Below are 57671 nucleotides of genomic sequence, written 5' to 3'. Positions count from 1 at the left end.
CGATAAGATCTCCAGCATGGTCTGTGCCGCTTGTTCAGCATTCTCTACCACCTCCACCGCTTGAGCGTCGAGAAACTCATCGACAATAGTCTGGAAATTAAAATAATTCTTGCCCAGAATGGTCGGCACATGCAGCGCAATCGGCTCCAGAATATTGTGTCCACCGCCCGGTTCATTTAAAGAACCACCGACATAACAGGCCTGACTCAGACCGTACCAGAGCCACATTTCGCCCATTGAATCGGCCAGATAGACTTGGGTATTCGCTTCAATACTTTGTCCTAAACTGCGGCGTTGGGTACGCAAACCCAAAGCCTGTGCCACGTGAAAGACCTCATCAAAACGTTCCGGATGACGCGGTACCACAATACAGACCAGCGCCGGATCTGCCATCAGGGCTGGTTTTAACGCAGCCAGCACGTCTTTTTCTTCTGGAGCATGGGTGCTGGCCAGTGTGATCACTTTACGGCCTGCCAGCTGCCAGTCCTGCTGCAACATGTTGGCCTGTTCAATAAAGGCCGGCGGCGCACTAATATCAAACTTGATACTACCCACCACCTGAGTCTGTTCAGCAACTGCACCCAGTGCTACAAAGCGGCTATGTGAGGCCTGATCTTGCACCAACAGCTGCGTCAAACCCTGCAACATCGCCCGGGTCAGGCCGGAGACTTTGGCATAGCCTTTGGCCGATTTTTCGGACAGACGCGCATTCAGCAACAGGCACGGCACATGGAAGTTTTGGGCCTGATCAATCAGGTTCGGCCACAGCTCGGTTTCCATTAACAGCAATAATTTCGGCTGATACTTCTGATAAAAATCGGCAATCAGATGTTTCTGGTCGGCTGGCAAATACACTGCCTGAAACAGCGCCTCATGCGGTGCTTTCAGAAAGAGAGATTTAGCGCGTGCCTGTCCGGTTTTGGTGGTGTTGGTGACCAGCACCGGATGACCGGCTTTTAAATAATGCTCAATTAAAGGCTGGGCCGCATTGGTTTCTCCAACCGAAACCACATGAAACCAGATGGCATGTTTGTTTTTGGGGGTCTGAAACGGACCAAAACGCTCAAGCAATTCCTGTTGTAGTTGTTCAGGACTTTCTGCACGCTTGCGAATACGTGACTGATATAAAGGCTTGATCAGTGTCAGTGCCGCGTTGTACCAAAAAGGAGTAGCCAAATGTTGCCCCGAAATTGAGTGAATCGGCAAAATATAACAGAGCCACATCGACATGTTAACCGATGTAGCTCATTTTCAGATTATTCTATTGTGCTTAAAACTTTTACTTCGGCCAAAGTCGGGTAATCAATATAACCCTCAGCCGCCTGACTGCCGATCATATTTTCCAGTTTTAGCTCGTTCAGCGGTGCATCTTGCAACAGACGCTCGTATAGGTCCGGATTGGCAATATAGGCCTTACCAAAAGAGACCGCATCTGCTTTACCTGAGGCTAAAAGTTCAATAGCATCCTCACGGCTCAAGCGCATGTTGGCAATATACGGCACGCCACCTGAACGCTGTTTCATATATTCAGAAATGCTGTCTTCAGCCAGATATTCACGGGTAAAGAAAAACGCGATCTGACGTTTGCCCAGCTGCTCCATAGCATAACCAAATGTTTCACGTGGATCATCATCACCCATGTCATGCTCGTCACCACGTGGTGCCAGATGTACACCAACACGATCTGCGCCCCAGACTTCGATCAAGGCATCCACCACTTCCAGCAGGAAACGGACCCGGTTTTCAACAGAACCACCGTATTCATCTTCACGCTTGTTGGTCTTGGTTTGCAGGAACTGGTCAATCAGATAACCATTGGCGCCATGCAACTCTACTCCATCAAAACCGGCGTCTTTGGCACGAATAGCAGCTTGCTTATATTGCTCGGTAATGGCATGAATTTCTGAGATTTCCAGCGGACGTGGAAGAACATAAGGGCGCTTAGGACGTAACAGGCTGACATGACCGGCCTGTTGTACTGAGCTCGCAGATACCGGTGTTTCACCATTTAACAGCTCTGGATCAGAAACACGTCCCACATGCCATAGTTGGGCAACGATTAAACCACCCTTCTCATGTACAGCATTGGTTACCAGTTTCCAGCCTTCGACCTGTGCATCTGTAAATAGACCAGGTGTATTGCGGTAACCATTGGCTTCTTCAGAAATAACTGTCGCTTCAGAAATGATCAGGCCTGCACTTGCACGTTGGGCATAGTACTCAGCCATCATCGCGGTTGGGACACGCTCATCAGTTGCACGACTACGGGTTAAAGGTGCCATGATGACACGGTTTTTTAATTCAAGCGCACCCAGTTTCAGGGGGGTATTTAATTCAGCCATACTGACTCCGACCTCTAGATATGTTTTAGAGGTGTTGTTGTAGATGTTCGATGTACTGCTGAATCAAAGCTTCGTTGCGGGAGAAATATGACCATTGCCCATGTTTAGTAGCAGTAATTAATCCCGCCTGCTGTAACACGGACAAATGATTGGACATGGTAGACTGCGAAACTTGCCCTAATTTTTCAATCTGGCCCGCACAAACACCACGCTGAAAGCCGCCACATTCTTCGGCAGACAGAAACTGCTCTGGTGTTTTTAACCATTCCAGAATTTGCCGGCGTGTGGGATTTGCCAGTGCTTTAAAGATCAGATCAAAGTCCATAGTCACATCACATAGTCGTGCGCAACAAAGCTGATTGCAGCATTTATCCCAGTATATCGTATTTTTTCGATTTATATATCGAATATTTTAGATATAAGAGTCACAAACTGTATCTGCTTTGCTACGCAGAGAGTTAAAAGGTCTGCTTACAGGCCTTGTTTCAAGCTTGCTTCAATAAATTTATCCAGATCACCATCCAGAACTGCACCTGTATTTGAATTTTCAACACCAGTACGTAAGTCTTTGATACGTGAGTCATCCAGTACATAAGAACGGATCTGGCTGCCCCAGCCGATATCTGACTTGGAATCTTCAAGCGCTTGCGCAGCTTCGTTACGTTTGTTCATCTCCAGTTCATAGAGTTTGGCACGTAACTGTTTCCAGGCATGGTCACGGTTGGCATGTTGTGAACGCTGGTTCTGACAGGCCACCACAATACCGGTTGGAATGTGGGTTAAACGCACGGCAGAGTCAGTTTTGTTAATGTGCTGACCACCAGCACCCGATGCACGATAGGTATCGGTACGGACATCTGACGGATTGATTTCAATTTCAATATTGTCATCTACTTCAGGTGAAACGAACACTGCAGAGAATGACGTATGACGGCGGTTACCCGAGTCAAATGGTGACTTACGCACCAAACGATGGACACCCGATTCAGTCCGCAACCAGCCATAAGCATACTCGCCTTCTACACGAATAGTCGCAGATTTAATCCCGGCCACATCACCGTCTGATTCTTCCATCAGCTCGGCCTTAAAGCCATGACGCTCAATCCAGCGCATATACATACGTAGCAGCATTGAAGCCCAATCCTGTGCTTCGGTACCGCCAGAACCGGCCTGAATTTCCACATAACACGGGTTCGGATCCATTGGATTGTTAAACATCCGGCGGAATTCAAGTTTTGCCAGCTCTTCTTCAGCGGCGCTCAATTCGGCCTGCACATCTTCCAGCATGGCTTCTTCATCGGCTTCCACCGCCAGATCCAGCATCGCCTGTGCATCTTCGAGCTGTGTTGCCAGACCGTCTAATACATTCAGGACGTTCTCAAGCTCGCCTTTTTCTTTGGCCATGGCCTGAGCACGACTTTGGTCATTCCAGATGGCCGGATCTTCCAATTCACGGAGAACTTCTTCTAAACGCTCTTTTTTAAGATCGTAGTCAAAGATACCCCCGTAGTGTTTGACCACGTTCGTTCAAGTCTTTTAGCTGGTTTAGATAAGGATTAATTTCCACGTGAATGCTCTCAAAAAATATCGATAAAACCCGTGTATTGTAGCATAGAGCCTATCAGGAGTAAGAGGCGCCTGCATCCGCTCAGCTAAAATGATGGATATAAATTTAGACGGCCGTGATGAACCGAACCTACAGAACCCAGCAAACTAGAAGAAAGATCAAAAAAAACCACGTTTAAAATTCGGTTTAATTGCCCGTTCTGGGCTTTCGAATTGATAAAAATGAAATTTTTCATCTTTCGCAAAAGGGTTTTACAAAGCCACATCATAACTTATAATACAGCGCAAAAATTATACAAATTGACCTAAATTCACAGAATCTCCATACTTTTAATAAAACATAACATTAATTATTTTCTATTATTTATCAATATCTTAAAATTAATCAATTACACAATATTACAGCTGAAACAATGCGGTAACTTTTGCTGGATTGACCAAAATTTTATTTGGCCTAGACTGAAGTTGTAACAAAAAATTAAACAGTCAACCTGATTTCAGAGGGGTAAGATCCATGAAAAAACTAGCAATTGCTTCAGCACTTTTATCTGTATTCGCAGTCGCAGGTACAGCACATGCATACCAAGCTGAAATTGGTGCTTCTGCAGGATTAATTGATCCAGATCATGGCGGCACAAGTGGTTCTTTTGGTGTAGATGGTACCTATTACTTTAACCCTGTTCAAACGCGTAATGCGCCTTTGGCAGAAGCAGCCTTCCTTGATCGTGCCAGCAACGTAAGTGCGCAATATCAATATGATGAAGTAGGTGATGGTGAAGCGCATCGTTATGGCGTAGGCGCTGAGTACTTTGTACCAAACTCAGATTTCTACTTGAGCGGTAATGTTAATGGTCATGATTTAAAAGACAATGATGACTTCGACAATGACTTGACCACCTATGGTGCAGAAGTGGGTTATTTACCTGCACCAGGCTTATTAATTGCAGCTGGTGTAAAAGGTTGGGACAATGACCATGATGACGGTGTAGACCCTACCTTACGTGCCAAATATGTCACCACTTTAAGCAATGGTAAAGACATTAACCTTGAAGCCGGTGCAGCGTTCGGTGATCTGGACGAATATAACTTAGCAGCAGATTACTACATTGATAAAACCCTAAGTATCGGTGCAGATTATTACAACAATGATCTGAACGACAACAGCGAGTTTGGTATCAATGCCCGTAAATTCTTCACCCCACAAGTCAGCCTTGAAGGTCGTGTCGGTTTCGGTGAAGCAGGTAGCAACGACTACAACCGCTTTGGTGTAGCAGCGAAATACCGCTTCTAATCTGTATAGAAACGCATAAATCGTAAAAAAACCCATCTTCGGATGGGTTTTTTGCACTGATAAGAAGCATTTAGGTAGTTTTTGCACATTGACTGAGCGAATATAAACTGTACAATTTGTTACAACTGTTCATCAAACAGTCATATTTTTATAACAAAGAGAGAACTCTAAATGCTTAAACAACTTGCTCTTGCTACAGCGCTTATTACCAGCCTAGGAACTGCACACGCTTATCAAGCTGAAATCAACGCTGGATATGAAAATACAGATATCGACAACTTAGGTGATGTAGATACATTTTCTATTGGTGGAAAATACTATTTAAATGGGGTTCAAGTTAAAAATTCTCCGCTTGCCGAGGCAGCTTTTTTAGGTAAAGCAAGTAACATTGGTTTAGCGTATGCAAATGCTAGCACTGAAGATGAAGGTGCTGAACTTGAAATTGATACGGTAGGTATCAATGGTGAATTTTTTATTCCGAATTCTCAATTCTATGTTGCAGGTAGCATCAATCGTACAGAAGTTACTGTAGAAACAGAGTTCGGCACAGCATCTGATGACAATACTGGTTATGCTATTGAAGCAGGTTATTTACCTATCAATGGCTTACTTTTAGCTGCTGGCGTTTCAAAAGAAAATATTGATGCTCAACAAGCAGCTAAAAAAGGTTTTATTAATACTCTGAGTACGTCTACTGCCTTAGCTGACGATACTGCTGTGACGCTACGCGCTAAATATGTAACTTTAGTAGGCAACCATTATGCAAACTTCGAAGCTGCAGCTGGTTTCGGTGATGAAACAGCGTATGGTGTAGCTGCTGATCTTTATATTGATCCAACCTTAAGTGTTGGTGTATCAGTGAATGATGCGACTTTAGATGATTTTGATGCTGTATTCTCAGTTCGTGCTCAAAAATTCTTTACTCCAGCAATTGCTGCAGGTGTAAATTACACAACAACTGATGGTGCAGACTCAATCGGTATCAACGGTACATTCCGCTTCTAATCTTTTAGATTAAAAGTAAAAAACCGCTCACTTGAGCGGTTTTGTTATTGTTGTAAATGTAAAATCCGCAGCTGTAAGCTGACATTGCCATTAAATTCATTGCGTTCCAGCTCATAGACCAAATGCACGCTATCCAGCATCGGGTCAAATGCAAATTTATCTTTGGCGCTAAAAGCAATTGCATCTAATACCTGCCCGTTATTTAAAGCCAGACGCAGCTTTAAATGGCTATCCTTTAACCAGCGATAATCCACAATCTGAAATTGCCCCTCAAAAATTGGCGGTGGAAATTTCTGCCCCCACGGCGCCAAGTGCTGCAAGGTATGCACAGTTTCTAGATGAAAATCCTCTACCGGCAATTCACCATCGGTCCATAAGGTGGCCTGAAACAGCTCAGGGTCCATGCTGGCAATCAGCTGTTCAAAAATCTGCCTAAATTCCTGAAAATGAACTTTTTGAATGGTCAGTCCGGCCGCAGCTGCATGTCCACCAAAATGGCTGACCAAATGTGGATACTGCTCGGCTACCTGTTCAATCGCATCACGGATATGAATACCATCAATGGAACGTGCCGACCCTTTAATATGAATACCATCTTCATCAGCCGCAAACACAATACTCGGGCGATGGAACTGTTCTTTCAGCCGACCTGCGACAATACCAATCACCCCTTGATGCCAGTGCGGCTCAAACATGATTAAGGCCGCAGGCAGTTCGCTAGCATCGAGCTGGATTTTTTCCAGTTCCTGCAATGCTTCCTGCTTGATCTGCCCTTCAACCTGACGACGCTCTACATTTAACTGGTTTAACTGTTCAGCGAAGCGATAAGCAGTTTGTGCATCATTGGCCAGCAGACATTCAATACCAATATCCATGGTTTCCATTCGGCCCGCGGCATTAATCCGTGGTCCCAAGACAAAACCTAAATCCTGGGCTTTTAGGCTGGCGGCCTCTCGTCCGGCTATATCGAGCAGCGCCGAAATTCCCGGCCGACACAGATGTTGCTGGATTTTTTTCAGTCCAGCATCGACCAGAATACGGTTGTTATAGTCCAGACTGGCCACATCGGCATAGGTGCCCAAAGCCACCAGATCCAGATATTGGGTCAGGTTGCTGCTGGATTTGCCTTGTTTTTTACGATAACTGGACAGGTTGGCCAAGACATAAAATGCCACCCCAACACCGGCCAGTGCTTTACTTGGAAATTCGCAGCCGAGCTGGTTTGGATTGACTACCGCATCCGCCGCTGGTGTAGCTTTGGTGGTCAGGTGATGGTCGGTAATAATAACCTGCATACCATGCGCTTGCGCCTGTTCCACGCCGGCATGACTGGAAATACCATTATCAACGGTAATTAATAAATCAGGCTGAAAACGGGTAAAGGCCAGATCGGCAATTGCCGGAGTCAGGCCATACCCATATTTAAACCGGTCCGGCACCAGATACTGCACTTTGGCACCCAATTCACGCAAGGCCAGTACCATTAAGGCGGTACTAGTGGCACCATCGGCATCATAATCACCGACAATGACAATCTCTTTGTGCTCGTCAATGGCCTGATCCAGAAGCTGAATGGCCTGATCCAGCCCTTTCATGGTCGGCGCCAGCAAGTGTTTCAGCTTCAGTTCCAGTTCCTGCTCGGATTGCACACCACGTCGCGCCAAAATCTGGGCAATCAACGGCGTCACGCCCTGAAAACTTTCAGGGCGTGTCAGAAAAGGTCGTTGTTTAATCTGTATATTCGACATTTAAGGCATCAATCGTTGCAGTGTCCATGCCCCATCGGTTTTTTCATAACTTAAACGGTCATGTAAACGATTCGGGCGCCCCTGCCAAAATTCATAATAATCCGGTTCCAGACGATAACCGCCCCAGAATTCCGGCTTGCTCAGTACATCCTGCTCACCCACCTGGGCAGCAAGCTGTGCAAAACGCTGTTGCAATGCTTCACGACTGGCAATCACACCACTTTGCGGGGTACTGATATGCGCCGCAATCTGGCTGTCACGTGGACGCTTGTTATAGTACAGATGCGACTCTTCCTCCGGAATTTTACTCACCCGGCCGCTAACCCGAATCTGGCGTTCCAGTTCCGGCCAGTAAAACAGCAATTCCGCATAAGGATTTTCCAGTAAGTCGGTGCCTTTCTGGCTGTCATAGTTGGTATAAAAGTCATAACCAAGTTCGGTTGCACCGCGCAGCAGCACGGTACGCACATGCGGACGACCCTGCGCATTGGCTGTAGCCAGAGACATGGCATAGGGTTCATGCAGCTTGATTTCCAGCGCATGATTAAACCAGTTTAAAAACTGCTGATGCGGATCAGCCAAAGCGGCTGACTCATGCAGCTCACCTTTTTGATAGCTTAAACGTAATTCACTTAAGTCTTTAATTAAATCAGACATCTATACTCCCCTTAGGCAGCAATCGCATGATGACGCACGGCATCGGCCAGCTGGTTGGCCAGTACGGTCACTTCCTGCTGGTCATCCCCTTCGACCATTACACGAATTACCGGTTCAGTGCCTGACTTACGAATCAGGATACGGCCACGACCTTGCAGCTGTGCTTCTGCTTTGCCAAATTCTTCCACTAAAGCAGGCACGGCATACGGGTCAAACATGGCCTCTAAACGCACATTTACCAACACTTGCGGGAACAGTTTAAAATCGGCAACCAGCTCATGCAGGGCTTTACCCTGCTCTACCATGACGGTCAGAACCTGTAATGCGGCAATAATCGCATCACCAGTGGTGCTTTTATCCAGAGTCAGGACATGGCCCGATGGCTCACCGCCGATATTCCAGCCATTTTCCTCAAGCGCCTGCAACACATAGCGGTCACCAACTTTGGCGCGAACAAACTCGACTCCAGCTTTTTCTAACGCCAGTTCCAGTGCCATATTGCTCATGACAGTTCCGGCAATACCTGCCGGTTTGTTTTTGGCCTGCGTCGCCAGAATATAAAGGATATGATCACCGGTGATCTGCTCACCATTTTTGTCGACCATAATTACCCGGTCAGCATCGCCATCAAAGGCAATGCCCAAATCCGCCTGATGTTCTACCACCGCCTGCTGTAACTGTTCCGGATGGGTCGAACCACAATCTTCATTAATATTCAGACCATCTGGGGTGTTATATAGCGGAATGACCTTGGCACCCAGTTCTTTAAATACCGCCGGACCGACGTTATAGGCTGCACCATTGGCACAATCGACCACAATTTTTAAATGGTTCAGATCAAAGTGATAAGGAAAGGTCGATTTACAGAATTCGATATAACGTCCGGCAGAGTCTTTAACGCGGAAGCTTTTACCCAGATTGGCGTTATCTTCAATCTGAATTTCATTTTCGAGTTCTTGATTAATCGCTTCCTGCAGTTCATCGGGCAGTTTTTTGCCTTCGCTGGAGAAGAATTTAATCCCGTTATCAAAATACGGGTTATGCGATGCAGAAATGACAATGCCCAGACTGGCATGTAAGGCACGGGTTAAATGCGCAATCGCGGGGGTCGGTAGCGGCCCCAGTAAATGCACATAAATGCCGGCAGCGTTCAGACCGGCCTGTAACGCCGATTCCAGAATATAACCTGACAGACGGGTATCTTTGCCCAGTACCACAATCGGTTTATTTTTCTTGCTGTATTTTTTTAAAACTTTACCTGCCGCGAAACCTAGTTTCAATGCAAACTCTGGTGTAATTGGAAGCTCCCCAAACTTGCCACGTATACCATCGGTTCCAAAATAACTCATGTCTTACTCACTTCTTATAGGGTTATGGTGATTTTCATCATCCTGTTTCAACACGCTTACTTTACACCAAAATTAAAAAAGCCGTCACATTTATGACGGCTTTTCTATAAGGCGAATTACCAAAAATCAACCAACGCGATAGTTCGGTGCTTCTTTGGTAATGGTCACATCATGCACGTGAGATTCAGACATACCGGCTGCAGTAATCTTCACGAATTTGGCATTCTGACGCAGGTCTTCAATGGTTGAAGAACCGGTATAACCCATTGATGAACGTAAACCACCCATCATCTGATGCACGATATTACCCATTGGGCCTTTGTACGGTACGCGACCTTCAATACCTTCTGGCACCAGTTTTTCAGCACCGGCTTTAGAGTCCTGGAAGTAACGGTCTGCAGAACCGGTTGCACCCGCCATGGCACCCAATGAGCCCATACCACGATAAGCCTTGTAATAACGGCCCTGGAAGAATTCAACTTCGCCCGGTGCTTCTTCAGTACCAGCCAGCAGTGAACCGACCATAATCGTGCTGGCACCTGCGCCAATCGCTTTGGCCATATCGCCAGAGAAACGGATACCACCATCCGCGATCAATGGAATCTGTTCTTTTAATGCATTTGCTACAGAGTCAATCGCCGAGATTTGCGGCATACCAATACCGGCCACAATACGGGTGGTACAGATAGAACCCGGACCAATACCGACTTTCACTGCATCTGCACCGGCATCTAATAACGCAAGCGCAGCATCACCCGTTGCGATGTTACCACCAATGACCTGCACTTGCGGATAGTTCTGTTTTACCCAGCGTACGCGTTCAATTACACCGGCAGAGTGACCGTGTGCAGTATCGACTACAATCACGTCCACACCAGCTTCAACCAGCGCTTCTACACGGCTTGGGGTTTCTACACCGGTACCGACTGCAGCACCTACGCGTAAACGACCGAGGTCATCTTTACAGCTGTTTGGATAAAGTTCGGCTTTACGGAAATCGGTGACCGTAATTAAACCACGCAGTTCGTTGTTCTCACCCACCACCAGTACTTTTTCAATACGGTGCTGTTGCAACAGTGCCTGGATATTTTCTTTTGATTCGCCTTCACGCACCGTCACCAGACGGTCCTGACCGGTCATGATGTTGCTGACCGGCTGCTCCAGATTGGTTTCAAAGCGTGTATCACGACCGGTGACGATGCCCACCACTTTGCCATCTTTCACCACAGGAACACCGCTGATGTTGTTGGCTTGAGTTAAGGCAATCAGTTCACGTACTGTGGTTTCTGGGGTCACAGTGATCGGGTCTTTGACCATACCGGCTTCAAATTTTTTCACACGACGTACTTCAGCCGCCTGCGCTGCGATATCCATGTTTTTATGCAGGATACCAATACCGCCATTTTGCGCCATTGCAATGGCCATACGGGATTCAGTCACCGTATCCATGGCTGCAGACACAAGAGGAATATTCAGATTAATGCCGCGAGTTAAACGTGTCTTTAGAGAGACATCTTTTGGGAGGACAGTTGAGTAGGCAGGGAGTAATAAGACATCATCGAAGGTTAGCGCTTCTTGAACGATGGTCAACATAACAGTCTCACTGGTAATTTCCGTGCGCTATTATAAACAAATCTGGCTATAAATTTCATTTGTTATTGCATAAATAATTATTTATTCCGCACATCCTGACAATTCGGATGAGTTTGCTGATGAAAAAAGCAGGCCGTGGCCTGCTTTTCTACGATAACAGCATCTGGATGCTGAAGTCTTTAACTGACCCGGTCAAAATCCGGGTCCTGGCCATCATTGGCCGCTTCGACCAGCACTAAAGGAATCAGGTTATGCGCACGGCGTGCCTTATTGCACTGCTCATCGGCAATCTGTACCTCTTTGCAACTGGAACTGCGCTGCTCGTACATAGAGCAGCTGACCTGTTGTCCGACCGTTCCCTCCAGCGCGATACAGCGCGGATTGGCCTGATTGGTCCCTTTCATGCATGAATAGAGGGCATTTACCGGTTCAGTATAATGCTCAGGCATGGGAATGCCTTCTGCCCAGTAAAATGAAACTCTAAAATAGGTGCAGCATGCGCCGCAGCTAAGACACGCATCTGAGGAAGCAACTTGAGACAACATTGTTAAAATTCTCGTCATCAAAAAAGAGTTTTTTGGGGAAGAAAATATAAAAAATGTTGTTTTTACACTCAAGTTATTTTTTCAGTTTTTTACGCGATTTTCAGCTTAAGTTGGGCAGGTAAATACCGACTCATCCATCAGGTCGACACCGCATTCCAGCGTTTCAATCCAGTCCAGGAACTGGTTAATCTGCTCCTTGCCTACAAACGCGGTACCATGCTGCGGCACAATCATTTCGACATCCATTTGACGCACCATATTCACCCATAAACGGATGACTTTATTGGCACACATATAACGCTGATGGAAAGCTTTCATTTTTGGAATATGCGCGGCAAAGTTTTCTAACGGCTTGGACGCATCTTCGACCATTGAAGCGCCCATATCACCGGAAAACAGGATTTTAGCCACCGGATCATAAAACTGGAAATTACCGACCGAATGCAGGAAGTGCGCAGGAATGGCGACAATGGATGCCTGTCCCAGTGGAATCACCTGGCCATGATCAGGCAGTTCAATCAGACGCTCCAGCCAGTTGCCTTTCATCCGGTCACTCATAAAGGCCGAGTTCAAGTGTGGCAAGAAACGCGCCCACAGTTTCGAAGCCACCACTTTGGCATCGGTATACACCAGCCAGCGCGGCATTGAGGTAATAATATCCGGGTCCTGATGCGACGCCATCACATAGTCCAGATTGGTCAGGCGGGTATATTTATTCAGTTCCATGGTCAGCGGCACATAAGTCAAATCGCCGCCCGGATCCAGAACCGCGGCACGGTCATTGTCCAGAATCAGAAACTGGTTGGCCTGTACACCCTCACCTTTGACCAGACTGGTGAAACTGATACATTTATGCGTGCCATTATCAAATAATACTTGTGATGTGGTGCGATCGAACGCCATACCTTGTCCCCAAAAAAATCTTATCTTTACATTAAATTTTTAATTCCCTATAAAATAAAGGGTATTCCGCCAACTTACAATCAATATACAATTTAACTTTCAACTATTTTGTAGAAGCACAGGTCAGGTTCAGGCCATAAAAAAGCCCAACCAGGAAGATTGGGCCAAAATCAGTAGCAGCCTTTAAAAGAAATAATATTGCAGCAATGTACTCACCCCAATGATCAGGAAAATCAGCGCGCCAATTTTATGAATCAGGGATACCGGTAATTTCTCTGCCATTTTATTGCCGATAAATACTGCCGGCGCATTGGCAATCATCATCCCCAAGGTGGTGCCAATCATCACCCAGAAAATACTGTCGAAACGCGCGGCCAGGGCTACAGTTGCAATCTGGGTTTTATCACCAATTTCTGCCAGGAAGAACAGAATAAAGGTGGCACCAAACACTCCGTATTTCTGCCATTTGTTGATGCTTTCATTTTCATCATCCAGCTGATCCGGAATCAGCATCCAGATCGCCATTCCAATAAAACCGAGTGCCAGAATCCAGCGCAGAATTTCAGGACTTAAAATGGTGGTAATCCATTGCCCCAAGGCTGCAGACAAACCGTGATTGATCAGGGTGGCGGCCAGAATCGCCAGCAGAATTGGCAGCGGTTTACGGAAGCGGGCCGCCAGTAACAGGGCCAACAGCTGGGTTTTATCGCCCATTTCGGCCAAAGCGACAATTGCAGTTGAGATCAGGAATTCATACATGATGGATTTCTCTGGCTAGCACACATACCAATGACCTATCCCTCCTGCTAGCCAAATCTGCAGAGTGATAAATCAAAGGTCTTGCCAACAAAAGAAAGCTTGAGAAAAGCATTTTGGTTCTTTGCTATGATGACCATGCCCTGTTGAGCAAATATGTTGACCATCACCTTTTTACTTTGCGTAAAAAGCGGCTACTCCCCAATGAAGTGCTGTTATTGTAATCGGCCACAGAAAAAACTCAAGTACCAAACGCAAAAACCCTGCCGAAGCAGGGTTTTCAACTTTGCGTGTTCTCTGTCACAGAGACACACCAAGCGGCGTTTTAGATTAACAAAGTCCGGATATCTTTGAGCAGTTTGGTCAGCTTGTTGGTAAAGCGGGCTGCATCTGCGCCATTAATCACACGGTGATCATAAGACAGCGACAGTGGTAGCATTAAGCGTGGATCAAAGCCTTCGCCATTCCAGACCGGTTGCATGGTGGCTGGAGAAATCCCCAGAATTGCCACTTGCGGCCAGTTCACCAGCGGCGTAAAGGCGGTACCACCAATTGCGCCAAGGCTGGAAATGGTAAAGTTGGCGCCTTGCAGGTCTTTCGGTGACAACTTCTTGTCACGCGCTTTTTGCCCCAACTCGCCCAGTTCAACTGCAATTTGCTTAATTGATTTTTGGTCTGGATTACGCAGTACCGGTACCGTCAGGCCATCTGGTGTTGCCACCGCGATGCCCATATGGATTTCATTACGTAGCAGCACAGACTTGCCATCATCAGACAAATGACCGGCAAACTCGCGCTCTTCTTTCAGCAAGTAGGCCACTGCCTTAATGATAAAGGCCATAATGGTCAGGCTGATGCCCTCTTTCTTGAAGTTGCCTTTCAGCTCATTGCGCCATGCTTCCAGTTCAGTGATGTCTGCTGCATCAAACTGGGTCACTTGCGGAATGTAGTTGTTTAAAGACAGCTGTGGAATGGACACTTGCTGCAAGCGGGTTAAAGCTTTCTCTTCCACACCACCAAACGCATCGAAACTTGGCAGTTTCGGCAAGCCTGATGGTGCTGCTGCCACCGCTGCGGCTGCCGGAGCAGTTTGCGGTGCTGTCAGACGCGACTTCACATAGGCCACCAGGTCTTCTTTCATGACCCGTGCATGTGGACCGGAAGCTTTGACATCGGCCAGGATGACACCCAGTTCACGTGCCAGTTTACGCACTGCAGGACCAGCATATACTTTCGAGTTCGCTGCATTTTGCTCTTTGGTGAGCTTGTCTGCAGTATGCGTGCTCGGTACAGCGCTTGATGCCGGTGCGGCTGGCGCAGCAGGTGCGGCTTTTTGTGCTGGCGCTTCAGCTTTTGCTGCTGCTTGCGGTGCAGGTGCTGCCTGTCCTTCCGCCTCAATGGTCACCAGCGCAATGCCTTCCGACACACTCTGACCCAGCTCGACATGAATCGCCTTGATTACACCGGCGGCGGTACTTGGCACTTCAACCGTGGCCTTGTCCGATTCCACCACAATAATACTTTGATCTTTTTCGACCGTATCACCGACCTGAACCAGAATTTCTGCAACCGCGGCTTTATCAACCCCTAAATCCGGGACCTTCACTTCGACATCACCCGCCGGTGCTGCAGAAGCTGGTGCTGCTGGTTCAGCTTTGGCTTCAGGCGCCGCCTGAGCAGCGGGTTGCTGTTCGGCTTGAGCTTGCGACTGTTCAGCTGCTGGTGCTGCCTCTGCCGTGGCCACGGTCAGAATCACCACACCTTCTTTGACGCTATCGCCAGCCTGAATCTCAATAGAGGCCACCGTACCCGATACCGTACTTGGCACTTCCACCGTGGCTTTGTCCGATTCCACCACCACAATGCTCTGATCGACATCAATCTGATCGCCGACCTGAACCAGAATTTCACCAACCAGCGCTTTTTCTACACCAATATCCGGCACTTTCACTTCAACGGTTACAGCGCTGCCAGCCGCTGCTGTCTGGTTTTGCGAGGCTGCCGCAGGTTGATGGCTGCTCACTTCCGCAATAATGTCCTGATCAGACAATGAGGTCGGGGTATTTTCCGACGTTTTTTGCGGTGCATCGGCCAGTTGTGGTTCAACGGTTTGTGAGGTCCCGTCTTCGGCTTCCAGCTCAATCAGTACTGCGCCTTCTGCGACTTCATCACCCTGATTGACCAGAATGCTTTTCACCACCCCGGCTGAAGTGCTTGGCACTTCAACAGAGGCTTTGTCGGATTCCAGCAACACAATACTGTCATCGACCGCAATGCTATCGCCGACCTTGACCAGAATTTCGGCCACGGTGGCTTTATCTACACCAATATCAGGAGTCGTAATGTGCATGATTAGTTCTCCTCTTTGTAGTCAGCCACAGCGTGCAGCTCAGGCGTAGCCTGTGGTGCCCACGCGACCGGACGGTCGGTATCCAGCTCAAAGCTTGAAATGGCATCTTTGACCAGACGCGCATCAACTTCGCCTTCATCGGCCAGTTTCTTCAAGGTTGCCACCACAATGTGCGCGGCATCGACACCAAAGTAGCTACGCAGGTTGGCACGCGTATCCGAACGGCCATAACCATCTGTACCCAGAGCCACAAACGGACGGCTGTCTGGCAGATAAGCACGGATCTGTTCGCTATAAGCACGCATATGGTCAGTTGCAGACACCACAATACCATCCGTACCACGCAGCTGTTTCGATACCCACGGCTCTTTGGCTTCTTCCGCCAGCGGATGCAGACGGTTGTATTCTTCGCATGCCATACCATCACGTGCCAGTTCGTTGAAGCTGGTCACGCTGTAGACATTGGAGTGAATCTGATATTCCTCACGCAGGATTTTCGCGGCTTTAATCACTTCACGCAGAATTACACCTGAACCAAGAAGCTGAACCGTGGCTTTTTCATCTTCTTCAAGCAGATACATACCACGCTTGATGCCTTCTTCAACGCCCTGCGGCATTTCAGGATGCTCGTAGTTCTCGTTCATAACCGTCAGGTAATAGAACACACGCTCCTGATTGACATACATGCGCTGTAAACCGTCATGGACGATAACCGCCAGTTCATAACCGAAACATGGGTCATAAGAGACACAGTTTGGAATGGTATTGGCCAGAATGTGCGAGTGACCGTCCTGATGCTGTAAACCTTCACCATTCAGAGTGGTACGGCCTGCGGTTGCACCGAGCAAGAAACCTTGCGCCTGTGCATCACCGGCTGCCCAGGCAATGTCGCCAATCCGCTGGAAACCAAACATCGAGTAGTACATGTACATCGGAATCATTGGCAGGTTATTGGTCGAATAACTGGTCGCCAACGCCGCCCAGGCACTCATCGCACCGGCTTCGTTAATCCCTTCTTGCAGCATGTGACCGTCTTTGGCTTCACGGTAATGCATCAATTGTTCCTGGTCTTCCGGGGTATATTTCTGGCCGTGTGCGGCATAAATACCCAGTTGACGGAACATACCTTCCAGACCGAAGGTACGCGCTTCATCTGGAACAATTGGCACCACGCGGTCTTTAATGGCTTTTTCTTTTAACAGTGCAGAGATCAGACGCACCATCACCATGGTGGTCGATTGTTCTTTACCGTTTGAACCTTTTAGCACTGCATCAAACACCGACAGCTCAGGAATCGCGAGAGACTCGCTGTCTTTACGACGTGCCGGCAAGTAGCCGCCCAGTGCTTCACGACGCGCCTTCATATATTTAATTTCAGGCGAGTTTTCACTTGGACGATAGAATGGTACTTCTTCCAGCTGCTCATCGGTAAATGGCAAGTTGAAACGGTTACGTACATATTTCAGTGATTCAAGCTGCATTTTCTTGATTTGGTGAGTTTTGTTCACCGCTTCAATTTCTTCAGACAGACCATAGCCTTTTACGGTTTTGGCCAGAATCACGGTTGGCTGACCTTTGGCTTTGGTCGCTTCGGTATAGGCGGCAAATACCTTGTACGGGTCGTGACCGCCGCGGTTCAGATTATCAATATCTTCATCGCTTAAGTTTTTCACCAGCTCTTCAGCTTCCGGATAACGGCCAAAGAAGTGCGCACGGGTGTAAGCACCACCTTTCACCTGATAACGCTGATAGTCACCATCAACCGCTTCTTCCATCACTGCTTTCAGCGCGCCAGATTTATCTTTATCCAGTAGCGGGTCCCAATGACGGCCCCAGACCACTTTAATTACACGCCAGCCTGCGCCGCGGAACAGTGATTCCAGTTCCTGAATAATTTTACCGTTACCACGTACCGGGCCATCCAGACGCTGCAGGTTACAGTTCACCACCCAGATCAGGTTGTCGAGCCTTTCACGACCGGCCAGCGAGATTGCACCCAGGCTTTCCGGTTCGTCCATCTCGCCATCGCCCAGATAAGCCCAGACTTTACGGTCTTCTTCTTTGATCAGGCCACGGTTCATCAGGTATTTTTGAATATGCGCCTGATAGATTGACATGATCGGACCCAGACCCATGGATACGGTCGGGAACTGCCAGTAGTCTGGCATCAGGTATGGGTGTGGGTAAGATGGCAGACCTTTACCACCCACTTCACGGCGGAAATTATTTAAATGCTCTTCCGTCAGACGGCCTTCAAGGAAAGAACGTGCATAGATACCCGGAGCACAGTGACCTTGATAATAGATCATGTCGCCGCCAAAGTTATCGCTATTGGCACGGAAGAAATGGTTAAAGCCGACATCATAAAGGGTGGCAGAAGAAGCAAAACTGGCCAGGTGACCACCAAGGTCATCGCCCGTTTTGTTGGCACGCAGCACCATTGCCAGTGCATTCCAGCGAATCAGGGCGCGGATACGACGTTCCATATCCTGATCACCCGGCAGTGGTGGTTGCTCTTCAACGGAAATGGTATTTAAATAAGGCGTATTTAGACGCTGAATGGGAACGTGTTTCGCGATTGCCCGTTGATAAAGTTTTTCTAATAAAAATGCAGCACGCTCGGTTCCCATGTGCTGCAAAACTGAATCAAACGCGTCCTGCCACTCTTGAGTTTCCTGCGCGTCGGTATCACCATAATACGCCATAGTCGGTCATTCCTGAATCCTAATTATATGGTTTATATGTACCATATTTCTGCTTTCTACAGGTATGGCCATCGGTGAATACGACTTTAGACTACTATTTCGAGAAAAAATATCTATTGATGTTTTATTACCCAAAATAACAAAAAACCGCCAATAGCGGCGGTTTAATATACAGACAATATTCTTTTGAGTGATAATATAATCGTTATAAGGTCTTAATGCATGACGTGCTCAAAAATTAGGCCTTTTGAGCAAAAGCCGCAAGCTATTAAGGCAGCATTGCCAGGTAAGTTGATGGGTTTTTACGAACGCCGTCTTTTACTACTTCATAATGTAAATGAGGACCGGTACAACGACCTGTACAGCCTACGTTTGCAATATGCTCACCTGCAGCAACACGGTCGCCGACACGTGCAATTAAGCGTGATGCATGAGCGTAACGCGTTAAATAGCCATTGCCATGGTTAATTTCAACATATTGACCATAACCTGTACCCCAACCTGATTTAGTTACGATACCCGGGCCAGTGGCATAAATTGGTGTACCGCTTGGAGCGGCTAGATCTAAACCTGAATGACGTTCAGCACGGCCATTCATGGTACGACCGCCATAGTTTGAGCTTACACGGGCATTTGGTAAAGGATGCGCCACTAACCAGCTATATGGATTAGCGCTATAAGATTTCGCAGAAGACGCTGAACCGTATTTTTTCGCTAAAGATTCGTTGTTTAATTCAACCGTTTTTTCACGCAGTTTGACATTAATTTCAGTTTGCGCCGGAATATTGATGTCTTGTGACTCGCTATAGGTCCCTTGTGCCAGGGTGCGGGTCAATTCTTCAATACGGTCTGTCGATGAATTTTGGCTGTTTAAGTCAACCAGATCAGCAAAAGCCACTGACGCCGCAGAAGCCGCCAAAGAAAACGCTAATAAAATACGTCGCGTATGCATAAAAACCTCATAAAAACTGTTCTTACTCAGAGTTCCTTGGTGATCTCTTCCTTGATCTTCACTGAAAAGAGCGCATAAGATTAAGACATAAACATGAAGGAAATATGTATGTCCGAACCTTGTAACGTCTTTCGCCAAACAAGAAAACACATAAAAACAGGAAACCTAACGTTTCTCTCAACGCAAGTTGCTGCCTGGCAGAAACTTACTCAAATTATTCAACCCTTGTTGCCCCAACCCGAACTTTGGCAGGTTGTTTGTTATCAGCAAGGGATTCTTACCATTACTGGCACCAATCAGGCGATGGTGAGTCAACTGGCCTATTTGCAAAAACAGTATGTTGCTCAGCTATCACAATTGGCAGAACTTCAAGATTTACACAAGATTCAGGTCCGGTTAAAACCGCAGTTGCAAACGCCCCCAAAACAGGAAAAATCTTCAAGAACACTCAGTACAGAAACCCAGGAAATGCTTCGCGGTGCTGCTGACTTTGTGAGCGACCCTAAGCTTAGCCAAGCTTTGTTACGTTTGGCAAGCAATAAAAAGTAACATTGCGCCAATCTAAAAAATACAAAACCGATAAAAACGAGAATTAGTTCACTTTTTTAGATGTTACATTATAACATCACCAAGGAAAGACAATGACTTATGTCACACTCACATACGGAATTGGACATTGATTGATGTCATCAAATGTTACAATTTCATAGCTGCTTGGATCTTTTTGCACATTCCGCAAGAGCTGGTTATTCAGTGCATGACCCGATTTATATCCATCAAATTTCGCAATAATTTGATGACCGAGCAAATACAGGTCGCCCACCGCATCTAATATTTTGTGACGAACAAATTCATCCGAGAAACGCAGGCCCTCTTCATTGACCACACCAGTGTCATCGACCCCAATGGCATTTTCCAGGCTGGCACCCAAGGCCAGATTGTTGGCTTTTAAATAATCCAGATCTTTCATAAAGCCAAAGGTGCGTGCTTCACTGACTTCATAGACAAAGGTTTCGGTAGAAAAATCAATGGTGGCAGACTGATATTCTTTTTTAAAGGCGGGATGATCGAAATCGATGGTGAAATTGAGCTGGAAACCGTCATGCGGGGTGAAGATGGCACGTTTATCATCAATTAGCGCTTCAACCGGTTTTAAAATCTTGATGAATTTTTTTGGCGCATCCTGCTCTTTTAAACCACCCTGCATTAATAAATAGATGAAGGGACCGGCACTGCCGTCCATAATTGGCACTTCAGAGGCGGATACCTCGATAATCAGGTTATCAATTCCCAGACCCGCCAGCGCACTCATAATGTGTTCAATGGTGCCGACTTTGGCATTGTCCTGAACCAGATTCGAGCACATAAAGGCTTCCTGAATCAGCATGGCATCGGCCGGAATATCGACCGGTGGATTCAGGTCAATACGGCGAAACACGATTCCCCCGTCAGCATGGTGCGGCACAAAGTTAATCATGACTTTCTGTCCACTATGCAGACCTATACCACTCGCTTTCACGACACGTTCTAGGGTACGTTGTTTCAACATGCTCTCAATTCATCTGTATATAAAACCGCTATACGTTAGCATATTTAGCCATTGATAAAAAACAAAAAGGTAGCCATTTGGCTACCTTTTACAAGTTCTGGAATAAAAATCTATATCGTAAAAATTATTTACGTTGTTGATTTTTAAGATATTCCTGAATACTCATTGGCGTTGGACGTGAATTATTGCTGCTGCCTGCAGTCGCATTGATGGCTGGCGCTGCCTCTGCCTGACGCTGAATAGCCGGAACATCATCTTCTTCAACTGGCTGTTGAGCGGTTGCCTGTGCAGACTGCACCACTGAAGAACGCTTGACTGGCTCAACCGCATCGGCTGAATTACGGGTCAAACCGGTGGCAATTACGGTCACGCTGATTTCATCACGCGCATCCGGATCAAATACGGTACCGTAGAATACCTGACCTTCATCCAGATCGACAATCTGGTTGACAACATCGGTAATTTCTTCAATTTCACCAAAGGTCACGTCATCACCACCAGTCACGTTAATCAGAATACCTTTGGCATTCATGATGGTCACGTTATCGAGTAATGGACTGCGAATCGCCTGCTCTGCTGCCTGACGGGCACGGTTTTCACCACGCCCCAGACCGACACCCATCATGGCATAGCCACGGGTACTCATGGCCGTTTTCAAATCGGCAAAGTCAAGGTTGATATGACCCGGACGTACCACTAAATCAAAGATACTGCGCACGGCATTTAACAGCACGTCATCTGCCTTTTTATAAGCATCTTTCATGGAAATGTCGCGGAACACTTTTAACAAGCGCTGGTTTGGAATGATGATCAGGGAATCAACATGCTGCTCTAAAGCTTCAATGCCTTTTTCCGCAGATTGCAGACGGCGTTTACCTTCAAAGTTAAACGGTGTGGTTACGACACCGACAGTTAAAATGCCCATTTCTTTGGCAATTTCAGCGACAACAGGTGCAGCACCGGTACCGGTACCACCGCCCATACCGGCAGTCACAAACACCATATCGGTGCCTTCTAACTGCTGGCGAATCAGCTCGCGGCTTTCTTCAGCAGCGGTTTGACCCACTTGCGGATTAGCACCTGCGCCCAGACCACGGGTACTTTGCTCACCCAGCTGGATTTTGCACTGTGCATTCATGCGGTCCAGTGCCTGTTTATCAGTATTGGCACAGACAAATTTCACACCCTGGATATCTGATTCCAGCATATGCTGTACGGCGTTACCGCCTGCACCACCTACACCAAATACAGTGAAACGGGCTTGACCGTTGTTATCGGTTTGATCATCTTCAAAAAATTCAAATGAGGCCATGACCTTTAGCTTTCCTAATTCATAATTGGCAGTCACTTCAGCCCGTATACTGCCTTGATCTTAATAAAAAATTGTTTTTAAGAATGCTGTCCAACGGCTGCCTTGTCAAGTACAAGCGATAATCCGTACAACTTCCTAACAATATTCCCTAAAAAATCAACTAAAAAATTGATTTCAGTTTTTCGTTGAGTCCTGACCAGGCACGACCTACACGCGCCCAGACCGATAAGGTCTCCGGGTCTTCGGTTTCGACAATGGTGTCCTGACTGTAGCTCTGGCTATACATCAGCACGCCCGCTGCGGTTGCATACTGCGAACGGCGCAAGGCAGCCTGATGCGGTTCATCGGCATAAACCTGTACCGGCGGATTGCCCAAATGCGCAGACACACCCAGGGTGCGGCGTACCAGACTGACCATGCCTTCAATCTGACAGGCATCACCAGCCAGCACCACACCATGATATAAGCCATGAATGGCGCCACTGTTTTCCAGTTCTTGACGGATTTGCGCAAAAATTTCTTCATAACGCGCAATAATAATTTCTGACAGTTCAATCCGGCTGATGGTTTGCGGACCATCAATGCCCTGAATCTGAATCATGTGATCAGGTTTGACCACTTTTAAATCGACGCAGCCGTAAAGCAGTTTAATCCGCTCGGCTTCTTCGGTGGTGGTCTGCAATACCGCCGCGATATCACGGGTCACATGCTCACCGCCACGCTGCAAAGTTTGTGACAACGCCAGACGGCCGTCCAGATAAACCGCAATATTGGTGGTACCGGCGCCAATATCAACCAGGCATACGCCATATTCTTTTTCATCTTTGAGTAAACTGGCTTCAGCGGTGGCCAGATGCGACACCACCATTTTTTCTACGCCAATATTGGCCCCTTTTAAGGCACGGTCCAGATTCTGCATGGTGCTAATCGGCAGCATCATCAGCTGATAATGACCGGTCATGCTGTGCGCCGACATACGGATCGGGTTTTGTACCCATTCACCGGAATCATCCAGATCAAAGCCCAACGGCACCGCGCTGACCAGATAATGGTCTGAAGTTAAATGGCTGGCTTTGGCCAGATCTAAGGCACGAACCACTTCACTTGTTGTAATTGTGTGGTCACTATTTTCAATCGGGGTACGCCCCGCAGCATAAAAACTTTTTAATTCTGCACTTGGAATAGAAATCCAGGCTGAATGCACCCGGCATTCCGCCATATCTTCTGCTTCTTGAACGGCATTTTTAATGGCTGTAATGACTTTATCGAGACTTACAATTTTTCCTTTATTCATGCCTCGGTTACGAGCGGTAGCCATACCAATCACTTGGATATTGTCTGGCGCGTGTACCTTACCAATCAAAACTGAAACTTTGTGTGTCCCAATGTCAATCGCAACAACCGAGGGAACAGCTTCACTCATTTATTTACTACCATCACATGTTTGTTTAATTAATGGCTTAATGCCTCTATTTTTAAAGCCAAGTATTATGGCTTTGCTGCTATTGCATTCGCAATGCTTGTGTCATCAATCGTTACAACAAAATGACCATTGGCAATTTTTGGTGCCACCGAGTTTTTCCACTGGATGGCCAGACCATTGCGGTAACGCAGGTCAATTGCAGAAATCCTGGACCATACCGGCTTGAAGTCACTTTGCGCCAGATGACTCAGGCGCTGCAATTTATTCATGGTCTGATCCTGATCCACAATCACCCGCAGGCCAGAATCAAACTGCATAAACCAGGTCATCCGGTCGGTGAGATATAACTCTTTTAAACGCAGATTCACCGGTAAAAACAACTGGTTAATTTCATTATAGCGACGCATCATCATTTTGGACTGATGCATCGGGCCATGTAATAACGGCAGATGCTGATTATTCTTGGGTGTCACTTCCGAAAATACATCACCGCTGTCACTGAGTAAACGTCCGGTACCCCAACGCGCAATCGCATGGCGTGGCATGACCCGTAAACGGATGGCATTCGGCCAGGCGCGTGATACCACCACCCGATCGACCCAAGACAGTTCCAGTGCAGTATCACGAATCTGTTCCAGATCGGAAGTAAAATAGTTATCTGTCACCACCGGCGAAACATGGGTCATGACCTGGCGTAGTTCGGCATTGGAACGGGTGCCGACCACATCCAGTTCGGCCACGCGTGCATCAGTCATGACTTTATATAAACCGTAGATTCCTGCTGCCAATACCACAATCGCCACGCACAGCAATACCCATCCACCCAGGTTCGTCAGCTTTTCTTTACGCGTCGGTGGCTTATCGTGAATCGAGGTAATCGCTGCGCGTTTACGGCGCATGGAAGCAGGAAGTTGAGCCATGGCTTAGTGGGTCGCATCCGTTAAGGTTTGTTCAAGAATTGCCATGCACAAGGCATCAAAACTGTAGCCCACCGCCTGAGCGGCTTTTGGCACCAGTGAGTGACTGGTCATGCCCGGTACAGTGTTCACTTCAAGCAGCCAGAAATTGCCTTGTTCATCCTGCATTGCATCAATACGACCCCAGCCGCTGGCACCTACCGCCTGGAACGCACGCAGGGCCAAGACCTGCAACTGCTGCTCTTCCGACTCGGTTAAGCCACACGGAATGCCATATTGCACATCATTACGGTTGTATTTGGCTTCATAGTCGTAGAACGCCACATCTTTAGGCGGTTCCAGACGAATCACCGGCAAGGCCTGACCATTCAGTAAGACAATCGTGAACTCGCGACCGGTAATCCATTTTTCAGCCATCACCACTGCATCATGCTCGGTGGCTTTGGCAATCGCTTCAGCAAAGTCTTCAATACGTTCGACTTTGCTCATGCCAATACTGGAACCTTCATGTACCGGCTTGATAATCAGCGGTAGACCCAATGCAGCGACAATATCAGCCGGGTTTGAATCTTTGGTGACAATACGATACGGCGCTGTTGGCAGCTCGGAACCTTGCCAGACCTGTTTGGTTTTGACCTTGTCCATGCCAATGGCTGAACCCTGTACGCCAGTACCGGTATACGGCACATTCAGCCATTCCAGTACACCCTGAATCTGGCCATCTTCACCGCCGCGACCGTGCAGGACAATAAAGGCACGATCATAGTTGACCAGTTCGGTCACACTACGATCTTTCGGGTCAAACGCTTCTGCCTGAACGCCTTCGCGCAGCAGCGCATCGAGCACTGCCTGTCCACTATCCAGAGACACCCCACGCTCGGCAGATTTTCCACCAAATAACACGGCAACTTTGCCGAACTTTGAAGCATTTGACACGTTTATATCCTTAAACTTTACACTGAGCGACCAAATTCAAATATCACTTTGGGTGATTATTTTAAATACAATTTATTTTGAGCAAGCTCGATGGAGATTGCTCCTACATTACCCGCACCTTGGGTCAATAACAAATCATTCGGTTGTAACACTTTTTGTACCAGTGTTTCCAGATTGCCTTCAACCGGATCAATCAGGATCGGTTCAACCTGACCACGCAGACGAATACTGCGTGCCAGACTGCGACTGTCGGCACCCACAATGGCTTTTTCACCAGCCGGATACACTTCCAGCAACAGCAGTTGATCGACTTGCGATAACACTTCAACAAAGTCATCAAAACAGTCACGGGTACGGCTAAAACGGTGTGGCTGGAACAACATCACCAGACGGCGGTCCGGATGGCTCTGACGCGCTGCTTTAATGGTGGCTTCCACTTCTTTAGGATGGTGACCATAGTCATCGACCAGTTTGATGCTGCCACCGTCCAGTTCAAATTCACCTTGCACCTGGAAACGGCGACCTACACCACTAAAGCCTTCTAGTGCACGGCAAATCGCACCATCAGAAACACCTTCATCCGTCGCCACACCAATGGCGGCCAAGGCATTCAGTACATTGTGCAGACCTGGCTGATTCACGGTAACACGCAGTGGCTCGCGGTCTTTACGCAATACGGTAAAGTGGGTACGCATACCGTCCTGATCGACATCGACTGCGCGAATATCATTGTCTTCATTAAAGCCGTAGGTTAGCACCGGACGGGCAATGCGCGGCATAATTTCACGGATGTTGGCATCATCACCACAAACCACTGCCAAACCATAGAATGGCAGTTTGTGCAGGAATTCAATAAAGGTATCTTTTAGCTTGTCAAAGCTGCCGCCATAAGTATCCATGTGGTCGGCATCAATATTGGTGACAATCGCTGCCATTGGCTCCAGATGCAGGAAAGATGCATCTGATTCATCGGCTTCAGCCACAATATAACGGCTCGCACCCAGTGCAGCATTAACCCCGGTACGGTTCAGCAAACCACCAATCACGTAAGTCGGGTCCAGATTTTCTTCTGCCAGCATACAGGTAACCAGGCTGGTGGTGGTGGTTTTACCATGTGTTCCGGCCACGGCAATCCCGTGACGATAACGCATCAGCTCACCCAGCATTTCAGCACGGCGCACCACCGGAATACGGCTCTCAATAGCGGCTTTAACTTCCGGGTTTTCCGGATCAATTGCAGTAGAGACTACCAGTACATTGGCGCCCTGAATATTATCTGCGCTATGACCAATAAACACCCGAATGCCATTTTCTTCCAGCTGGGCTGTAGTTTTTGAGGCTTTAATATCTGAACCGGAAACATCATAGCCCTGGTTTTTTAATACCTCGGCAATGCCACACATCCCGGCGCCGCCAATCCCGACAAAGTGGATATGTTTGATACGACGCATTTCAGGCACTTTAATCAGTTCTTTTACTTGATCAGCAGGGATAGATGGAGACATAGTTTACTCGGTTTACAAATCTTGAATTAAAGCAACCACATGTTGGGTTGCATTAGGTTGTGCCTGTTGACGCGCCTTGCTGGCCATTTCAGAGAGCAGTTGGCGGTTCATCAACGGCATTAACAGTTCTTTTAAGCTGTCCGGGGTCATGCTGGCTTGCGGACAGATTTTTGCCGCGCCCGTCTTGGCCAGGAATTGTGCATTGGCCGTCTGATGGTCATCCACAGCGCTTGGCAAGGGCACAAATACCGCAGCCACACCCGCGGTTGCAATTTCCGTAACCGTCAGTGCGCCGGCCCGGCAGATAATCAGATCGGCATCGCTATAGGCCTGTGCCATATCTTCAATAAAGGGTTGCACTTCAACCGTTAAGCTGTCCGGCTTGTTGGCATAACGCGCTCGGGTGCTGTCTGCATGATTTTGCCCACACTGATGATACACATTTAAAGGTACATTCAGCTGTTTTAAGGCTTCAGGGACACGTTCATTCAGTGCCTGCGCGCCCAAAGAGCCGCCAACAATTAAAATACGCAGCGGCAAACCTGCTTTTTCACGTTCCTGATAACGCCAGGATGGGGTTAGAGTCGCGCTAATTTCTTTACGCACCGGGTTGCCAGTGGTGACAATTTTAGTGCTGGCCGGAAACGTATCCGGGAACGCCTGACAAACAGTGTTGGCAATACGCGACAGCTGGGTATTGGTAAAGCCGGCAATTGCATTCTGCTCATGAATAATGACCGGAATACCAAGCAGACGTGCGGCCAGCCCACCCGGTCCTGCCACATAGCCGCCAAAGCCGGCGACAGCCTCTACTTTGTGTTTTTTCATTAACTGCATGGCGCTTAAGGTGGCTTTTAGAATTTTAAAAGGCGCCATTAGTTTGCGTGCCAGCCCGTTACCGCGCACGCCTTGAATATCAATCTGATAAATCGGAATATTCTGGTTTTGTAATAAACGGTTTTCCATGCCTGTAGGCGTTGCTAACCAGGACACATGGATTCCCTGCTGCTGGAGTTCTTTTGCCACGGCTAGGGCTGGGAAAACATGGCCACCAGTGCCTGCGGCCATCATCATCACATGTTTAGGCTTGGTTTGCGCTGCATCAGTCACGGTCTAATTCTTCAATCCAAATATGGCTAATGAAAGTTCTTTATAAGCGCTCAATTGTAATCACAATCGTATGAGCTTGAAAGTTTATTTACTTTTTTTCACCAAGCAGCTCATTGTTTTTTTCAACAGTTTTGAAAGTTTAAACTAGTTTTATTATTAATTCACCGAAATTGTTAAGTTTCCTGCATTTTCCACTGAATTATGTCGACTGGTTTTGGTTTACAAAATCGCTATGATTTTCTTGCTCAACGCAGTTTTTCAAGCTCAAATCTCGCTTAAAAATACAAAAAGAGCCACCCAAAGTGACTCTTTTCAAGAACTGCTTAACGACCAGCTTCCAGTACATCAAACAGGCTATCGGCAATTGAGGTGCCGAACTGGGCATCAATTTCACGGATACAGGTTGGACTGGTCACGTTAATTTCAGTGACATAGTTGCCAATCACATCCAGACCGACAAACACCAGACCTTTTTCACGTAAAAATGGCCCGACTTTGGCAGCAATTGCCTTGTCATTGTCGGTCAATGGACGTGCTTCACCCAGACCACCAGCGGCCAAATTACCACGCACTTCGCCATTTTGTGGAATACGTGCCAGACAATACGGAATTGGTTCGCCATTGACCATTAAAATGCGTTTATCCCCTTCTACAATTTCCGGAATATAACGCTGCGCCATAATTGGCTGGGTGCCGTTATTGGTCAGAATTTCAATGGTAGAGCCAATATTCACACCATCCTGATACAGACGGAAAATACCCATACCGCCCATCCCATCGAGCGGTTTAACAATTACATCGCCATGTTGCTGAATAAATTCACGAATTAGGCTTTGTTGTGAAGTGACCAATGTCGGAACTTGTAGTTCTGGGAATTGGGTCGCAAACAGTTTTTCATTACAGTCACGCAAGCTTTGCGGTTTGTTGATAATCCATGCGCCTTCACGTTCAGCTTGCTCTAAAATATACGTGGTATAAACGAAATTCATGTCAAAAGGCGGGTCTTTACGCATCAGCACCACATCATAGGCTGCGATGGATTCTTTTTGTTTTTCGCCCAGCTCATAATAATGGTTGTAATCTTCAAAGACTTTTAACGGGCTGATTAGACCGAAAGCCTTACCCTGATCAATATATAAATCTTGTTGTAGTGCATAACCGAGTTCATGACCCCGACGTGCCGCGGCCCACAGCATGGCCATGGTGGAATCTTTTTTCAGGTTCACCGTTTCAATCGGGTCCATCACCACAAGTACGCGCATAATGACTGCTCTTTTAAAATTGCTATGATGTGGAGTATAACGGAGATTCGCTGCCTGTTTTTCTGAATTTGAGTAAAGCTTTGCAGCACTGTATTTGCTGATTTCAGGAAGCTGCCCATGCAACAGCCAATTGTGGGATATCATTTAGATGAAGAAAATCATTGGGTCGCAGAGCTGGCCTGTGGTCATGGCCAGCACGTGCGGCATAATCCGCCATGGCAGAACCGGCCCTGGGTGATGACGGAGCAAGGACGCAAAGAAAAATTAGGGGTGATGCTAGAGTGTAAGAAGTGTGAGGAGGGATTGGAGTAGGTTTCGTGTAAGATATTAAATCAAAAAATAATCCCCTAAAAATAGGGGATATTGCTAATAATGGAATTGACATTGAATAATAGAGATTCGTTCATCTGTCACTTCATAAACCAATCTATGCTTTTCATCAATTCTACGGCTCCAAAATCCTGAAAGATTCGCTTTTAAAGATTCTGGTTTTCCTGTGCCTTCAAAAGGTGTCCTTTGACATTCTTTGATTAAAGTATTGATACGCTTAATTATCTTTTTATCCTGTGTTTGCCAATAGATATATTTATCCCAGACATTATCAGTCCATTCGACGTTACGATTCGTCATCCTCAATCAACTCTCTTTGTTTGGTTTTTCCCTGCACGTAAGTGAGCAATTGATTCATTTAAGCGACTGGCATTATTTGGAGATGAAAGCAGATATAACGTTTCCATTAGGCTATCGTAATGATTTTGCCCCATTACTACAGTATGATCACCTTCTTTTCTTGTAATAAGAGCAACGTCTACATCATCAAGACTTTATCTAAAACAGATTTTAAATTGTTACGTGCATCCACATATGTAAATACATTGTATATATCTATCCCTCATAGGGTAAGCTGCGTCAAAACGCTGCTAGCTAGACTACCTCAGCGGTAGGGATTGAAACTTTACAATATAAATGCACAGAATTCTGTACATATTGTCAATTTCGTATAACAGTTTATTTTAAATAGCTCCAAAATTAGTGGATATTTCTTGAAAATTCAAAGCTGTTTCTTGGGTATTGGGAACATGCCCAAACACATACTCATTCTTCGCCTGAAAAAAGAAATCAAACCTTTTACTCATCAGTGGGTCTTGTTTGCTCTGCATTTGATACATCGGTGCAAGGTGGTTGAGATAGTAATTAATCCATTCAGCTTTATCGGTAAAGGTGCTGTAATCTTTTAGATCAGCATAGAGGTTTTGTAAGTCATTAGATATGGCTTCAATATTAGGATGAAACAACCAAACTCTAATATCCATAGGGGAAATCACGGTGACTTCATACGGTTGTGAGGGTTCAAAGCGTTGTATTGTATAGAGCTGTGCGCCATATTCGCTATAACTGGAACAAAGTAGTTTAGTATTTTCAATCTGAAAATAGTCAGTTCCTACTTCGAATTCTCTTATTTGTCTAGAAATATCGAGGCATTGAGGAAGTTTGTTGATGTCTGAGTGAGCTAATGTCTTAAATAGTTCAATAGATCGGCTAATGACATAACTTTCACCTGTACCCGTGATAATACCTTTGTCCCATGAGTAGATTTTTTGACTTTTTTTAGTATTAAATTGAATTTCACCAGATTCTTTTAAAACAATTTTTTTATTGTCTGTGGTGACAATGATGCTATCATTTAATTGTATGGCTACAATGAAAGTCATGTTTACACCCAAGGTTTTGAAATGTTTATATTTTCCAATTTTAATTGAATTTTTACAATTGATAAAGAATAGGTAAACCTATGGCTGGTGGTTCTCAGATTATCATTAATAAAGATGGTATTAAAATTATAACTCCTGCAAAGTTTGAAGCCAAAGCAGGACAACATCTTTTTAAAAATGGAACAAAAGTTGACATTGCTAGAACAGTTTTGCCTGATATAAGAATTAAAACAGAACATCGAAATTTTCAGGCAATTAATTCCGAAAATAATGAAATTTTAATAAATATTCCTTATTCAATTTTGAATAAAAGAACAGGCATTAAGACCTATGGGTTTACAGATAATGAAGGAATGACACATACAATTAAGTCTCCTGAAACTGATGAATTAGAAGTAAAATGGTTTGATCAAGAAGAGAGTTAATGTGACGACAACAACAAGTAATACAACAAAAAGTTCAAACTCACCAACTCAACAAGTTTCTTTAAAACCTGAGGCTGAATTACATCTGTTGGTAGGAAGTGCTTATGGTACAGGAGAAAAGGAATCTCCTTATGGACATACTGCTGTATATATTAAAGTACAAGGGAAAGAGTATATTTACGATTTTGGTCGTTATGGTCGCATTAAACCTGAGACTTTTGGTCCTTTTACTCTATCTGGAGCTAGTAGTCCTCGTGGCGAAGGTATCTTAAAAGTTTGGAGTAGTTTTTCAGCATATATTGAGGAAGAAAATAGGCAAGGGGCGAATAGCGGACGTTCTAGAACAACTTATGCCTATGGCTATAAAATTTTTGATAGTCAGGCTAATTTAGTTATTAATTATTATAATAATTTAATTAAATCATCTTTATCTGTCCAAAATACTACACATTATAAACGATATAAGCTTAATCAAGATTACTTTGCTTTAGGACCTAACTGTACTACCCAAAGTTTAGATGCAACAAAAAAGGCCATACCAAGTATGGCTAAATCAGGTCATAGATTTGTTAACTCTGATAAAGTCTTACCTACTACGGCTAAACTTGCTTTTAAGGCTAGTAAATATGAAATGCCTAACTATTTATTTTTACCAGATAATTTGAATGATTACTTAAAAGAGTCTCCAGATGTAAAAGTTAACATAAAAAACACTTATCGTATTAATAGGTAGTTGAAATGAAAAGAAAATTAATAATCATAATATTATCTTTACTTTTTCTCATTCAACTTTTATTGAATATATATCTATGGCGAGGAACAGAAGTGCCAAAAATTCATATATTAGAAAGACCTTTAAAGATTTATTCATTTGAAGGTAAATATTCCCAGAACTCTACATTACCAGAATATTCGATTCTTCCAGAGGGAACAGTACTATATGATGATAGTGACTCTTTAAATCAAAGAGTAAAAGTTTACTTCAATTTACAGGGGGTTGATTTTAATTTTGAAGAACAAGATCCTGAAATTTTAAAGCAACCTAGTGAGCTTTCAGCCATAAGATCTAAAGACTTATTAAACATGGCTAAAAGTGTAGCTTTAATCCAGAAAGATATATATTTGATTATTAAAAATGATGAGACTATAAATGATTCTGTACGTTCGGCACTTTTTAAAAAGTATAAGATAGATCCATCAGAGTATGAAATTGATTAAAAATTTTTACAATTAAAATAATACATCTTATGCAAATTCAAAAAGCGAGGATATAAATTCTCGCTTTTTTTCAAAATGAATAAATAAACTTCACCAATAGATCTCTTGCGAAAGTTAATTCAAGAGCATCCAATTCACCATTCCAACAATTAAATTCATTCTTAGACCAAATCGTTTCCGTCTATTTCTATAGCGTTCTGTTAATATCCGAAAATATTTAAGTTTGCCGTTGATAGGGCGACTTGCGCGTGATTTTCCAAATGCCTTTGTGCACTGGAAAATGGGATGTTTACCATCGGTTGGATAATGGGAGCCGGATGAGCTGAGAGGTTCACGTCCGGTTCTGCGAGGGGCTAAGGGTGAGATTCCCTTGGTCTACTCACCCTTATATCCGCACTCATGAAGGGTGGCTATATCTCGCAGTTGTGATTGACCTGTTTTCACGTCTTGTTGTTGGCTGGTCTATGAAATTCAGAATCACGGCAGATCTGGTTTTAGATGCGTTATTGATGGCTTTGTGGCGAAGAAACCCAAAGAACAAAGTCCTAATCCATTCTGACCAAGGCAGCCAATACACCAGTCATGAATGGCAGACATTTCTCAAACATCATAATCTTGAAAGTAGTATGAGTCGTCGACTTGCGCAGTACACTGCTCATGCCATGACAATGCTGTTGCAAAAAGCTTCTTCCAGCTATTAAAGCGGGAACGAATTAAAAAGAAAATCTATGCGACCAGGACTGAAGCAAGGTCGGATATCTTTGAATATATTGAGATGTTCTACAATTCAAAACGCAGACATGGTTCCAATGGTCAGCGTTCTCCATTAGATTATGAAAAGGCCCATCAAAAGATGATTATGTGTGTCTAGAATTTTGGTGGCTATTCATATCATTCTGATTCATAAGCTCTATCTAAATCCAAAAGCAAATAGGTTTTAAACGGTTCCGTCGTATTAAGAAGTTTAAGTCTATCTCAAATTAGCATAATACGCCTTATACGAAATCATATTTTTATTTTATATAAATCATATAGTTATTATATAAAAAAAGCTCAACTCAGCTGAGTTGAGCTTTTTATAGATTGATCACATTCCACGCTGAGTTAGATCAACATTCCAACGATCATTCAATAAAACTGACAAGCACTTAGATCCCATACTTCACACGATAGGCTTCCATCTTCACCAAAGCCTCTTTTTCACCTTTGGCATCTAGATAATTCATCAAATCTTTCATGGTAATTAAGGCATGTACCGGAATTTCTAGCTCTTTTTGAACTTCCTGAATCGCAGACAAATCACCCTGCCCTTTTTCCTGACGATCTAGTGCGACCAGTACACCGGCAATTGTGGCACCCGCATTTTTTAAAATAGTCACCACTTCACGAATTGCTGTACCTGCAGTAATCACATCGTCAATAATCCAGACTTTTTTACCTTCAACCGATGCACCAACCAATACGCCACCTTCACCATGATCTTTGGCTTCTTTGCGGTTAAAGCCCCAAGGCACACTCACGCCATGATTTTGCGATAAAGCCACCGCCGTTGCCGCCACAAATGGAATGCCTTTATAGGCTGGGCCAAAAATCACATCAACATTTTCACATTCTGTTAACTTGGCTGCATAGCCTGAAGCCAGTAATGACAAGGCTTCGCCATCATTTAATAAACCGGCATTAAAAAAATAAGGACTCACGCGACCCGATTTTAAAGTAAACTCACCAAATTTAAGCACACCACGTGATAATGCGAGTTCGATAAAAGCTTGAGGGTTAAATGTCGCTTGCGTTGACATGAGGTGCTCCAAAATTCATAAATTGAGGTAAGACCTGCGCATGATACCAAAGAGTAGCTATCCGAGTGATCAAAAAATTCTTCGTGTGGTTTCAATTAACGTCAATGGCCTGCGTTCTTCGGTCAGTAAAGGCCTGCTGGAGTGGATGGAAAAATCAGAGGCTGATGTCATCTGCATTCAGGAAAGCCGTCTAACCCATGTGCAGTGGACTGATAAATTCAAACCAGAAGGCTGGTATACCCACCTGTTCGCAGCTGAACGTCCGGGCTATGCCGGCACCGCCATTTACAGCCGCCTGCCATTTGTATCTATTCAGGATGGTTTAGGCTTTGAACTGGCCGATTCCCAAGGCCGTTTTGTCACAGCAGAATTTGATTTGGGTCTGGGTTATCCGGTGCATATCTGCTCGCTGTATCTACCATCGGGTTCATCAGGTGAAGAAGCACAAGCCCGTAAAGACCACTTTCTGGAAGAATATACAAAAATCCTGAAACAATGGCGCGATGAAAATAAATCGATCATCGTCTGCGGCGACTACAATATCGTGCATAAACGTATTGATATTAAAAACTGGTCAGGCAACCAGAAATCTTCCGGCTGTTTACCGCATGAACGTGCCTGGCTCGATCATATCTATGATGATCTGGGCTATGTCGACACCTTCCGTGAAGTGCGCAAAGAAGCCGAACTGTATTCCTGGTGGTCGAACCGTGGCCAAGCGCGTGCCAAGAACGTTGGCTGGCGGATTGACTATCATGCCTGCTCACCGGACTGGAAAGCACGTACCGTCAATGCCTGGGTCTACAAAGAGGAATGGTATAGCGACCACGCCCCGGTGATTATTGATTATAAACTCAACTAAAAACCTTCCTATTGAGTGAACAATTGTTCACTCAATAGAGGTTTATTTCCGACATATTTTGTCGTCATTCAGACCTTTATCTGCTTTTTAAATCGGCGCATTATTGCAGCACGGCAAAGGGACAGTGTCAGGATGACAGCAAAGGGACAGGAAGCCGTAGGATGCAAATAAACAAAGCCATGATGGTCTTTGTTTCAAGGATGTGACATCGGACGTTGTAGTGAGACCCGCATAATCAGGATGATTAAATGCGGGTTTTCTACATCTGGGCTTTTATTTTTTATATTGGCTCTTTGCTTTTCGTTTTTTTCTTAGTACGAATAATTCTTCTCAAGTGTTGTCTTGTTTTTCTGCCACTATTATGGCGCGGTAGCGTTGCATTTTAATGACGGTTTAATTTCAGAACCATGAACTCAATATTTATACCCGCTATAGTGCAAAACCAATTTTTTGGTTAATCTCTTGAGCATTGTGTTTCTTGCTGGAATCCGCTTTATGCTTAAAATTTATGGTATTAAAAACTGCAACTCCATGAAAAAAGCCTTTGATCTGCTCAATGAACTGGGCCTGGCTTATGAATTTCATGATTATAAAAAACAGGGGATTGATGCAGAAACGCTAAAACACTGGCTGGATGCTGAAGGTCAGGACAAAATTCTGAATAAAAAAGGCACCACCTGGCGCAAACTGTCGGAAGCGGAACAGGCACAAGCCCTGTCCAGCGAAGCAGATTTAATTGAAGCCTTACGCACTCACAACAGCCTGATCAAACGTCCTGTGCTGGCCACCGCAGACGGCTTTATTGTTGGTTTTGATGAAACCGCCTATCGCGCCTTAAACGGATAAATTCTTTTTATCTACCTTTTACTTATCCGTTAAAAATCAAAAAGCCTGATGCATCTGCATCAGGCTTTCTGGTTTAATCCGTTTCTATTGGCTGGCTTATTTCACACGAACCCAGGTCTGGTTACGACCCAGCGCTGCTACGCCAATATAGCCACGCAATTGTAATTTCTGCCCGCCATCAGCCAGTTGACCTTTTAACTTGTAGGTTTTACCTGATTGCGGATCCAGAATTGAACCGCTGTCATAGTTGGTACCACCCGAATTCTTTAAACCACGTACAATGGTTAAACCTTTCAAGGATTTGTTTTTGTAAGGTCCTTCACATTTTGTACAGGCATTTTCTTCACCCGGCGTTAAAATGGACTGAATTGTTGCAGTTAACGTGCCATTTTTCTGCTCGGTAAATTTGACGGTTGCTTTTGCTTGCTTGGTTTTGTCATCAATTGTTTTCCAGACAGTACCATTTAGCGGATCAGCAGCATTCGCCAAAGCTGTTAAACCCATTAATCCTAATGCCAGTGCAATTTTTTTCATTTTTTTTGATTCCCTAGTCTAGTGTTAGACAGCCTTAGTATTAAAAAGTCACTACAAATTTGCAATTTTTGAATGTGACCATTTAGTGTAACCTTGTAAATTGTGTTGGTAAATACGCAAGCACAGGCCAAAATCAAGAACAAGATGGAAGAACAATGAAGATCAACCCGTTATTGAAACAAATTTTCACAGAAGGCTTTTTAAAAACCACCATCCGCCTGCCAAGCCAATATAATTTACCGCATAATCCGCTGCGTTTCGCCCTCGAACAGATGTGCCGGCTGTTTCCGACCAATAAAACTGTCGAAGTCCGCGCTTTACGTCTGGCTGGCCTGAAAGCCGAAGAAATCAAGCCGCAAGATGAAGCCACCCAGCTGATTTTCTATATTCACGGTGGCGCCTTTTATTTAGGGTCTTTAAATACCCATCGCCCATTTCTGACTGAACTGGCCGCCCGCACCCAGATGCAGGTGATTCATATCGATTATCCGCTGGCGCCTGAAAATCCATTCCCGGAAGCCTTAGAAGCAATTTTTGATGTCTATCAGACCCTGCTGGATCAGGGCGTACAGGCCAAAGATATTTTGCTGGCAGGAGATTCCTGCGGCGCCAATCTGGCGCTGGCCTTAGCCTTAAAAATCCGTGATGAACAGTTACCGCAAGTCAGTGGCCTCATGCTGCTTTCGCCATTTTTGGATTTGACCCTAACCAGTGAATCGATTCGTTATAACCGCAAACACGATGCCTTATTGTCGATTGAAACCCTGGAAACCGGGATTCAATACTATGTGCCACCGTCAGTCAATCGTGGTGATCCGCGTGTTTCGCCGCTATTTGATGATTTAACTGATTTACCGCCGACCTTGGTGCAGGTGGGTTCTAAAGAACTGCTGCTAGATGATGCGCAGCGTTTTCGTGACAAGGCCGAGCAGGCCGGGGTGAAGGTCAGTTTTAAACTGTATACCGGCATGTGGCATAACTTTATTATGTTCTCACCGTGGTTTGATGAAGCCAAAATGGCGCTGGCCGATTTAGCCGAATTTGCCCATCAGCAAGACCAAGATTAAAACGCCATAAAAAAGGTCAGTAGAAACTGACCTTTTTTGTGATTAATGCAGCACCGTAAAGCTTAGATTTTGGCAATCTGGTCTAACGCCGTAGTAATCGCCTGATCTTTAATATCGCTCATGCTAACCCCTTCAGCACGTACCACTTCAATATCACTGACACCGGTAAAGTTAAACACGGTTTTCAGGAACGCTTCCTGGAAATCAACCGGGCTTTGTTCGCCATAGACACCACCGCGACTGCTGGCGATATACACTTTCTTGTCACCTGCCAGACCGACCGGGCCATTTTCAGTGTATTTAAAGGTACGACCTGCCACGCTAATCCGGTCAATCCAGGCTTTTAAAGTCGATGGCAGACCGAAGTTATACATGGCTGCGCCCACCACCACCACATCAGCATCTAGATATTGTTGCAGAATCTGTTCGCCTAAAGCGCTTTGCTCGGCATTTTGTCCCATTAAAATTTCAGCAGTTAAATGCGGAATGGTCTGTTCAGCCAGATCCAGATAGTCAACTTGGGCCGCTGTATTTTTCGCCTGAAGCTGGTTCACAATAGCTTTAGACAACTGACGTGATACAGAAGCGTCGCCTAAAATACTCGAGTCGATATGCAAAATTTTCATGGGAGAGAATCCTAAACTGTGATTTTTTCAATAGCGCCATTTTACTGCAGTTTAAAATAGAAATAAGTGATTTAAACAACACACACTGTTGCACCCATGCAACGATATTTTTTCCGAAAAGCACAAAAAATAGCCATCACCAATTCTCTAAAGTCATGATATGTTAGGTTTTATTAAAATAATTGTATAAAAATGAGACTTTAGACGCTCATTTTTGGGGGTCGTGATTCACGCATGAAAAGTCGCATTGCGCACAGTGCTGTGCCCACATTTAAATACAAAGTCACCCGTTATTTACTCGAAAAAGAAGTGGTGATGAACTGGTGCACCTTAAACAAATGTATTCTGATGCTGTTTCTGGGCAGCCTGATGCACGTGATCTGGGCCATCTGGAAAAGTGTGGTATTGCTCACCCCGGAACTGTGGCGCTGGGTCAATCTGGCCTTATTAAAACAGCAGCTGGTCATTAATTTATTCGGACTGTTCGTGTTTATTGGCATGATTGGCATCTGCCACTACTTTCGCAAACAGGACTGGACCCGGCGCTATATGCCCTATATTGCGGTGGCCACCTTTGTGGTCAGCCTGTGCCGCGATGGCTATCTGGTCGGGGTGCTGAGTCCGGCCACTATGGTGACCTATGTCAGTCTACTCACCGTCGGTCTGGTGCTGTTTGAACGCAGAATTGTCTATTCGGCCTTAATTCCGGCCACACTGTATCTGGTCAGCTGCGGTTATTTAAGCTTTTTCGGCCAGTTAACCTATGCACCTTTATTTTTATTAACCGACTTTCCTTATAAAAACGGCTTCTGGGTGCTGTCGATGCTGTTTTTTTATTGTGCCAATTCTGCTAACCTGCCTGGTGCTGTTTGAAATTCTGCTGAGTCAGTGGCGCTATCGGGAGGCGCTGATTGCACATTTAAGTCAGGTCGATCCGCTCACCAACACCTTTAACCGGCGCAGTATCAACCAGTGTCTGGAACAACTGAACCGCAAACAGGCGCCCAGTTATGCAGTGATTCTGGTCGATCTGGATCATTTTAAACAGATTAATGATGAGCATGGCCATCACAAAGGCGATGAAGCCTTGGTCCAGGTCTGTCATGTGCTGGCCGGCCATATCCGCGAGCAGGATGTGCTGGGCCGTTTTGGTGGCGAAGAATTTATTCTGGTACTGAAACAGGCCACTGCGCACCAGGCCAAACAGGTGGCCGAGCGCTGCCGGCAGGCCATCACCCAGATTGAACTGTATGATGAACATAACCAGCCGATTCACTTTACCGCCAGCTTCGGGATTGCCTTATCGCACCACAATACCCCTTATGAAAAGCTGCTCAGTCAGGCCGATCAGGCCCTGTATCAGGCCAAAGCCTATGGCCGTAATCAGGTGGTGCTGTATCAGCCGCTGGAACCGGCGGCCTCTTAAGACTTAGCTAGAAGATGGTTCGGACTGATAAGGCTCCAGATAATTGACCCAGTCTTGTTCCTGTTTCGCCGCCTGTACCCAGGCCTGCATTGCCGGATGTTGCAGCATGGTCTGCATATAATACTGGCTGTCTTCATTCACGGGCAGCGCATAGCTTTTAAAACGCCACACCACCGGTGCATAAAAGGCATCAGCAATCGAGAAATCACCACAAAGAAAGCCGCCCGGATCCGGACGCTCAGACCAGATCTGACAGACACGGGCTACATCGTCACGTAAATCAGGCTGCTCGGCCCATAACGTTTGTCCGATTTCTGCCAGATCAGCGCGAATATTCATGCCGCAATGGTTACGCAGTGCCTGAAAACCGCTATGCATTTCAGCAGCCAGAGCGCGCGCCCGAGCCCGCTGTGCCCGACCGGCTGGCCACAGCTGGCGCTCCGGAAACTGTTCGGCCAGATATTCACAAATCGCCAGTGAATCCCAGACCATTAGGCCGTCATGTACCAAGACCGGTACCTTGCCATTCGGGTTAATTGCCAGTACGTCCTGTTTAAAATGGCCCGTGCCGCGTTCTTTGGGAAAGGGTAACAGCACTTCACGAAACGGCAGTTCAAAAGCAGTAAGGACCAGCCACGGCCGCATGGACCAGCTGGAGTAATTCTTGTTGGCAATATACAGTTCCATTATGACTCATCCTCCTATTGTTGTTTTTAATATTCACGATCGCTGGGCAGTGCCACCTGGTAAGAAAAGATATACAGCGCCAGAACTTACAAGCCGAGCTTGAATCGGCAAACAGGTACGCGCATCTGTTTTGATCATCACCATCATGATAGCGTGATCCGTTAGCGCCTGTGTCAAGATCTGTAGCAATTCTGCTGCTGATCCAGCTATAAAAAACGGCCTGTGAACAGACCGTCAGCAGAATAAGTTGCAGCTCTTCGGCAGTCAGCGAGAGAGGCTGTGCACTCCCCGCTTTCTACAGCGCCCTAACCAGAGCGCACTTAGAACAGGAAGGCCACACCTAAACCGGCATGATAACTTTTATCAGCGCCATTTAAATCAACACCGACACTGGCATCCAGCTGGGTACGTGCATTTAAGGCATAAATCAGACCAGAACCCAAGGCATATTCTACCTTCTGGCTTTCTGCTTTGCGGTAAATAAACTCAGAGAAGCCGGCCCATTTATCACTGAGCTGATATTGAATCCCCGGCACTGCCTGCAAAGCCCAATTGCTGTCCTGCCACTCATAACGCATGCTAATTGAGGTGGTCAGTAAATCATTATAGGCGTAGGCCACTGCCGAGCTAAGGCTGTAAATATCCTCTTCGGCACTAAAACCATCATTCCCGGTGGCAATCTGCGCTTCGGCCAGCACCGCCATCGACAGTTTTTCATCATTTAAATCAATGGCATGTTTCAGACCAATGCTGACATCCCCCAGACCATCTTCTTCAACCGACTGGCCAGCACTTTTTACCCGGCTCCAGCCCGGACCCTGCCAGCCCAGCTGTAATTCCAGATTATCCGCCAGACCGGTACGCAGTAAGGTATCGGCGTGCAGCTGAGTGATTTCCTGCGTCAGACCATTGTCATCTTTGGTTTTCTGATAGTGCGCATTGGCCAGCGCTTGCTCCCAGGCCAACTGGCCGACCGGCGTAATTCCGGTGCTCATGCCCACACCCGGACGGTCAAATGCAAACTCGGCGGCAAAGACCTGACTGCTGACTGCAGTCGCCACCATCACACCCAATAATTTCAATGCTGACATAGTGTTTATCTCAATTTTAAGCCAATTCTTTGGTCATTTTCGCGCCATGGGCACGGAGCAGTTCTAAGGTTTGCTGTTCTTCAGGCAAGGCTTCAGCCCAGTTAATTTCATCAAAGTCGCAATCAAAGAATAAATCACTGATGGATGACAAAATGGTCAGGCCATCTTCATCTTTACGGTTTGGATCGACTTTTTCTTCAAGCAGACGCTTTACCGCAGGTGCACAGGCGGCACTGGCTGCATCCCATAATGGGCCATAGACTTCTTCCGCATCCCACAAATGCAAATTGACCTTGGCCTGAATTAACGCGTCCAGAATTTCCATATGGACGGCCAAATCCTGCTGTTTTTGTGCTTCATTGTGCGGCTGGCCCGCCTCATAGGCCTCGCAAATGGCTTCCCACCACTGAAACAGGCCATCGGACCAGACTGAAATTACCGGGCCTTTTTCAGGATCAATAAAATTCGGATCAAGCCCCGCGGCCAAAAGTTGTTGCACTTGGGCCTGATCTAGTTCTTCTATGGCTTGCACCAAGCGTTGTTGTTGTGCCGTTAACATGCAGAGAGCTCTCTTCAATCAAATCAATTTCGTTCTATTATGCCCAATTCAGTGAAAATTGTTTAAGCGAAATGTAATCTTGTCGCATGAATTTGCTATAAAAAAAGCCCCAATACTGGGGCTTTTCTGCTTTTCAGCCAATACCTGTCTTATTCGTCGACATCGGTATCTAGGTCAACCCGACCCGGCTGTCCACCACGCGGATGTTCTTTTTTCTCAAAGACATGCTCCAGACTACGTTTTAAACGGTCAATGGCGCCATGAATTGCGGTATCGACATTATGACCACGATGATTGACCACCACAGGCTTCAAGCCGGCCGGGCGTGCTTCAATCATACATTTGATGTCATCATCTCCGCCTTTGTCCCCGTTTTCATCACTTAAATGTACGGAAAAATGGGTAATACGCTCACTATGGCGTTTAAATTCATCACTTAGCTCTGCACGTACGTAACTAATTAATCGTTCGCTACCTTGGATGTTCTTATCTGTACGGATTTCAATATTCATAATCTCATCCTCTCTTTCTTTCGTTTTCTGAATCTTTTTTGTGCAAAACTATTTTATCTTGGCACGTTTGTCGCTTGCTGTTTCCCAGCATATTGAACATCTTCAACCTAATTTGGACGCTACCCTCCACATTGAACGATGAACACTTTTGAGTCTGCAGAACCGTGTCCTTATACTTTGAATATCGGGCCTAACTCAAAAATATGCAAGCAATATTTGATAAAAATTAGCAAAAGGATAACCTGTTGTGACAACTGCTTACTTGCGTGGCCAGGCACTGATTGACTCAATCCGCTCTGCCCCTTATTCACGTGATTTAATTGGCTATCATGGCCAGCCGCCACATCCGCAGTGGCCGAATCAGGCACGTATTGCGGTGCAATTTGTATTGAATTATGAGGAAGGTGGCGAAAATCATATTGAACATGGCGATGCCGGTTCTGAGCAGTTTTTATCTGAAATTGTCGGCGCGGCCAGCTTTCCGGCCAAGCATATGTCGATGGATTCGATGTACGAATATGGCTCGCGGGCCGGTTTCTGGCGCATTCATCAGGAGTTTCAGCGGCGTCAGTTACCGATGACCATTTTTGGGGTCGGTATGGCGCTGGCACGAAATCCGTATGTGGTCGAGGCCATTCAGCAGGCCGACTATGATGTGGTATCGCATGGGCAACGCTGGCTGCATTATCAGAGTATGGATATGGCCACTGAACGCCAGCATATGGATCAGGCGATCAGTGTCTTAGAAACCCTGTTTGGTCATGCACCCATTGGCTGGTATACCGGCCGCGACAGCCCCAATACCCGCCAGTTACTGGCCGAATTCCCGCAAATTCAGTATGACTGTGATTATTATGGCGATGATTTACCGTTCTGGCAGACGCTGACCAATGCCCAAGGCCAGTCACGACCACATTTAATTATTCCCTATACCCTCGACAGCAATGATATGAAGTTTGCCGCTGCAGGCGGCTTTAATAGCGGCGAGCAGTTTTATCAATACCTGAAAGATGCTTTTGATGTGCTCTATGCCGAAGGGGAAACTGCACCCAAAATGCTCTCGATTGGTATGCACTGCCGTCTTTTGGGGCGCCCGGGACGCTTTAAAGCCCTGCAACGCTTTTTGGACTATATTCAGTCGCATCCACAGGTCTGGATTTGCCGCCGCGGTGATATTGCTACGCATTGGTATCGCCATCATGCACCAGAACCCGTCAAATAAAAAACTCGCACTGGACTTGTGCAGCTTTAACCATCTCAGTGAAAAATTGGATTTTCACCGAAATTTGGCACTGATATTGCACTTTTAGCAACAAAATTAAATGTAATGATGAGACCCTTACTGTGCAACTGGATCAATTTAATCAGGCCCCTGAAGCTGAGATTCACCAATTCTTGCAGCAATGTGTACATATTCCGACATGGGCAACTGCTATAACCCAACAACGGCCTTTTGAGAGTATCGAGCAACTTTTAGAATTTGCCCGGCAGCAGGCCAGCCATTGGGACTGGCCTGAGATTCAGGCCGCACTCGCAAACCATCCTCGAATTGGTGAGAAACAGGCGCAGCAGCAACTCACCGCACAGGAGCAGGCATTTTCTGCCCGGGAACAGGCCGCGGTCCAGCTCAATAGCGACACCCAGCAGGCACTTTTACAGGGTAATCTGGCCTATGAAAAAAAATTCGGATTTATTTTCCTGATTAAAGCCTTTGGCTTGAGCAGTGAAGATATTCTGCAAGCCCTGCAGTATCGCCTGCTGAATGATGCCGACACTGAACAGCGCATTGTGCAGCAGCAACTCTCAGACATTGCCTTACTGCGTTTAAGCCAGGAACTTCAGCCATGATCAGCACCCATATTTTAGATACCCATTTGGGTCAACCGGCTACCGGCGTGAAAATCCGGCTGTTTAACCAGCAGCAACAGCTACTGGCCGAAGCCGAAACCAATGCCGATGGTCGGGTCACGGCCGCCGATTTTGCTTTGGCCGACTGTCCGGAAGGCTCATACAGTCTGGAGTTTTATACTGCGGCCTATTTTGAACGAAAAGGCCTGGACAGCTTCTTCCCTAAAGTGGTGATTTATTTCCAGATTAAGGAGGCGACACAGCATTATCATATTCCGTTATTGATCAGTCCTTTTGCCTATTCGACCTATCGCGGCAGCTAAATTTGGTCGGAAAATTGCCAATAAAAAGTTAAATTTGGCTTTATTTTTGCTTAATAACCTGTATCCTTGACACGCTTTTTGGGGAAGACGAAGACACCGTTATGAAACTTACGCAACTTGCTGCACTTTGTGCATTCTCAACCGCTGCTGCCTTCACTCAGGCGAGTCCTATTGTATGGCAAGACTTTAGCTTGACTGGTCTTTATGGTGAAAACTACGAGTTAGGCACTGAAGACCGTACCACCTTAACTGCTGAATATGCAGCTAAACTGAAATATGCAGATGTATTCTTCTTTGTTGACCAGCAATGGGATGGCAACAATGATGATACAACTTACTTCGAATTGGCACCACGTTTAAGCCTAGGCGAAGTGACTGGTCAAAATCTGGCATTTGGTCCGGTGAAAGACGTATTAGTCGCAACAACTTGGGAGCACAACGCAGGGCACGGTACAAACACTGAGTTCAACAACTTCTTATATGGTGTTGGCTTTGCTTTAGATATTCCATATACCCAATATGCGAACATCAACTTCTATCGTGCTGATAACGATATGACAGATGATGATTATCAAATGACCATCACCTATGCTGTACCATTTAAACTGGGCAATGAAGACTTCCTGGTTGATGCTTTCCTGGACTGGTCAACAGCTGAAGATACTCATGCCAGCGAATTAAACTGGACTTCTCAGTACAAATGGAATGTGGGTAAACACATTTCTCCAGAAACACGTTTATACGTGGGTATTGAACACTCAGTATGGAACAACAAATATGGCGTGAAAGGCGCAGACCAAAATGATGTCAGCGCACTGGTAAAATACCACTTCTAAGTCATTTACATGACATAAAAAAGCAGGACTCCGGTCTTGCTTTTTTTATGTCCGCAGCGGCATGATAATGCACTCATTCCTACCCTGATATGCTGCTTATGCGCTTTCATCTTCGTCCTGCCACCGAACACGATCTTGCTGCCATTCAGGCGATTTATAACCCGGAAGTACTGCAGCATGTAAACACCTGGAATGAACAGCCCTTTGATCTGGCACATTTCCAGCACTGGTTCCAGCACTTACAAAAACAGAATTTTCCGCTGCTGGTGGCCGAACATCTGGACACCGGACAAATTGCCGGCTATGCCGATTATTCCACCTTCCGCAGTATCAGCGGTTTTAAACATACGGTTGAACATTCAGTATTTATTGACCGTCAATTCAGCCGGCAGGGTTTAGGCAAACAGTTGATGCAGGCCTTAATCCAGCATGCGCAAGCGCATCAGGTTCATGTGATGGTGGCCGCCATTGACCATGACAATAGCGGTTCAATTGCCTTGCATCAGCAATTAGGTTTTCAGTATTGCGGCTATATGCCCCAAGTTGGAAGAAAATTTGGACAATGGCGTGATCTGGTTCTAATGCAACTCATTCTGGATCCAGCACCAGAGCAGACAGCATCAACACCAGCCGATTGACCTGTGTTGATTAAAGACACCTAGCACAGAAAATTTAATCCAGCGGATTACCGACTATATTGCTGATAATGCCTTTCATGATATGTGGCCCCTGCTCTTGGCGCAGTTCGGCATACCAGGCTTCCGTCACCTGCTGGTCTTTCATATGCGTAACATCACAGCGTTTACGCGCGCGCAGCACCAGCTCATTGGCGCGCTCATTACGTTTATTCTGGTAGCGGCTTAAGGCATCCTGCATACCCAGGGTATTAATTTGTAAGGCACGCGCCAGATAAATAGCATCTTCCATGGCCTGACAACCACCCTGCCCAATATCTGGCGTGGTGCTATGTGCGGCATCTCCCACTAGCACCACCCGGCCTTTATAAAAATTGGCGAAAGGCTCAATATCATGAATTTCCACGCGATTGGTGCGCTGTTCATCAATCGAGTCTATCAGCTGCTGCACCTGCGGACACCAGCCCTGAAAATACTGTTTTAACAGTGTTTTATACTGGCTGCGGTCATTCTCCAGTCCGGCCGCTAGCGGCACATCAAAGAAAAAATAAAAACGCTGATCGGCCACCGGCATCAGGGAAGCGCGCTTGCCTTCTCCGACAAAGGTAGTCCACTGGTCGGCCGGGGCCAGCTGTTCGGACACCTCCACCAGACCATTCCAGTTGACATAACCGGCATAACGGCGCGCGACGGTTTCATCCAGTACATAGGCGCGGGTTAAAGAGTGGGTACCATCGGCCCCGACCAGCAGTTCGGTTTGTAGCTGTGTGCCATCAGCAAAGCTGACCGTCACCTGTGAACCATCTTCCTGGAGTGCCACCATTTTCTTGCCTAAATAGATGTGCTCACGACCAAATGCATCCATCAGCATATTTTGCAGTTCCGCGCGCGACACCGGATACGGACGCTGCCCGACTTCTTCAATTAACGGCGTCAGGCTGAACTGGGTCATCACATCACCGCTCAGGCCATCGACATAGGCCAGATGATCCATCTGCCCGCCTAGCTCGGCCACCTGCTCGGTCAGTCCGAGGTAATTCAGGCACTTCACCCCATTGGACCACAGGGAAATGGCCGCGCCCACCGGAAGAATCTGCTCAGCCTGTTCATAAATACGCACTTCATGGCCAAACTTTTTTAGTGCAATCCCTGTGGTTAATCCGCCAATACCTGCACCAATAATTGTAATTCTCATTTTTCCTCCCAAGGCTTGCCTGTCAAAACTGAACAGCTGAAGCGAAAAACGTGCCATTTCATGCTTAGTCTGGGTCGTATGGCCAGAAGTTGGCACAGGCTGTGCTTCTATCCGCACTAATAGGCCTGCTGTACAAGCCAAATCTGGCAATCTGGCGCCACTGCCTGATTTCGATACACGGCCGTGCCTGCTGTGAATGAATAATAAATGGAAGAGAATTATGGCCACTTTAATTGCACCAACATTTGACCTACCGCCCCAGCTTCAAACACTGACCAACCTGGCAGATACTCGTATTGGTGCAAAAGTTCTTGAATGTTCAGATGATTTTTTTGCCGATGCGCAGCGTATGCTGCAATTTGCAGCACCAGTATTTGTGGAAGATAAATTTGATAATCATGGCAAATGGATGGACGGCTGGGAAACCCGCCGCAAACGCCATGCCGGTTATGACTGGGCCATTGTCCAGTTAGGTGTGGCCGGAACAATTCAGGCGCTGGATATTGATACCACCTTTTTTAGCGGTAACTATCCCGCTTCAGCCAGTGTTGAAGCCTGCTATGCACCGCAAGGCAATCTGGAGCAGGCCGAATGGCAGCCACTTTTAGCCAACAGTATTTTGGGACCCAGCCAGCATCATCTGTTTGAAGTCAGCTCTGATGCGGTCTATACCCATGTGCGTCTGAATATTTTCCCCGATGGCGGTGTGGCACGTTTTCGCGTATATGGTGAGGTGAAAATTCAGGCTACAGATCATCAGGGTACGCTGGATTTACTGGCGCTTGAAAACGGCGGTCGGGTAATTGCCTATAGCGATGCCCACTTTGGCCATCCACGGAATCTGATTAATCCGGGTCGTGGCATCAATATGGGCGATGGCTGGGAAACCAAACGCCGCCGCGCGCCCGGCTTTGACTGGTGTATTCTGGCTTTGGGACAGGCCGGCCAGATTGAAAAAATTGATATCGACACCGCCCATTTCAAGGGCAACTATCCGGCAGAAGTGTCGATTCAGGCCGTCTATATTGAAGATGCCACCGATCCGCAACTGATTCCCCAAAGCATGTTCTGGCCATTTTTACTGGAGGCGCAGCCCATGCAGATGGACCAGATCCATTCCTTTATCGAGCAGATTTTAAAGCACGACAAAATCTCACATATCCGGGTCAATATGATTCCCGACGGCGGTATTAGCCGGATTCGCCTCTGGGGCACACTGGTGGACTAACACACCAGCGTCGCTGTTGGCCCACTCCACAGGCTGACAGCGATCTCCATCTCTACCAGTTGATGATGACCATAAAAATACCCGCCCTGGAACCCTCAAACAACATGAAAAATACCATTCAGATTCAAGCATTGACCCTGGACAATTTTGCCCCTTTTGGTGAAGTGATCAGCTGTCAGGGACATGACTATTTTCATATTAACCATGCCCAAACCGAGCGTTATCATGCGCTGGCCATGACGGAAATTCTTGGTGAAGCACAAGCAGGCATTAGTATTTTCCGCAATATCCAGAGTACCCAAATACCGTTTCAGGTAGCAATGCTGGAGCGCCATCCTCAAGGCTCGCAGGCTTTTATTCCGATGCAGGGGCAAGCGTTTTTGGTGGTGGTGGCACCGGGTTTAAATGCAGATGAGCCAGACATCAGTCAGCTTCAAGCGTTTATTAGCGATGGTTCACAAGGCGTAAATTACCGTGCCGGAACCTGGCATCATCCCCTGCTAACGCTGGAGGCACCTAGCGATTTTGCTGTGATTGACCGGATTGGCTCTGGTCCCAACTGCGATGTGTATGAATTCAACTCACCCATCCAGATTGTTTCTACCCAGATTTAATTCTCCATTTGGTTTGACATCCTCACCCACCTGAAAGGAGGGTGATTCCTACTGCTAGACGCTTATGCCCAAGCGCAAGTATGTTCTTGGCGGAGTTTAAATCGCGTTGATTTACACTTCCGCATTCACATTCCCATACTCTTATTCGCAAATCTATCTTTCGGACTGCTTGCGGTGATTGCACCGCAGCTCGAACAGGTTTGGGTTGTGAATCTCTCGTTGACTTCCTCAAACATGACCCCTGCGTTCTCGCATTTATACTTAAGCATGGTTTTGAGTGCTGAAAATCCTGTATCTAAAACAGATTTCGCCATTTTAGTTTTTACAAGTTTGTTCGCTCTTAGATCACCAACGGCAATCAGTGCATTGTCTTTCACCAGCTGGGTGCTAGCCTTGTGCAAATGGTCTTTACGACAGTTTGCAATCTTGGCGTGTAATGCACGGACACGCTTTTTATTTCTCGCTCTCTGAGCAATCCCTAATTTCTGTTCATATTGATGGTAGAACTTGGGATTGGAAATGATCGTACCATCTGAACAAGTAGCAATATCTTTTAAGCCTAGATCAATGCCCACGGCTTTTGTGGCGGTAGGTTTGTTTTGTTTGGGTGAATCAACCACTAAGCAGACATACCAACGTCCACGACTATCCTCTACAAATGAGCCTGTTTTAATGCTGTATTTCGATAGTCCGTAACTATCCCATAGCTTGAATTGATGCTTGCCATACTGAACGTATCCATCGGCATATTTAATAGCTACCTTTTTAAAGGGTATCCAACCTAGTGATCTTCTTGCTGATTTCTTATTACTGACACGCCATCTCAATTTTAATTTTTTGAACTGTTTTCTGCGAGTGACCAATTCTTCTGTTACAGCCTGAATGGTTTGGCTATGAAGACTACATTCCTTTGATACGCCTTTCGTGTATTTAGCAATATCGTATGCTGAAAAGAATTGTTGTTTGCGCTGTAGGTGTTTGAAACACAAATTATTGACATAGTTCCAGACAAAATTAACTTCAGATGCCAATTGGTCTAGCACCTTTGTGTGACTGTTTTTTATGCGTAATTTAAGTGTTTTCATGGGCTTATATTAGCTCATATTAGGCTTAATATATTGTTTTTTAGCAATTAAACGACATTTCATGTCGTGTCGCTTATATCTCTGACTGAAAGACAGAGGTTTACGCTCCATTTGATAAAAAATAAGCCGGCTTGCCCTTTACAAGCCCAGTATGTGCATGTTTTAGTCAGTACTCTGCCAGTCCGTTGAAATACGCATGTCTAAAGCCGACCTGATGGTTCTGATCTTTTGTATCATTGCTGCCCTGTTACACGGGATCAGCGGCTTCGGCTTTCCTATGGTCAGTACCGCGGCCATCTCCACCTTGTACCCGCTGTCGACCACGGTAGCCTTTGTACTATTACCCTGCCTGATCCTGAATCTGTTTTTACTCAATAGCGACCCCGAACGCAGCTTTCTTCAGGCGCTGCGCTATTATTCCGGTCAATATTGGGGCCTGATTATCAGCAGTCTGATCGGAAGTGTATTCGGTGTGCAGTTACTGCTACATCTAAATGATGGCTATCTCAAACTGCTGATGGGGCTGTTTATTTTATGGTATGTGCTGGATCAGTTTCGCAGCCAGCCCCTGCGCATTCAGGCCAGTCTGAAAAACATGCTGCTGTTTGGTCTGCTGGCCGGTGTGATCGGTGGAGCCACCAATGCCATGGCACCCTTTCTGATGATGTACCTGCTGAGTACCGAACACAGCAAAACCGAAATTGTGCTGATCAGCAACTTGAATTTTGCGGTCAGTAAACTGATTCAGCTGCTGCTGCTTTACCCGGTGATGCTGCAATTTAAATCTGAACAATGGTCCTTACTGGGCTTATTAACCGTGGTGTCGCTGCTCGGTGTCTGGGCGGGCGGCCAGTTACGTGCCCATATTTCCCAGCAGAAATTCCGCTGGCTGATTCTCAGCTTACTGGCCGTGCTGGGCTGCTCAGCTCTGTGGCAAGCCGTGCAACTCCTCAGTCAGAACCCGCATTTTTTTGTGGTTTAATCTTCACTTAGCTGCAAAATAATCAATTTATACTTTGCCCCCTGCTTGAAAAATATTAAATAATAGGCCGATTACTCTAATTCCTATGAATCTATAAAAGGCTCGTATATGAATACAGATACGTTAAAACCACCGATCGAGGCCGCGCCGAAAGGCATTGTCAAAGGCTGGATTATTATTGTCATTGCCGCCCTGCTTTCTTGGGGCTTTTACCATATTTTGCCCTATGATGATTATGCCAATAAAGGCCTAAGCCTGTTACTGTTTATCGGGATTTTATGGCTGACCGAAGCGGTGCATATCACCATTACCGCACTGCTGGTACCGGTGCTGGCAGTAGCGCTTGGGATGCCGATTGAAAATGCCAGCAAAGAGCTGGTGCCGATAACCACCACTCAGGCACTGCAAACTTTTGCTGACCCGGTCATTTTCCTGTTCTTTGGTGGTTTTGCCTTGGCCACTGCCCTGCATATCCAGAAACTGGACCGTAAAATTGCGATGTGGATTATTTCCATGTCTGGCGGACATTTGGGGATTTCGGTGCTGGCCATTTTTGCTGTTACAGCCGCACTGTCGATGTGGATTTCCAATACCGCCACCGCAGCGATGATGCTCCCGCTGGCTTTGGGTCTGCTGTCGCACCTAGATTCAACTAAAGAGCGCTCTACCTTCGTCTTTATTCTGCTCGGGATTGCCTACTCGGCCAGTATTGGCGGCTTGGGAACGCTGGTGGGCTCACCACCGAATGCGATTGCTGCCAAAGCACTGGACTATGACTTTGCCGACTGGATGAAAATCGGTTTGCCGATGATGCTGATTTTACTGCCAGCCATGTTAATCAGTTTATATCTGGTGTTGCGTCCGAAACTGAACCAGAAAATTCATTTTGAAACTGAAGTGATTCCATGGAACCGGACCCGTATCGCGACCATGATTCTGTTTATCTGTACCGCGATTGCCTGGATTTTTGGCAAAAAACTCAGCGAGAACTTTGGTATTTCATCTCCGGATACCTGGACTGCACTGGTCGCCGCCTGTCTGGTGGTGATTTTAGGTACAGCTACCTGGAAACAGGTTTCTGAAAACACCGACTGGGGGGTGTTACTGCTGTTTGGTGGTGGTTTAACCTTAAGTGCGATGTTAAAAGATTCAGGTGCATCGCTGGTACTGGGTCAAACCGTTGCAGATGTATTTGGTACGGCATCACCGCTGGTGATTATTTTTGTGGTGACCATTTTCATTATTTTCCTGACTGAATTTACCAGTAACACCGCTTCTGCTGCACTGTTGGTACCGGTCTTTGCCGCCATTGCCGACCAGATGGGTATGCCAAAAGAAATTCTGGTGATTATTATTGGTATTGGTGCATCGTGTGCCTTTATGTTGCCTGTAGCAACACCGCCAAATGCAATTGTGTTTGGGTCCGGTCATATCAGACAGCGTGAAATGATGAGTGTCGGGATAGTATTAAACATCCTGTGTACCTTCATTATTGCGCTGTTCGTATACTGGTTCTTTAGCTAAACGCTCAGCATCCATCTAAAAGAGCACTGATTTCAGTGCTCTTTTTCTTGTTTAATTTTTACCTATACTTAGACTATGATCTAAGCCATCAATAAGAATGACACGGGGATTTTTATGGCCAAGTTTTTAAACACCAGTGCAACCAACTTTTTTCTAGAAGAACTGATTAAGAATGCCAAAGAGCGTTTAATTCTGATTAGCCCCTATTTACGCCTCAATGACCGGATTAAAGAATTACTCGAAGATAAAGATCGGCTCAAAATTGACATCCGTATTGTGTATGGCAAAAGCGACCTGCATCCAGAGGAAATTAAGTGGCTGCAAAAACTGGATTATGTCCGTTTAAGCTTCTGCAAGAACCTGCATGCAAAATGCTATCTGAATGAATCAGAATGTATTATTTCTAGCCTGAATTTATATGAATTCAGCCAGATTAATAACAATGAAATGGGGATTCTGGTTCGCAAATACGAAGATGATGAAGTATTTAAAGATGCCTATGAAGAAGCGCAGCGCATTATTCGGATTAGTGATGAAGTCCGGATTAGCCTCGATGAAGTGAAAGCGGATGCTGTGGTGGCCGAAGTAGTGCGTGGCGAAGAAAGCTCAACACTAACCAAACTCACCACCTCCAAACTGGCTGCAAAACATAAGCTAAAAACCGCAGATGTACTGGAGATGTTAACTGCAAAAGGCTTCCTGACCTTAAACGAAAATGGCAAACACTTTTTAACTGAACAGGGCAAAAGTAGCGGTGGTGAGTTCAGATCCAGTCAGTATGGCGGGTATTTTTTATGGAATGAAAATATGGAAATTGAATGAAAATTTTCCTCTTCTTTTAGGAGACAGGGAGAGGTGAAATTGAAGCCTCCACACCTCCCTGCCTACGCTTCGATATAAAACAGTACTTTATCTCGCTGAATATTAACAATCTCGCCAAACCTCCCTTCTTGCACTGCAAGATCAAGCCGTGTTGATCTCTTGCTCAGGGAGGCTTTGACTTGTTAAATCCCTCCAACCTCCCTTTGAGAGAGGGAAATTAAATCGCCACTAACTCCCGAATCCCTTTCTCCGGCATTTCCCGGCCAGCACCTTGTGCAATCACCTGGCCACGCGCCATCACGGTATAGCCATCGGCCAGCTCTTCGGCAAAATCATAGAACTGCTCGACCAGCACAATTGCCATTTCGCCACCATCGGCCAGTTTACGAATCACCCGGCCAATATCTTTAATAATCGACGGCTGAATGCCCTCTGTCGGCTCATCCAGAATTAATACCTTCGGTTCAGAAGCCAGTGCACGGGCAATTGCCAGTTGCTGCTGCTGACCACCGGATAAATCTCCGCCGCGGCGCTGCTTCATTTCATCCAGAACAGGAAAAATCTCATACAGATGTTCCGGCACTTTCCGGGTTTTCGCTCCTTTAAATTTAGCCATCCCAATCAGGATATTTTCCTCGACCGTGAGTGTTGAAAAAATATCGCGGCCTTGCGGCACGTAAGCCAATCCTTCACGAACGCGCTGCTCCGGACTGAGCTTGGAAATATCTTTGCCATCCAGCAGAATCTGCCCGGACTTAATCGGCAAAATTCCCATCAAGCATTTCAGCAGCGTGGTTTTGCCCACGCCGTTACGCCCCAGCACCACCGAACATGCACCGACCGGGGCCTGAAACGATACATCGCGCAGGATATGACTGCCGCCATAAAACTGATTGACGTTTTTGACTTCTAGCATCGCGGTCTCCTTAACGTCCCAAATATTTTTCAATCACATCTTCATTGGCCTGGACTTCGGCCAATGTACCCTCTGCCAGAATGGCACCCTGTGCCAGCACCGTGACTTTTTCGCTGATGGTGTCAATAAAGCTCATGTCATGCTCGACCACAATCAAGGTATGATTTTTCTTCAGCTCCAGACATAGCTCTGCGGTGCGTTCAGTTTCGGCATCGGTCATACCGGCCACTGGTTCATCCAGCAAAATCAGCTTCGGGCGCTGCATCAAGAGCATGCCAATTTCCAGCCACTGCTTCTGACCATGCGACAGCAATCCGGCTGGTTTATGCACCAATTCCTGTAAGCGGATTTGTGCCAGCGATTCCTCCAGCGCCTGTTGGGCATCCGGATCGAGCTTGCTAAAAAAACTCTTTTTCACCCGTTTATCTTTTGGTGCGGCCAGCAGCAGGTTTTCCATGACGGTGAAATTTTCAAATACCGTGGGTTTCTGGAACTTGCGTCCAATTCCGGCCTCGGCAATCTGTTCGGTGCTCATCTTGGCTAGATCATAGGTCTGACCAAAAAAGGCACTGCCTTCCGTTGGACGGGTTTTACCGGTAATCACATCCATTAACGTGGTTTTACCGGCACCATTGGGTCCAATGATGCAACGTAATTCCCCTTCTTCGATATACAAAGACAAGTCGTTTAAGGCACGAAAGGCATCAAACCAGACACTGACTTTTTCCAAATACAGTGCAATACCGTGGCTAAAATCTGCGCCCTGTTCCTTGGGGCGGCCATAACCTTCAGCAGCATGGCCACCATGAGCTTGCAACAGTTCACTCATTCGCTCCGCTCCTTTTTAAAACGGTCAAATAGACCAATAATCCCTTTCGGCAGGAAGATGGTCACCACAATAAATAGCGCCCCTAAAATCAGTAACCACGCCTCTGGGGAAGCAGCGGTGAAATAGGTTTTGGCCGCGTTAATCACACCCGCGCCGAGTAAAGGCCCAATTAAGGTGCCACGACCACCCGCTGCGACCCAGACCGCCATTTCAATTGAGTTGACCGGGTTCATTTCACTCGGGTTGATGATGCCGGCCTGTGGCACATACAGCGCCCCGGCAATACCCGCGATCACCGCAGACAGCACCCAGGCCGACAGCTTGTACCACAACGTGCGATAACCCAGATATTGCAGACGGTTTTCACTGTCACGAATCGCACCCAGCACACGGCCATAAGGCTGATTCATCAGATGACGCAACCCGATAAAGCACAACAGCAGCACCAGCGCGGTGATGAAGCACAAGCTGGCCCGCATCGGTGCCGAGGTAATATCCATGCCCAAAATAGTTTTAAAGCCGGTAAAACCATTGTTGCCGCCGAAACCGGTTTCATTACGGAAAAACAGCAGTGCGGCAGCAAAGGTCATGGCCTGGGTGATAATCGAGAAATACACGCCCTTGATTTTGGAGCGAAAAGCAAAGAAGCCAAACACAAAGGCAATGATGCCCGGCACTAAAACAACAAGTGCAAGCGCCCACAGGAAATGTTCCGTACCAACCCAGAACCACGGCAACTCGGTCCAGCTTAAGAAACGCATAAAGTCTGGCAGCCCATCACCCGCGGATTGGCGCATCAGGTACATGCCAAACGCATAACCGCCCAGAGCAAAGTACAGGCCATGACCCAAACTTAAAATACCGGCATAGCCCCAGACCAGATCCAAGGCCAAAGCCACCAGTGCCAGACACATGATTTTGCCAATCAGGGTGACCCAATAAGCCGACAGATGCAGTGCCGAATCACTCGGCAACAGATGCAGCCACGGCAACAGCAGTAAAACTGCAAAACAGGCAGCAATGGCTGCTCCACTATAGGGTTTATCGGAAAGTAAATGTGTGATCTTCATGCGCTTACTCCACAAAACGGCCTTTGATGGCAAACAGACCTTGTGGGCGTTTTTGAATAAACAAAATCACAAGAACCAGAAGAATAATTTTGGCCAGTACTGCACCCATGCCAATTTCCAGCGCAGTCCCGCTAATGCCCAGACCCAGTGCTGCCAGTACCGCGCCCCAGACCTGACCAACCCCGCCAACTACCACCACCAGGAAGGCATCAATAATGTAGTTCTGCCCCAAATCCGGGCCAACGTTCCCGACCTGCGCCAAGGCACAACCGGCTAGTCCAGCCAGACCAGAACCCAGACCAAAAGCCATCATGTCGATGCGGCTGGAACGAATTCCAACGGCACGTGCCATCTGACGGTTTTGGGTTACAGCCCGCACAAACAGACCAAAACGGGTTTTATTGAGTAAATAGACCAGTAACAACAGCACGGCGATGGTAAAGACAATAATTGCGATACGGTTATACGGCAGCATCAGGCTTGGGCTAATGGAAATGCCGCCAGACAGCCAGGCAATATTGGACACCTCCACGTTTTGTGCGCCAAAGATCATCCGCACCAATTGCATTAAAATCAGACTCACCCCAAAGGTGGCCAGCAGGGTTTCCAGCTGACGGCCATAGA

Annotated in this window: 56 protein-coding genes, 6 pseudogenes and 1 riboswitch (2 of these 63 only partly in view); of the genes and pseudogenes, 23 read left to right on the top strand and 39 right to left on the bottom strand. The window is 46.4% G+C overall.

Annotated features, from left to right (window positions below; translation table 11 throughout):
- The 4 genes from FTT63_RS02980 to prfB form a co-directional block, all read right to left on the bottom strand.
- On the bottom strand, positions 1-1176 hold the 5' portion of the coding sequence (locus FTT63_RS02980; protein WP_180191983.1) for a 3-deoxy-D-manno-octulosonic acid transferase. Its footprint begins 105 nt before the window's first position; 1176 of the gene's 1281 nt are visible here — the first part of the coding sequence; the start codon lies at positions 1174-1176; its stop codon lies beyond the left edge, outside the window.
- Positions 1177-1256: 80 nt separating this feature from the next.
- Positions 1257-2342 carry an alkene reductase gene (locus tag FTT63_RS02975; protein WP_180191982.1) on the bottom strand — a complete coding sequence of 362 codons (1086 nt, stop codon included), beginning with the start codon at positions 2340-2342 and terminating at the stop codon, positions 1257-1259.
- A 25-nt stretch (positions 2343-2367) separates the two neighbouring features.
- Entirely contained in the window at positions 2368-2667 is a 300-nt protein-coding gene (locus FTT63_RS02970) for a helix-turn-helix transcriptional regulator (RefSeq protein ID WP_005180779.1), read from the bottom strand.
- Positions 2668-2813: 146 nt separating this feature from the next.
- Positions 2814-3909 (bottom strand): peptide chain release factor 2 gene (gene prfB, locus FTT63_RS02965; protein ID WP_180191981.1). Its coding sequence is split into 2 segments (ribosomal slippage): positions 2814-3836 and positions 3838-3909, totalling 1095 coding nucleotides; the frame shifts between segments, so codons are not numbered across the junction.
- Between the two features lie 513 nt (positions 3910-4422).
- Here prfB and FTT63_RS02960 point away from each other — a divergent pair.
- Positions 4423-5199, top strand: coding sequence for a putative porin (locus FTT63_RS02960; protein WP_016658747.1), 777 nt, complete (start codon positions 4423-4425; stop codon positions 5197-5199).
- Positions 5200-5370: 171 nt separating this feature from the next.
- Entirely contained in the window at positions 5371-6204 is an 834-nt protein-coding gene (locus FTT63_RS02955) for a putative porin (RefSeq protein WP_180191980.1), read from the top strand.
- Positions 6205-6248: 44 nt separating this feature from the next.
- Here the strand turns inward: FTT63_RS02955 and recJ are convergent, their stop codons facing one another.
- From recJ to FTT63_RS02905, 10 genes are all read right to left on the bottom strand, one after another.
- Entirely contained in the window at positions 6249-7952 is a 1704-nt protein-coding gene (gene recJ / locus FTT63_RS02950) for a single-stranded-DNA-specific exonuclease RecJ (protein ID WP_180191979.1), read from the bottom strand.
- Complete coding sequence (pdxH, locus tag FTT63_RS02945) at positions 7953-8609, bottom strand: pyridoxamine 5'-phosphate oxidase (protein ID WP_005180791.1); 657 nt, start codon at positions 8607-8609, stop codon at positions 7953-7955.
- A gap of 11 nt (positions 8610-8620) precedes the next feature.
- Complete coding sequence (gene glmM, locus FTT63_RS02940) at positions 8621-9958, bottom strand: phosphoglucosamine mutase (protein ID WP_104471919.1); 1338 nt, start codon at positions 9956-9958, stop codon at positions 8621-8623.
- Positions 9959-10084: 126 nt separating this feature from the next.
- Positions 10085-11551: an IMP dehydrogenase gene (gene guaB, locus FTT63_RS02935; RefSeq protein WP_005180795.1), complete on the bottom strand. Its 1467-nt coding sequence runs from the start codon at positions 11549-11551 to the stop codon at positions 10085-10087.
- 179 nt (positions 11552-11730) lie between these two features.
- Entirely contained in the window at positions 11731-12096 is a 366-nt protein-coding gene (locus tag FTT63_RS02930; RefSeq protein ID WP_075167288.1) for a YkgJ family cysteine cluster protein, read from the bottom strand.
- A gap of 105 nt (positions 12097-12201) precedes the next feature.
- Positions 12202-12999, bottom strand: a complete 798-nt coding sequence (locus FTT63_RS02925; protein ID WP_005180798.1) for an MBL fold metallo-hydrolase — start codon at positions 12997-12999, stop codon at positions 12202-12204.
- 183 nt (positions 13000-13182) lie between these two features.
- Positions 13183-13758: a TMEM165/GDT1 family protein gene (locus FTT63_RS02920; protein WP_016658743.1), complete on the bottom strand. Its 576-nt coding sequence runs from the start codon at positions 13756-13758 to the stop codon at positions 13183-13185.
- A gap of 71 nt (positions 13759-13829) precedes the next feature.
- Positions 13830-13970, bottom strand: a riboswitch (yybP-ykoY riboswitch).
- A 110-nt stretch (positions 13971-14080) separates the two neighbouring features.
- A complete protein-coding gene (locus FTT63_RS02915) occupies positions 14081-16105 on the bottom strand; it encodes a 2-oxo acid dehydrogenase subunit E2 (RefSeq protein WP_168381591.1) in 2025 nt (674 codons plus the stop codon).
- Positions 16106-16107: 2 nt separating this feature from the next.
- Positions 16108-18810 (bottom strand): pyruvate dehydrogenase (acetyl-transferring), homodimeric type, encoded by a 2703-nt coding sequence (gene aceE, locus FTT63_RS02910; RefSeq protein WP_180191978.1) that lies wholly within the window; start codon positions 18808-18810, stop codon positions 16108-16110.
- 268 nt (positions 18811-19078) lie between these two features.
- A complete protein-coding gene (locus tag FTT63_RS02905) occupies positions 19079-19762 on the bottom strand; it encodes a M23 family metallopeptidase (protein ID WP_005180807.1) in 684 nt (227 codons plus the stop codon).
- A gap of 108 nt (positions 19763-19870) precedes the next feature.
- Between FTT63_RS02905 and FTT63_RS02900 the strand changes: the two genes are divergently transcribed.
- The gene (locus FTT63_RS02900) at positions 19871-20311 is read left to right on the top strand and encodes a hypothetical protein (RefSeq protein ID WP_016658741.1); all 441 of its coding nucleotides are present in this window, start codon (positions 19871-19873) and stop codon (positions 20309-20311) included.
- Between the two features lie 97 nt (positions 20312-20408).
- Here the strand turns inward: FTT63_RS02900 and lpxC are convergent, their stop codons facing one another.
- The 8 genes from lpxC to gshB all read right to left on the bottom strand — a co-directional run bounded on the left by lpxC (position 20409) and on the right by gshB (position 29776).
- Complete coding sequence (gene lpxC / locus FTT63_RS02895; RefSeq protein ID WP_005180809.1) at positions 20409-21311, bottom strand: UDP-3-O-acyl-N-acetylglucosamine deacetylase; 903 nt, start codon at positions 21309-21311, stop codon at positions 20409-20411.
- Between the two features lie 124 nt (positions 21312-21435).
- Positions 21436-22623: a cell division protein FtsZ gene (gene ftsZ, locus FTT63_RS02890; RefSeq protein ID WP_005180810.1), complete on the bottom strand. Its 1188-nt coding sequence runs from the start codon at positions 22621-22623 to the stop codon at positions 21436-21438.
- Positions 22624-22783: 160 nt separating this feature from the next.
- Entirely contained in the window at positions 22784-24046 is a 1263-nt protein-coding gene (ftsA, locus tag FTT63_RS02885; protein ID WP_005180811.1) for a cell division protein FtsA, read from the bottom strand.
- 65 nt (positions 24047-24111) lie between these two features.
- Positions 24112-24966 carry a cell division protein FtsQ/DivIB gene (locus tag FTT63_RS02880; protein ID WP_104471925.1) on the bottom strand — a complete coding sequence of 285 codons (855 nt, stop codon included), beginning with the start codon at positions 24964-24966 and terminating at the stop codon, positions 24112-24114.
- A 3-nt stretch (positions 24967-24969) separates the two neighbouring features.
- Positions 24970-25899: a D-alanine--D-alanine ligase gene (locus FTT63_RS02875; protein WP_104471926.1), complete on the bottom strand. Its 930-nt coding sequence runs from the start codon at positions 25897-25899 to the stop codon at positions 24970-24972.
- A gap of 56 nt (positions 25900-25955) precedes the next feature.
- Positions 25956-27404 carry a UDP-N-acetylmuramate--L-alanine ligase gene (murC, locus tag FTT63_RS02870; RefSeq protein WP_016658738.1) on the bottom strand — a complete coding sequence of 483 codons (1449 nt, stop codon included), beginning with the start codon at positions 27402-27404 and terminating at the stop codon, positions 25956-25958.
- Between the two features lie 12 nt (positions 27405-27416).
- Complete coding sequence (murG, locus tag FTT63_RS02865; protein WP_075167283.1) at positions 27417-28514, bottom strand: undecaprenyldiphospho-muramoylpentapeptide beta-N-acetylglucosaminyltransferase; 1098 nt, start codon at positions 28512-28514, stop codon at positions 27417-27419.
- 323 nt (positions 28515-28837) lie between these two features.
- The gene (gene gshB, locus FTT63_RS02860) at positions 28838-29776 is read right to left on the bottom strand and encodes a glutathione synthase (RefSeq protein ID WP_163145384.1); all 939 of its coding nucleotides are present in this window, start codon (positions 29774-29776) and stop codon (positions 28838-28840) included.
- 117 nt (positions 29777-29893) lie between these two features.
- Between gshB and FTT63_RS02855 the strand changes: the two genes are divergently transcribed.
- Positions 29894-30088, top strand: coding sequence for a DUF3565 domain-containing protein (locus tag FTT63_RS02855; protein WP_005180819.1), 195 nt, complete (start codon positions 29894-29896; stop codon positions 30086-30088).
- Positions 30089-30142: 54 nt separating this feature from the next.
- On the opposite strand, the gene FTT63_RS02850 is transcribed toward FTT63_RS02855, so the two are convergent.
- The 3 genes and pseudogenes from FTT63_RS02850 to FTT63_RS02840 form a co-directional block, all read right to left on the bottom strand.
- A complete protein-coding gene (locus FTT63_RS02850) occupies positions 30143-30406 on the bottom strand; it encodes a Txe/YoeB family addiction module toxin (protein WP_005180821.1) in 264 nt (87 codons plus the stop codon).
- Positions 30393-30659: pseudogene (locus tag FTT63_RS02845) on the bottom strand (type II toxin-antitoxin system Phd/YefM family antitoxin). Before FTT63_RS02845 ends, FTT63_RS02850 begins: the two are co-directional and overlap by 14 nt.
- A gap of 130 nt (positions 30660-30789) precedes the next feature.
- A complete protein-coding gene (locus FTT63_RS02840; protein WP_180191977.1) occupies positions 30790-31488 on the bottom strand; it encodes a hypothetical protein in 699 nt (232 codons plus the stop codon).
- 80 nt (positions 31489-31568) lie between these two features.
- On the opposite strand from FTT63_RS02840, the gene FTT63_RS15715 reads away from it, so the two are divergent.
- From FTT63_RS15715 to FTT63_RS02825, 3 genes are read left to right on the top strand one after another with little or no spacing between them, the layout of a single operon-like run.
- Positions 31569-31913, top strand: coding sequence for a hypothetical protein (locus FTT63_RS15715; protein ID WP_005180824.1), 345 nt, complete (start codon positions 31569-31571; stop codon positions 31911-31913).
- Position 31914: 1 nt separating this feature from the next.
- Positions 31915-32646: a hypothetical protein gene (locus FTT63_RS02830; RefSeq protein WP_227554636.1), complete on the top strand. Its 732-nt coding sequence runs from the start codon at positions 31915-31917 to the stop codon at positions 32644-32646.
- Positions 32647-32651: 5 nt separating this feature from the next.
- Positions 32652-33131 (top strand): hypothetical protein, encoded by a 480-nt coding sequence (locus FTT63_RS02825; protein ID WP_034598040.1) that lies wholly within the window; start codon positions 32652-32654, stop codon positions 33129-33131.
- 114 nt (positions 33132-33245) lie between these two features.
- Here FTT63_RS02825 and FTT63_RS02820 read toward each other — a convergent pair.
- A pseudogene (locus FTT63_RS02820) lies at positions 33246-33365 on the bottom strand (IS5/IS1182 family transposase); the annotation flags it as partial.
- Here FTT63_RS02820 and FTT63_RS15895 point away from each other — a divergent pair.
- Positions 33364-33438: pseudogene (locus tag FTT63_RS15895) on the top strand (reverse transcriptase); the annotation flags it as partial. The pseudogenes FTT63_RS02820 and FTT63_RS15895 overlap by 2 nt on opposite strands.
- Before the next feature lie 79 nt (positions 33439-33517).
- Positions 33518-34002, top strand: a pseudogene (locus FTT63_RS02815) (IS3 family transposase); the annotation flags it as partial.
- 277 nt (positions 34003-34279) lie between these two features.
- Here FTT63_RS02815 and pyrE read toward each other — a convergent pair.
- The gene (pyrE, locus tag FTT63_RS02810; protein ID WP_104473256.1) at positions 34280-34930 is read right to left on the bottom strand and encodes an orotate phosphoribosyltransferase; all 651 of its coding nucleotides are present in this window, start codon (positions 34928-34930) and stop codon (positions 34280-34282) included.
- 40 nt (positions 34931-34970) lie between these two features.
- On the opposite strand from pyrE, the gene FTT63_RS02805 reads away from it, so the two are divergent.
- The gene (locus FTT63_RS02805) at positions 34971-35792 is read left to right on the top strand and encodes an exodeoxyribonuclease III (RefSeq protein ID WP_163145381.1); all 822 of its coding nucleotides are present in this window, start codon (positions 34971-34973) and stop codon (positions 35790-35792) included.
- A 495-nt stretch (positions 35793-36287) separates the two neighbouring features.
- Positions 36288-36638 carry a Spx/MgsR family RNA polymerase-binding regulatory protein gene (locus FTT63_RS02800; protein ID WP_016658732.1) on the top strand — a complete coding sequence of 117 codons (351 nt, stop codon included), beginning with the start codon at positions 36288-36290 and terminating at the stop codon, positions 36636-36638.
- A 96-nt stretch (positions 36639-36734) separates the two neighbouring features.
- Here FTT63_RS02800 and FTT63_RS02795 read toward each other — a convergent pair whose 3' ends face one another.
- Positions 36735-37172: a DUF2147 domain-containing protein gene (locus FTT63_RS02795; protein ID WP_005180835.1), complete on the bottom strand. Its 438-nt coding sequence runs from the start codon at positions 37170-37172 to the stop codon at positions 36735-36737.
- 155 nt (positions 37173-37327) lie between these two features.
- Between FTT63_RS02795 and FTT63_RS02790 the strand changes: the two genes are divergently transcribed.
- Positions 37328-38239, top strand: a complete 912-nt coding sequence (locus FTT63_RS02790) for an alpha/beta hydrolase (protein WP_163145379.1) — start codon at positions 37328-37330, stop codon at positions 38237-38239.
- A gap of 62 nt (positions 38240-38301) precedes the next feature.
- On the opposite strand, the gene FTT63_RS02785 is transcribed toward FTT63_RS02790, so the two are convergent.
- A complete protein-coding gene (locus FTT63_RS02785; RefSeq protein ID WP_005180838.1) occupies positions 38302-38865 on the bottom strand; it encodes an FMN-dependent NADH-azoreductase in 564 nt (187 codons plus the stop codon).
- 234 nt (positions 38866-39099) lie between these two features.
- Between FTT63_RS02785 and FTT63_RS15875 the strand changes: the two are divergent.
- Positions 39100-40291 (top strand): annotated as a pseudogene (locus tag FTT63_RS15875) (GGDEF domain-containing protein).
- Between the two features lie 3 nt (positions 40292-40294).
- Here the strand turns inward: FTT63_RS15875 and FTT63_RS02775 are convergent.
- From FTT63_RS02775 to FTT63_RS02760, 4 genes are all read right to left on the bottom strand, one after another.
- Positions 40295-40981, bottom strand: a complete 687-nt coding sequence (locus FTT63_RS02775) for a glutathione S-transferase family protein (RefSeq protein WP_168381602.1) — start codon at positions 40979-40981, stop codon at positions 40295-40297.
- A 317-nt stretch (positions 40982-41298) separates the two neighbouring features.
- Complete coding sequence (locus FTT63_RS02770) at positions 41299-42069, bottom strand: transporter (RefSeq protein WP_168381603.1); 771 nt, start codon at positions 42067-42069, stop codon at positions 41299-41301.
- Positions 42070-42085: 16 nt separating this feature from the next.
- Positions 42086-42628: a hypothetical protein gene (locus FTT63_RS02765; protein ID WP_045796529.1), complete on the bottom strand. Its 543-nt coding sequence runs from the start codon at positions 42626-42628 to the stop codon at positions 42086-42088.
- A gap of 149 nt (positions 42629-42777) precedes the next feature.
- Complete coding sequence (locus tag FTT63_RS02760) at positions 42778-43140, bottom strand: HPF/RaiA family ribosome-associated protein (protein ID WP_005180845.1); 363 nt, start codon at positions 43138-43140, stop codon at positions 42778-42780.
- 247 nt (positions 43141-43387) lie between these two features.
- Here FTT63_RS02760 and puuE point away from each other — a divergent pair, with 247 nt between their 5' ends.
- The 5 genes from puuE (at position 43388) to FTT63_RS02735 (ending at position 46785) form a co-directional block, all read left to right on the top strand.
- Positions 43388-44362 carry an allantoinase PuuE gene (gene puuE, locus FTT63_RS02755; RefSeq protein WP_163140863.1) on the top strand — a complete coding sequence of 325 codons (975 nt, stop codon included), beginning with the start codon at positions 43388-43390 and terminating at the stop codon, positions 44360-44362.
- A 122-nt stretch (positions 44363-44484) separates the two neighbouring features.
- Positions 44485-44988, top strand: coding sequence for a 2-oxo-4-hydroxy-4-carboxy-5-ureidoimidazoline decarboxylase (uraD, locus tag FTT63_RS02750; protein WP_163140860.1), 504 nt, complete (start codon positions 44485-44487; stop codon positions 44986-44988).
- Positions 44985-45311, top strand: coding sequence for a hydroxyisourate hydrolase (gene uraH, locus FTT63_RS02745; RefSeq protein ID WP_163140857.1), 327 nt, complete (start codon positions 44985-44987; stop codon positions 45309-45311). Before uraD ends, uraH begins: the two co-directional genes overlap by 4 nt.
- Positions 45312-45412: 101 nt before the next feature.
- Positions 45413-46147, top strand: a complete 735-nt coding sequence (locus tag FTT63_RS02740; RefSeq protein WP_127801085.1) for an outer membrane protein OmpK — start codon at positions 45413-45415, stop codon at positions 46145-46147.
- A 98-nt stretch (positions 46148-46245) separates the two neighbouring features.
- Positions 46246-46785, top strand: a complete 540-nt coding sequence (locus FTT63_RS02735; RefSeq protein ID WP_163140854.1) for a GNAT family N-acetyltransferase — start codon at positions 46246-46248, stop codon at positions 46783-46785.
- Between the two features lie 34 nt (positions 46786-46819).
- On the opposite strand, the gene hpxO is transcribed toward FTT63_RS02735, so the two are convergent.
- Positions 46820-47977 (bottom strand): FAD-dependent urate hydroxylase HpxO, encoded by a 1158-nt coding sequence (gene hpxO, locus FTT63_RS02730; protein WP_163140851.1) that lies wholly within the window; start codon positions 47975-47977, stop codon positions 46820-46822.
- Between the two features lie 220 nt (positions 47978-48197).
- On the opposite strand from hpxO, the gene alc reads away from it, so the two are divergent.
- Positions 48198-49205, top strand: a complete 1008-nt coding sequence (gene alc / locus FTT63_RS02725; protein WP_163140848.1) for an allantoicase — start codon at positions 48198-48200, stop codon at positions 49203-49205.
- 104 nt (positions 49206-49309) lie between these two features.
- On the top strand, positions 49310-49819 hold the full coding sequence (locus FTT63_RS02720) for an ureidoglycolate lyase (RefSeq protein ID WP_127801089.1): 510 nt from the start codon (positions 49310-49312) through the stop codon (positions 49817-49819).
- A 22-nt stretch (positions 49820-49841) separates the two neighbouring features.
- On the opposite strand, the pseudogene FTT63_RS02715 reads toward FTT63_RS02720, so the two are convergent.
- Positions 49842-50904 (bottom strand): annotated as a pseudogene (locus FTT63_RS02715) (RNA-guided endonuclease InsQ/TnpB family protein).
- Positions 50905-51100: 196 nt separating this feature from the next.
- On the opposite strand from FTT63_RS02715, the gene FTT63_RS02710 reads away from it, so the two are divergent.
- From FTT63_RS02710 to FTT63_RS02700, 3 genes are all read left to right on the top strand, one after another.
- Positions 51101-51886 carry a sulfite exporter TauE/SafE family protein gene (locus tag FTT63_RS02710; protein ID WP_163140845.1) on the top strand — a complete coding sequence of 262 codons (786 nt, stop codon included), beginning with the start codon at positions 51101-51103 and terminating at the stop codon, positions 51884-51886.
- 108 nt (positions 51887-51994) lie between these two features.
- Positions 51995-53410: a DASS family sodium-coupled anion symporter gene (locus FTT63_RS02705; RefSeq protein ID WP_163140842.1), complete on the top strand. Its 1416-nt coding sequence runs from the start codon at positions 51995-51997 to the stop codon at positions 53408-53410.
- 114 nt (positions 53411-53524) lie between these two features.
- Complete coding sequence (locus tag FTT63_RS02700; RefSeq protein WP_163140839.1) at positions 53525-54232, top strand: phospholipase D family protein; 708 nt, start codon at positions 53525-53527, stop codon at positions 54230-54232.
- Between the two features lie 217 nt (positions 54233-54449).
- On the opposite strand, the gene urtE is transcribed toward FTT63_RS02700, so the two are convergent.
- The 4 genes in view from urtE to urtB are tightly spaced (at most 10 nt apart) and all read right to left on the bottom strand, a layout consistent with a single transcriptional unit that may run on beyond the window.
- Positions 54450-55148, bottom strand: a complete 699-nt coding sequence (gene urtE, locus FTT63_RS02695) for an urea ABC transporter ATP-binding subunit UrtE (RefSeq protein ID WP_104471946.1) — start codon at positions 55146-55148, stop codon at positions 54450-54452.
- Positions 55149-55158: 10 nt separating this feature from the next.
- Complete coding sequence (gene urtD, locus FTT63_RS02690) at positions 55159-55977, bottom strand: urea ABC transporter ATP-binding protein UrtD (protein ID WP_005180868.1); 819 nt, start codon at positions 55975-55977, stop codon at positions 55159-55161.
- Entirely contained in the window at positions 55974-57047 is a 1074-nt protein-coding gene (gene urtC / locus FTT63_RS02685) for an urea ABC transporter permease subunit UrtC (RefSeq protein WP_075168207.1), read from the bottom strand. Before urtC ends, urtD begins: the two co-directional genes overlap by 4 nt.
- Before the next feature lie 4 nt (positions 57048-57051).
- On the bottom strand, positions 57052-57671 hold the end of the coding sequence (urtB, locus tag FTT63_RS02680; protein ID WP_163140835.1) for an urea ABC transporter permease subunit UrtB. The gene runs 1015 nt beyond the window's last position; the window shows 620 of its 1635 coding nt (coding positions 1016-1635); the start codon falls outside the window, past its right edge; its stop codon occupies positions 57052-57054.

It is taken from the genome of Acinetobacter sp. C15, assembly GCF_013420645.1.
Taxonomy (GTDB): Bacteria; Pseudomonadota; Gammaproteobacteria; order Pseudomonadales; family Moraxellaceae; genus Acinetobacter; species Acinetobacter indicus.
Note: the sequence above shows the minus strand (reverse complement) of the source record. Positions and strands in the feature narration are given on the sequence as shown.

Bases quoted from the DNA above. Each gene is read 5' to 3' on its own strand.
- FTT63_RS02975 (WP_180191982.1), bottom strand. From the start codon at position 2,342: ATGGCTGAATTAAATACCCCCCTGAAACTGGGTGCGCTTGAATTAAAA.
- FTT63_RS02970 (WP_005180779.1), bottom strand. From the start codon at position 2,667: ATGGACTTTGATCTGATCTTTAAAGCACTGGCAAATCCCACACGCCGG.
- FTT63_RS02960 (WP_016658747.1), top strand. From the start codon at position 4,423: ATGAAAAAACTAGCAATTGCTTCAGCACTTTTATCTGTATTCGCAGTC.
- FTT63_RS02955 (WP_180191980.1), top strand. From the start codon at position 5,371: ATGCTTAAACAACTTGCTCTTGCTACAGCGCTTATTACCAGCCTAGGA.
- recJ (WP_180191979.1), bottom strand. From the start codon at position 7,952: ATGTCGAATATACAGATTAAACAACGACCTTTTCTGACACGCCCTGAA.
- pdxH (WP_005180791.1), bottom strand. From the start codon at position 8,609: ATGTCTGATTTAATTAAAGACTTAAGTGAATTACGTTTAAGCTATCAA.
- glmM (WP_104471919.1), bottom strand. From the start codon at position 9,958: ATGAGTTATTTTGGAACCGATGGTATACGTGGCAAGTTTGGGGAGCTT.
- guaB (WP_005180795.1), bottom strand. From the start codon at position 11,551: ATGTTGACCATCGTTCAAGAAGCGCTAACCTTCGATGATGTCTTATTA.
- FTT63_RS02930 (WP_075167288.1), bottom strand. From the start codon at position 12,096: ATGTTGTCTCAAGTTGCTTCCTCAGATGCGTGTCTTAGCTGCGGCGCA.
- FTT63_RS02925 (WP_005180798.1), bottom strand. From the start codon at position 12,999: ATGGCGTTCGATCGCACCACATCACAAGTATTATTTGATAATGGCACG.
- FTT63_RS02920 (WP_016658743.1), bottom strand. From the start codon at position 13,758: ATGTATGAATTCCTGATCTCAACTGCAATTGTCGCTTTGGCCGAAATG.
- FTT63_RS02915 (WP_168381591.1), bottom strand. From the start codon at position 16,105: ATGCACATTACGACTCCTGATATTGGTGTAGATAAAGCCACCGTGGCC.
- aceE (WP_180191978.1), bottom strand. From the start codon at position 18,810: ATGGCGTATTATGGTGATACCGACGCGCAGGAAACTCAAGAGTGGCAG.
- FTT63_RS02905 (WP_005180807.1), bottom strand. From the start codon at position 19,762: ATGCATACGCGACGTATTTTATTAGCGTTTTCTTTGGCGGCTTCTGCG.
- FTT63_RS02900 (WP_016658741.1), top strand. From the start codon at position 19,871: ATGTCCGAACCTTGTAACGTCTTTCGCCAAACAAGAAAACACATAAAA.
- lpxC (WP_005180809.1), bottom strand. From the start codon at position 21,311: ATGTTGAAACAACGTACCCTAGAACGTGTCGTGAAAGCGAGTGGTATA.
- ftsZ (WP_005180810.1), bottom strand. From the start codon at position 22,623: ATGGCCTCATTTGAATTTTTTGAAGATGATCAAACCGATAACAACGGT.
- ftsA (WP_005180811.1), bottom strand. From the start codon at position 24,046: ATGAGTGAAGCTGTTCCCTCGGTTGTTGCGATTGACATTGGGACACAC.
- FTT63_RS02880 (WP_104471925.1), bottom strand. From the start codon at position 24,966: ATGGCTCAACTTCCTGCTTCCATGCGCCGTAAACGCGCAGCGATTACC.
- murC (WP_016658738.1), bottom strand. From the start codon at position 27,404: ATGTCTCCATCTATCCCTGCTGATCAAGTAAAAGAACTGATTAAAGTG.
- gshB (WP_163145384.1), bottom strand. From the start codon at position 29,776: ATGCGCGTACTTGTGGTGATGGACCCGATTGAAACGGTGAACCTGAAA.
- FTT63_RS02855 (WP_005180819.1), top strand. From the start codon at position 29,894: ATGCAACAGCCAATTGTGGGATATCATTTAGATGAAGAAAATCATTGG.
- FTT63_RS02850 (WP_005180821.1), bottom strand. From the start codon at position 30,406: ATGACGAATCGTAACGTCGAATGGACTGATAATGTCTGGGATAAATAT.
- FTT63_RS02840 (WP_180191977.1), bottom strand. From the start codon at position 31,488: ATGACTTTCATTGTAGCCATACAATTAAATGATAGCATCATTGTCACC.
- FTT63_RS15715 (WP_005180824.1), top strand. From the start codon at position 31,569: ATGGCTGGTGGTTCTCAGATTATCATTAATAAAGATGGTATTAAAATT.
- FTT63_RS02825 (WP_034598040.1), top strand. From the start codon at position 32,652: ATGAAAAGAAAATTAATAATCATAATATTATCTTTACTTTTTCTCATT.
- pyrE (WP_104473256.1), bottom strand. From the start codon at position 34,930: ATGTCAACGCAAGCGACATTTAACCCTCAAGCTTTTATCGAACTCGCA.
- FTT63_RS02805 (WP_163145381.1), top strand. From the start codon at position 34,971: ATGATACCAAAGAGTAGCTATCCGAGTGATCAAAAAATTCTTCGTGTG.
- FTT63_RS02800 (WP_016658732.1), top strand. From the start codon at position 36,288: ATGCTTAAAATTTATGGTATTAAAAACTGCAACTCCATGAAAAAAGCC.
- FTT63_RS02795 (WP_005180835.1), bottom strand. From the start codon at position 37,172: ATGAAAAAAATTGCACTGGCATTAGGATTAATGGGTTTAACAGCTTTG.
- FTT63_RS02790 (WP_163145379.1), top strand. From the start codon at position 37,328: ATGAAGATCAACCCGTTATTGAAACAAATTTTCACAGAAGGCTTTTTA.
- FTT63_RS02785 (WP_005180838.1), bottom strand. From the start codon at position 38,865: ATGAAAATTTTGCATATCGACTCGAGTATTTTAGGCGACGCTTCTGTA.
- FTT63_RS02770 (WP_168381603.1), bottom strand. From the start codon at position 42,069: ATGTCAGCATTGAAATTATTGGGTGTGATGGTGGCGACTGCAGTCAGC.
- FTT63_RS02765 (WP_045796529.1), bottom strand. From the start codon at position 42,628: ATGTTAACGGCACAACAACAACGCTTGGTGCAAGCCATAGAAGAACTA.
- FTT63_RS02760 (WP_005180845.1), bottom strand. From the start codon at position 43,140: ATGAATATTGAAATCCGTACAGATAAGAACATCCAAGGTAGCGAACGA.
- uraH (WP_163140857.1), top strand. From the start codon at position 44,985: ATGATCAGCACCCATATTTTAGATACCCATTTGGGTCAACCGGCTACC.
- FTT63_RS02740 (WP_127801085.1), top strand. From the start codon at position 45,413: ATGAAACTTACGCAACTTGCTGCACTTTGTGCATTCTCAACCGCTGCT.
- FTT63_RS02735 (WP_163140854.1), top strand. From the start codon at position 46,246: ATGCGCTTTCATCTTCGTCCTGCCACCGAACACGATCTTGCTGCCATT.
- hpxO (WP_163140851.1), bottom strand. From the start codon at position 47,977: ATGAGAATTACAATTATTGGTGCAGGTATTGGCGGATTAACCACAGGG.
- alc (WP_163140848.1), top strand. From the start codon at position 48,198: ATGGCCACTTTAATTGCACCAACATTTGACCTACCGCCCCAGCTTCAA.
- FTT63_RS02720 (WP_127801089.1), top strand. From the start codon at position 49,310: ATGAAAAATACCATTCAGATTCAAGCATTGACCCTGGACAATTTTGCC.
- FTT63_RS02710 (WP_163140845.1), top strand. From the start codon at position 51,101: ATGTCTAAAGCCGACCTGATGGTTCTGATCTTTTGTATCATTGCTGCC.
- FTT63_RS02705 (WP_163140842.1), top strand. From the start codon at position 51,995: ATGAATACAGATACGTTAAAACCACCGATCGAGGCCGCGCCGAAAGGC.
- FTT63_RS02700 (WP_163140839.1), top strand. From the start codon at position 53,525: ATGGCCAAGTTTTTAAACACCAGTGCAACCAACTTTTTTCTAGAAGAA.
- urtE (WP_104471946.1), bottom strand. From the start codon at position 55,148: ATGCTAGAAGTCAAAAACGTCAATCAGTTTTATGGCGGCAGTCATATC.
- urtD (WP_005180868.1), bottom strand. From the start codon at position 55,977: ATGAGTGAACTGTTGCAAGCTCATGGTGGCCATGCTGCTGAAGGTTAT.
- urtC (WP_075168207.1), bottom strand. From the start codon at position 57,047: ATGAAGATCACACATTTACTTTCCGATAAACCCTATAGTGGAGCAGCC.